General features: G+C 45.9%; 50 protein-coding genes, 1 tRNA gene and 1 other annotated feature (1 of these 52 cut by a window edge). Of the genes, 6 read left to right on the top strand and 45 right to left on the bottom strand.

Translation table 11 applies throughout. From position 1 onward, the window contains the following. Positions 1 to 313, top strand: a 313-nt coding sequence (locus IV71_RS00040) for a class I SAM-dependent methyltransferase (protein WP_156405634.1), incomplete at its 5' end; no start/stop codon positions are given. A gap of 127 nt (positions 314 to 440) precedes the next feature. On the opposite strand, the gene IV71_RS00045 is transcribed toward IV71_RS00040, so the two are convergent. From IV71_RS00045 to IV71_RS00070, 7 genes are all read right to left on the bottom strand, one after another. Further along, the gene (locus IV71_RS00045; protein WP_010692088.1) at positions 441 to 1,031 is read right to left on the bottom strand and encodes a hypothetical protein; all 591 of its coding nucleotides are present in this window, start codon (positions 1,029 to 1,031) and stop codon (positions 441 to 443) included. Between the two features lie 358 nt (positions 1,032 to 1,389). Then, positions 1,390 to 1,560 carry a hypothetical protein gene (locus IV71_RS07870; protein WP_010692087.1) on the bottom strand — a complete coding sequence of 57 codons (171 nt, stop codon included), beginning with the start codon at positions 1,558 to 1,560 and terminating at the stop codon, positions 1,390 to 1,392. 824 nt (positions 1,561 to 2,384) lie between these two features. Then, positions 2,385 to 2,741 carry a hypothetical protein gene (locus IV71_RS00050; RefSeq protein ID WP_010692086.1) on the bottom strand — a complete coding sequence of 119 codons (357 nt, stop codon included), beginning with the start codon at positions 2,739 to 2,741 and terminating at the stop codon, positions 2,385 to 2,387. Between the two features lie 488 nt (positions 2,742 to 3,229). Further along, positions 3,230 to 3,319: transfer RNA gene (locus IV71_RS00055), tRNA-Ser, on the bottom strand. Between the two features lie 59 nt (positions 3,320 to 3,378). Then, the gene (gene typA, locus IV71_RS00060; protein WP_010692085.1) at positions 3,379 to 5,220 is read right to left on the bottom strand and encodes a translational GTPase TypA; all 1,842 of its coding nucleotides are present in this window, start codon (positions 5,218 to 5,220) and stop codon (positions 3,379 to 3,381) included. A 54-nt stretch (positions 5,221 to 5,274) separates the two neighbouring features. Next, positions 5,275 to 6,072: an inositol monophosphatase family protein gene (locus IV71_RS00065; protein WP_010692084.1), complete on the bottom strand. Its 798-nt coding sequence runs from the start codon at positions 6,070 to 6,072 to the stop codon at positions 5,275 to 5,277. Continuing rightward, positions 6,065 to 6,340, bottom strand: a complete 276-nt coding sequence (locus IV71_RS00070) for a UPF0223 family protein (RefSeq protein WP_010692083.1) — start codon at positions 6,338 to 6,340, stop codon at positions 6,065 to 6,067. Before IV71_RS00070 ends, IV71_RS00065 begins: the two co-directional genes overlap by 8 nt. A gap of 157 nt (positions 6,341 to 6,497) precedes the next feature. On the opposite strand from IV71_RS00070, the gene def reads away from it, so the two are divergent. Continuing rightward, positions 6,498 to 7,073 carry a peptide deformylase gene (gene def / locus IV71_RS00075; RefSeq protein WP_010692082.1) on the top strand — a complete coding sequence of 192 codons (576 nt, stop codon included), beginning with the start codon at positions 6,498 to 6,500 and terminating at the stop codon, positions 7,071 to 7,073. Between the two features lie 108 nt (positions 7,074 to 7,181). Continuing rightward, positions 7,182 to 7,432 (top strand) — a binding site (T-box leader). Positions 7,433 to 7,566: 134 nt separating this feature from the next. Beyond that, positions 7,567 to 8,406, top strand: a complete 840-nt coding sequence (locus IV71_RS00080) for a MetQ/NlpA family ABC transporter substrate-binding protein (protein ID WP_010692081.1) — start codon at positions 7,567 to 7,569, stop codon at positions 8,404 to 8,406. Between the two features lie 73 nt (positions 8,407 to 8,479). Here the strand turns inward: IV71_RS00080 and IV71_RS00085 are convergent, their stop codons facing one another. From IV71_RS00085 to parE, 19 genes are all read right to left on the bottom strand, one after another. Continuing rightward, positions 8,480 to 9,388, bottom strand: coding sequence for a DnaJ C-terminal domain-containing protein (locus tag IV71_RS00085; RefSeq protein WP_010692080.1), 909 nt, complete (start codon positions 9,386 to 9,388; stop codon positions 8,480 to 8,482). Between the two features lie 87 nt (positions 9,389 to 9,475). Beyond that, positions 9,476 to 11,332, bottom strand: coding sequence for a molecular chaperone DnaK (gene dnaK / locus IV71_RS00090; RefSeq protein ID WP_010692079.1), 1,857 nt, complete (start codon positions 11,330 to 11,332; stop codon positions 9,476 to 9,478). Positions 11,333 to 11,430: 98 nt separating this feature from the next. Further along, positions 11,431 to 12,009: a nucleotide exchange factor GrpE gene (gene grpE / locus IV71_RS00095; RefSeq protein WP_010692078.1), complete on the bottom strand. Its 579-nt coding sequence runs from the start codon at positions 12,007 to 12,009 to the stop codon at positions 11,431 to 11,433. A 12-nt stretch (positions 12,010 to 12,021) separates the two neighbouring features. Further along, entirely contained in the window at positions 12,022 to 13,056 is a 1,035-nt protein-coding gene (gene hrcA, locus IV71_RS00100; RefSeq protein ID WP_010692076.1) for a heat-inducible transcriptional repressor HrcA, read from the bottom strand. 169 nt (positions 13,057 to 13,225) lie between these two features. Then, positions 13,226 to 14,176, bottom strand: a complete 951-nt coding sequence (ribF, locus tag IV71_RS00105) for a riboflavin biosynthesis protein RibF (RefSeq protein WP_010692075.1) — start codon at positions 14,174 to 14,176, stop codon at positions 13,226 to 13,228. Positions 14,177 to 14,198: 22 nt separating this feature from the next. Further along, the gene (gene truB, locus IV71_RS00110) at positions 14,199 to 15,113 is read right to left on the bottom strand and encodes a tRNA pseudouridine(55) synthase TruB (RefSeq protein ID WP_010692074.1); all 915 of its coding nucleotides are present in this window, start codon (positions 15,111 to 15,113) and stop codon (positions 14,199 to 14,201) included. A gap of 63 nt (positions 15,114 to 15,176) precedes the next feature. Then, positions 15,177 to 16,364: an aminotransferase class I/II-fold pyridoxal phosphate-dependent enzyme gene (locus IV71_RS00115; protein ID WP_010692073.1), complete on the bottom strand. Its 1,188-nt coding sequence runs from the start codon at positions 16,362 to 16,364 to the stop codon at positions 15,177 to 15,179. A 118-nt stretch (positions 16,365 to 16,482) separates the two neighbouring features. Then, entirely contained in the window at positions 16,483 to 17,655 is a 1,173-nt protein-coding gene (locus IV71_RS00120; protein WP_010692072.1) for an aminotransferase class I/II-fold pyridoxal phosphate-dependent enzyme, read from the bottom strand. Positions 17,656 to 17,826: 171 nt separating this feature from the next. Further along, positions 17,827 to 18,186 (bottom strand): 30S ribosome-binding factor RbfA, encoded by a 360-nt coding sequence (rbfA, locus tag IV71_RS00125; RefSeq protein ID WP_010692071.1) that lies wholly within the window; start codon positions 18,184 to 18,186, stop codon positions 17,827 to 17,829. A gap of 17 nt (positions 18,187 to 18,203) precedes the next feature. After that, on the bottom strand, positions 18,204 to 20,672 hold the full coding sequence (infB, locus tag IV71_RS00130) for a translation initiation factor IF-2 (protein ID WP_010692070.1): 2,469 nt from the start codon (positions 20,670 to 20,672) through the stop codon (positions 18,204 to 18,206). Continuing rightward, positions 20,672 to 20,989, bottom strand: a complete 318-nt coding sequence (locus IV71_RS00135; RefSeq protein ID WP_010692069.1) for a L7Ae/L30e/S12e/Gadd45 family ribosomal protein — start codon at positions 20,987 to 20,989, stop codon at positions 20,672 to 20,674. Before IV71_RS00135 ends, infB begins: the two co-directional genes overlap by 1 nt. Further along, positions 20,976 to 21,278, bottom strand: coding sequence for an RNase P modulator RnpM (rnpM, locus tag IV71_RS00140; RefSeq protein ID WP_010692068.1), 303 nt, complete (start codon positions 21,276 to 21,278; stop codon positions 20,976 to 20,978). Before rnpM ends, IV71_RS00135 begins: the two co-directional genes overlap by 14 nt. A gap of 16 nt (positions 21,279 to 21,294) precedes the next feature. Next, the gene (nusA, locus tag IV71_RS00145; RefSeq protein ID WP_010692067.1) at positions 21,295 to 22,467 is read right to left on the bottom strand and encodes a transcription termination factor NusA; all 1,173 of its coding nucleotides are present in this window, start codon (positions 22,465 to 22,467) and stop codon (positions 21,295 to 21,297) included. Between the two features lie 29 nt (positions 22,468 to 22,496). Continuing rightward, positions 22,497 to 22,967 carry a ribosome maturation factor RimP gene (locus tag IV71_RS00150; RefSeq protein ID WP_010692066.1) on the bottom strand — a complete coding sequence of 157 codons (471 nt, stop codon included), beginning with the start codon at positions 22,965 to 22,967 and terminating at the stop codon, positions 22,497 to 22,499. Between the two features lie 163 nt (positions 22,968 to 23,130). Next, entirely contained in the window at positions 23,131 to 23,400 is a 270-nt protein-coding gene (rpsN, locus tag IV71_RS00155; RefSeq protein WP_010692065.1) for a 30S ribosomal protein S14, read from the bottom strand. Then, positions 23,400 to 23,549: a 50S ribosomal protein L33 gene (gene rpmG, locus IV71_RS00160; protein WP_002815032.1), complete on the bottom strand. Its 150-nt coding sequence runs from the start codon at positions 23,547 to 23,549 to the stop codon at positions 23,400 to 23,402. The genes rpsN and rpmG overlap by 1 nt, the downstream gene beginning before the upstream one ends. 139 nt (positions 23,550 to 23,688) lie before the next feature. Continuing rightward, complete coding sequence (locus IV71_RS00165) at positions 23,689 to 24,594, bottom strand: manganese-dependent inorganic pyrophosphatase (protein WP_010692064.1); 906 nt, start codon at positions 24,592 to 24,594, stop codon at positions 23,689 to 23,691. Between the two features lie 72 nt (positions 24,595 to 24,666). Further along, a complete protein-coding gene (gene parC, locus IV71_RS00170) occupies positions 24,667 to 27,099 on the bottom strand; it encodes a DNA topoisomerase IV subunit A (RefSeq protein ID WP_010692063.1) in 2,433 nt (810 codons plus the stop codon). A gap of 34 nt (positions 27,100 to 27,133) precedes the next feature. Continuing rightward, complete coding sequence (gene parE / locus IV71_RS00175) at positions 27,134 to 29,317, bottom strand: DNA topoisomerase IV subunit B (RefSeq protein WP_081460900.1); 2,184 nt, start codon at positions 29,315 to 29,317, stop codon at positions 27,134 to 27,136. Between the two features lie 232 nt (positions 29,318 to 29,549). On the opposite strand from parE, the gene plsY reads away from it, so the two are divergent. Further along, a complete protein-coding gene (gene plsY, locus IV71_RS00180) occupies positions 29,550 to 30,158 on the top strand; it encodes a glycerol-3-phosphate 1-O-acyltransferase PlsY (RefSeq protein ID WP_010692060.1) in 609 nt (202 codons plus the stop codon). A gap of 48 nt (positions 30,159 to 30,206) precedes the next feature. Here the strand turns inward: plsY and IV71_RS00185 are convergent, their stop codons facing one another. Both IV71_RS00185 and IV71_RS00190 read right to left on the bottom strand, forming a co-directional pair. Further along, positions 30,207 to 30,782 carry a hypothetical protein gene (locus tag IV71_RS00185; protein ID WP_010692059.1) on the bottom strand — a complete coding sequence of 192 codons (576 nt, stop codon included), beginning with the start codon at positions 30,780 to 30,782 and terminating at the stop codon, positions 30,207 to 30,209. A 19-nt stretch (positions 30,783 to 30,801) separates the two neighbouring features. Next, a complete protein-coding gene (locus IV71_RS00190) occupies positions 30,802 to 33,039 on the bottom strand; it encodes a RelA/SpoT family protein (protein WP_010692056.1) in 2,238 nt (745 codons plus the stop codon). A gap of 265 nt (positions 33,040 to 33,304) precedes the next feature. Here IV71_RS00190 and IV71_RS00195 point away from each other — a divergent pair, with 265 nt between their 5' ends. Next, entirely contained in the window at positions 33,305 to 34,522 is a 1,218-nt protein-coding gene (locus tag IV71_RS00195) for an MFS transporter (protein WP_010692055.1), read from the top strand. A gap of 55 nt (positions 34,523 to 34,577) precedes the next feature. On the opposite strand, the gene glnA is transcribed toward IV71_RS00195, so the two are convergent. From glnA to glmS, 17 genes are all read right to left on the bottom strand, one after another. Continuing rightward, entirely contained in the window at positions 34,578 to 35,927 is a 1,350-nt protein-coding gene (gene glnA / locus IV71_RS00200) for a type I glutamate--ammonia ligase (RefSeq protein ID WP_010692054.1), read from the bottom strand. Positions 35,928 to 35,971: 44 nt separating this feature from the next. Then, a complete protein-coding gene (locus IV71_RS00205; RefSeq protein ID WP_010692053.1) occupies positions 35,972 to 36,313 on the bottom strand; it encodes a MerR family transcriptional regulator in 342 nt (113 codons plus the stop codon). 199 nt (positions 36,314 to 36,512) lie between these two features. Further along, positions 36,513 to 39,203 carry a DNA polymerase I gene (polA, locus tag IV71_RS00210; protein ID WP_010692052.1) on the bottom strand — a complete coding sequence of 897 codons (2,691 nt, stop codon included), beginning with the start codon at positions 39,201 to 39,203 and terminating at the stop codon, positions 36,513 to 36,515. Between the two features lie 76 nt (positions 39,204 to 39,279). After that, on the bottom strand, positions 39,280 to 40,005 hold the full coding sequence (locus IV71_RS00215; RefSeq protein ID WP_010692051.1) for a Bax inhibitor-1/YccA family protein: 726 nt from the start codon (positions 40,003 to 40,005) through the stop codon (positions 39,280 to 39,282). A 73-nt stretch (positions 40,006 to 40,078) separates the two neighbouring features. Beyond that, entirely contained in the window at positions 40,079 to 41,413 is a 1,335-nt protein-coding gene (gene murC / locus IV71_RS00220) for a UDP-N-acetylmuramate--L-alanine ligase (RefSeq protein ID WP_010692050.1), read from the bottom strand. An 11-nt stretch (positions 41,414 to 41,424) separates the two neighbouring features. Further along, positions 41,425 to 42,084: a YtpR family tRNA-binding protein gene (gene ytpR / locus IV71_RS00225; RefSeq protein WP_010692049.1), complete on the bottom strand. Its 660-nt coding sequence runs from the start codon at positions 42,082 to 42,084 to the stop codon at positions 41,425 to 41,427. 28 nt (positions 42,085 to 42,112) lie between these two features. Then, the gene (locus tag IV71_RS00230; protein ID WP_010692048.1) at positions 42,113 to 42,790 is read right to left on the bottom strand and encodes a 5'-methylthioadenosine/adenosylhomocysteine nucleosidase; all 678 of its coding nucleotides are present in this window, start codon (positions 42,788 to 42,790) and stop codon (positions 42,113 to 42,115) included. Between the two features lie 9 nt (positions 42,791 to 42,799). Further along, positions 42,800 to 43,099: a membrane protein gene (locus IV71_RS00235; RefSeq protein WP_010692047.1), complete on the bottom strand. Its 300-nt coding sequence runs from the start codon at positions 43,097 to 43,099 to the stop codon at positions 42,800 to 42,802. Then, on the bottom strand, positions 43,089 to 43,664 hold the full coding sequence (locus IV71_RS00240) for an NUDIX hydrolase (protein WP_010692046.1): 576 nt from the start codon (positions 43,662 to 43,664) through the stop codon (positions 43,089 to 43,091). Before IV71_RS00240 ends, IV71_RS00235 begins: the two co-directional genes overlap by 11 nt. 2 nt (positions 43,665 to 43,666) lie before the next feature. Next, positions 43,667 to 43,882 carry a cold-shock protein gene (locus IV71_RS00245; RefSeq protein ID WP_010692045.1) on the bottom strand — a complete coding sequence of 72 codons (216 nt, stop codon included), beginning with the start codon at positions 43,880 to 43,882 and terminating at the stop codon, positions 43,667 to 43,669. 107 nt (positions 43,883 to 43,989) lie between these two features. After that, positions 43,990 to 45,441, bottom strand: coding sequence for an NCS2 family permease (locus IV71_RS00250; protein WP_010692044.1), 1,452 nt, complete (start codon positions 45,439 to 45,441; stop codon positions 43,990 to 43,992). A gap of 106 nt (positions 45,442 to 45,547) precedes the next feature. Continuing rightward, on the bottom strand, positions 45,548 to 49,861 hold the full coding sequence (locus IV71_RS00255) for a PolC-type DNA polymerase III (protein WP_010692043.1): 4,314 nt from the start codon (positions 49,859 to 49,861) through the stop codon (positions 45,548 to 45,550). Between the two features lie 54 nt (positions 49,862 to 49,915). Beyond that, the gene (locus IV71_RS00260; protein WP_010692042.1) at positions 49,916 to 51,631 is read right to left on the bottom strand and encodes a proline--tRNA ligase; all 1,716 of its coding nucleotides are present in this window, start codon (positions 51,629 to 51,631) and stop codon (positions 49,916 to 49,918) included. A 53-nt stretch (positions 51,632 to 51,684) separates the two neighbouring features. Further along, positions 51,685 to 52,941, bottom strand: a complete 1,257-nt coding sequence (locus IV71_RS00265) for a M50 family metallopeptidase (RefSeq protein WP_010692041.1) — start codon at positions 52,939 to 52,941, stop codon at positions 51,685 to 51,687. Positions 52,942 to 52,977: 36 nt separating this feature from the next. Beyond that, positions 52,978 to 53,781, bottom strand: coding sequence for a phosphatidate cytidylyltransferase (locus IV71_RS00270; RefSeq protein WP_010692040.1), 804 nt, complete (start codon positions 53,779 to 53,781; stop codon positions 52,978 to 52,980). A gap of 22 nt (positions 53,782 to 53,803) precedes the next feature. Continuing rightward, positions 53,804 to 54,595, bottom strand: a complete 792-nt coding sequence (locus IV71_RS00275; protein ID WP_010692039.1) for an isoprenyl transferase — start codon at positions 54,593 to 54,595, stop codon at positions 53,804 to 53,806. Positions 54,596 to 54,730: 135 nt separating this feature from the next. After that, positions 54,731 to 56,539: a glutamine--fructose-6-phosphate transaminase (isomerizing) gene (glmS, locus tag IV71_RS00280; protein ID WP_010692038.1), complete on the bottom strand. Its 1,809-nt coding sequence runs from the start codon at positions 56,537 to 56,539 to the stop codon at positions 54,731 to 54,733. A 230-nt stretch (positions 56,540 to 56,769) separates the two neighbouring features. Here glmS and ade point away from each other — a divergent pair, with 230 nt between their 5' ends. Then, on the top strand, positions 56,770 to 57,671 hold the 5' portion of the coding sequence (gene ade, locus IV71_RS00285) for an adenine deaminase (RefSeq protein WP_010692037.1). It continues 757 nt past the right edge of the window; the window shows 902 of its 1,659 coding nt (coding positions 1-902); the start codon lies at positions 56,770 to 56,772; the stop codon falls past the right edge of the window.

The following is a 57,671-nucleotide window of genomic DNA, read 5'->3' on the forward strand; positions in this document are numbered from 1 at the left end:
CGTGAAAACGGCGAACATGATCAGCCTTCCTTTTGCAGATAAAAAGTATGACTATGTCGTATCAAGTTTAGCCTTCCACAATATAAAGCCGGCTTCCGCAAGAGTACATGCACTAGAAGAAGCTGTACGTGTTCTTACTGACAATGGTTCTCTAATCATTGTAGACACTGGCCATCACAAAAAAGAATACACAGACGCGCTCTCTAGCTTGGGGCTTGAAGTCATAGAAGCTAAAACATACGGTGTATCTGGATGGTGGACAGGTCCATGGATGCCCACCTATTCCATCATTGCAAAACGAGACCATTCATAAACTATGTAATTAGCCTACTCAGACAAGTAGGCTTTTTATTTTTGGGATGTACTCAATTACTACAAAATACTATAAACCACTGCCCTATTTTGGGGATGTGGTTTGTAACTTTTTAGGTGTGACCTTGTTAATCTTTTTCATACACCTTTTTACCATGTACTCTTATTGCTTCCGACCATTGCGCTTTAATGGCCTTGTCATGCGCTTCTCTTCTCTGCTGGTAGAGTTCGTATATATCAGCTAACTGCATACTTATACGGTCAATCTGCTCTAGCTTCCTAGCGTATGTAGCCCAGTGCATTCCCTTCGGCCGTTTTGGTGTAATGTACAGTCTATAAGCTAGATCACAGGCTAATAGATGGCCTAAGCCCACATAACTGTTATACAAACCTGAGTCTAGATTGTTAATAAGATTTAGCTGTTTATCGTGTAATGCCATGATTTTATCGAACATGTTGCGTCTGGCCTTGTTATCTTGAGCAACATAATACAACCCCGCACATACTCGGCATATCACTGCCCGCCTTACTTGATACAATGCGCCTTTTCGCTTCTCACAGTAAGGACAAACAAACCAATACCGTACACCGCCATAATTAGGTTTAGTTGTTGCTAAAGCTATCTTGTGACCTTGCCATTTAACAAGATGAGCACGGGGATGTTTGCTAAAGTCTAGTTCCTTGATATTTAGTTTTGGATAGCTTGTGACCTTTTGCATTGCAACCCTTAATTTATGTCTAAATCAATAAGCAAATTTTGCAACCTTGTTGCACACTTTTTAAAACTCTTTAGTCTACTATCGTTATTATATCAACCGTTATAAGCTTGCAACCCTGTAACTTTTAGGGTGCAACCTTTTGCAACGTTGCAACACTATTTAAGTGCGTTCTTGATCGTATAGGCATAGGTTTTAACAGGTTTTCATATTAGGTTTTGTTAGGTTCATCAGCACAAAAATAGCCCTACTCGTTTGAGTAAGGCTTTTCTTATTCATACACTTTAAACATGTCATCATAACTAATGGCTAGCGTATATGTCTTTTTAGAACATACTTTAAATCCTAATTGTTTCATTTTCTACCAATTCTTAAAGCGCTTTACACCCTCATCAGATTTAGCAAAGCTAGCCTTAATCTTAGCTACATTTTTTTCTTGTTCAACCTGTGTAGGGTGGAAGATCTTACGGTACTGTTCAGCTTGTGCCTTGTTATCTAAATCAAAAACAACATGCTTGTTATCAATAATCATAGCAACCCCCCTTATACGTTACTGTTGCCAGAAACAAAGTAAAGGTATAAAAAACATCGTTCCTACACCTATCTATAAATAAATAATACAAGGAAGTCATACAAAATGTAAAGCTATTTTTTAATCGTTTTGACGTCTCTTGACGGTCAGTGACGGTCAAATAAGCGTAAAAGATAAATTGGTATAGTCGCTATATAGTTAATCATTGCCCGCTATTCAAGGTGTAACCATCCCCGTTACATACTTGCTACTTTGTAACGTTGCCATTTTTGGCAATGCTTCCCCACTACTGGGGAACGGTCTAAGTTCAACTTAGGGCATCACGTTTCATTATTCCCCTATGTCGTCCTAGATTTAATCTAGGTCGTTGAGCTGTCAGCAATATGCAGACACCTTTAATCTTTTTGAGGATGTTTAGCGTTTCTGCCACTTCTGGCAAAAAGTAAAGGGGTTGTGTCTTGCCACCTCTTCCAATCTATGCAACGCCTGTTGTTTAACTGTTATCTGTACCGACTCTACCTCGGTTCAGGTTCGAACACTTTAGAAAAAATACAAGTGTAGTTGCAACTAATGTTGTCAAAGGGGTGTCTATTTTGGACACTCCTTTTTGTTTTCGCCACTTTTGGCAAAGGAGTCGGCAAATCACCGCCCCCCTATCTTGATTATTTAAGAGAGCATACACATATCGTCATCAAACAGACAGGCGCGGGTGTATGTTTTGTTTTTTATTATATCTACGCCCAATCATACTGCAGAAAATTAAAAAGCCTATACGGGCTTTATATGGCGTATTTATTTAAGTGATATAAATAAGGCTTGTGGATCTAATACTGCTTCATCATAATCAATTTACCGCCCTTGGCTCTTTCTGATAACTTGATCGACTTGGCCAACCTGTTCAGCTCGTTGTTGACCTCTTGTATCACGGCAGTAGGCGCTACTATGTTGTAATACTCGCCAAAAGGTTTACGGTACTTGTAGTGGTCGTGTTGCATTTGTACGATTTCAGACGGTAGGGTGGCCACATACGGGTCAAGCGTCCGATGTATTTCTTCCCAAAAGTTACAGTTTTCTTCTGCAAAACGATTATTAAAGCCTGCCCGTTTTAATTGTTCGATGTTCTCCAACGTCCAACCATTGCAACCTGTAAAGTATTCTCGGAGTATTTCCCTTTTGTTCATGTCATCCCCCACAAAGACTTTTAAGACAATTATACAGGACTTACCTGACGCACTGATTCGGTGCACCAGCGTGTTTGAAAACACGGAGGTCAATAGGTGTGTGGATGTAACCACACCGCAAATATAACGGGTGTACTTTTAAGTACGCCTGTTGTTTGTTGTCCACTACTGGACAATTGGGGGATGATTCATTTTCTGCCACAACTGGCAGACTTTCTTGATTGTCTTTGTTAGATCCTAAAGTACCAAATCAGTACCGCAGATAAAGGCGTCAACTCCAATTCAGCGTATTTGTACTAAAAATGTGTTATTTTGCAAAATAAAAGACGGCACAAAGGCCGTCCTTGATAGCATCCCCGCTATAAAAAAATGTGTTAAAAATGTGTTATTTTGCTTGCAATCTATAGCAATTCATAGCAACCCTAAAAAACAAAAAGAGGTCAAGACCAGGCTTTTTGAGCCCTCTTGACCTCTCTTGAAATGTCTCAAGGAGATAGCGGGATTTGAACCCGCACACCGCCATACGACGGCTCGACGGATTTCGAGTCCGCTGCAGTACCAGATTGTGCCATATCTCCATAAGTCCGCCCTAGAATTTTACCATAAGTAAAAGCGGGCAGACAAGGTTTAAATTTAATTACTTATTCTTGCGCTTAGCAGCCTTTTCACGCTCACCAGTGTTCAAGATAGCCTTACGGATACGAACGTTTTCTGGCGTTACTTCAACGTATTCATCGTCGTTCAAGAATTCCAGAGAAGCTTCCAAGTTCATTTCGCGTGGCGTCTTGATTGAAGCCGTTTGATCCTTGTTCGATGAACGAACGTTAGACTGTGGCTTCATCTTCGTAACGTTAACTGAGATATCGTTATCACGGGCGTTCATACCCACAACCATACCTTCATACACGTCAACACCAGCACCGACGAACATTTGACCACGGTCTTCCACACCCATGATGGCGTAGTTGGTAGTTTGTCCCTGGTTGATTGAAACCAAGGCACCGTTACGACGACCTGGCGCCCAGTTCTTAACCATTGGACGGTATTCTGCATAAGTGTGGTTGTAGATTCCATAACCGTGCGTTGCCGTCATGAATTCCGTTGAATAACCAATCAAACCACGTGATGGGGCCATATAAGTCAAACGAGTCTGGCCGTTCCCAACGGATTCCATGTTTTGCATTTCACCCTTACGTTGGTTCAAAGAGTCAATAACTGATGAAGCATATTCATCAGGTGTATCGATTTGAACGGATTCGTATGGTTCAGACTTCACACCATCGATGTCACGGAAGATAACCTGTGGACGTGAAGCTTGCAATTCGAAGCCTTCACGACGCATGTTTTCAATCAAGATTGACAAGTGCAATTCACCACGACCAGAAACAAGCCATGTTCCAGCAGTTGGCATGTCTTCAACACGCAATGACACATCCGTGTGCAATTCGCGGTGCAAACGATCTTCAATTTGACGAGCCGTCACGAACTTTCCTTCACGACCAGCAAAGGGGCTGTCGTTTTGACGGAAAGTCATTTGCAACGTTGGTTCATCAATACGAAGCAAAGGCAATGCTTCAGGATGAGCAGGATCAACAACCGTTTCACCAACGTTGATGTCTTCCATACCAGAAACGGCAATCAAGTCACCGGCCTTGGCTTCTTGGATGTCAACCTGGTCCAAACCAATGAAACCAGCCAACTTCGTAACACGGAAGTCCTGTGTCGTACCGTCCAACTTCATAACGGTCACGTTGTCACCAACTTTGATGGTTCCACGCTTAACACGTCCGATACCGATACGACCAACGAAGTCGTTGTAATCCAACATGGCCACTTGGAACTGCAAAGGTTCGTCTGAGTTGTCAACGGGAGCAGGAATCGTTTCGAAGACCGTATCAAAGATTGGCTTCATTGTGTGTTCTTGCGTGTCAACTTCTGGATCCAATGACGTTGTTCCGTTCATGGCAGAAGCAAAGATAACTGGGAAGTCCAAGTCATCTTCGTCAGCACCCAATTCGATGAACAAGTCCAACACTTCGTCCACAACTTCTGAAGGACGGGCACCAGGACGGTCCACCTTGTTCACGATAACGATTGGCGTCAAGTGTTGTTCGAAGGCCTTCTTCAAAACGAAACGAGTCTGTGGCATCGTTCCTTCAAAGGCGTCGACAACCAAGAGAACACCGTCAACCATTCCCATGATACGTTCAACTTCTCCACCAAAGTCGGCGTGACCTGGGGTGTCCAAAATGTTAATTTGCTTGTCGCCGACACGGACAGCCGTGTTCTTTGACAGGATCGTGATTCCACGTTCCTTTTCAATGTCGTTCGTGTCCATGGCACGGTCGCCCAAGGATGCTTCCTTACGGGCGTCCATAGTGTCGGACTGCTTCAACAATTCGTTCACCAACGTCGTCTTTCCGTGATCGACGTGGGCGATGATAGCGATGTTACGAATATCTTCGCGAAGTTTTGCCAATTTCTTGTGCTCCTTTTACTTAGCTACTCACAAGAAAGACTAGGAGGAAGTCCCCTAGTCTTTTGCCATCTTGCTGATTTCGCGATGAATCTCGTTTGTAGCGATTAATACTGAGTTTGATAATAGCATATTTGGAAGGCTTCCGTCAAGGTTTTTTACTTGATAACCCAACCCTTCTGCCAGTGCGCGACCCGCTGCTAAATCCCAGGGAGATAGTTTCGATAAATAAGCCTGCGCTGAACCAGTAAATAGTCTGGTAAAGGAAATGCCGGCGGAACCGATAACACGCACGGCACGAGCCTGTAAAGCCATTTCACCATAGGGCTTCTCCCCCACAACCAATCGCCTCCCTGAAACGATGACAACGGCATCCCTCAGTGATTGGTTTTTCACCACTGGCAGTTCCTGACTATCCATGTAGACACCCGTTTGCTTGCCCCCGTGAAAAAGTCGGCCAGCCGGGACATCACAAATCCACCCTAGAACCGGTTCCCCATCCTGATATAAAGCCATCATGATGGCGTAGTCACGGTCCTCCAAAACAAAGTTCAAAGTCCCGTCAATTGGATCGATGAACCAGACCTGCCCGGCCATCGTGGTTGCCCGTCGTTCACCAGCCTCTTCACAGACGAAGCGAGCCTCGGGATCCAGGCTTTGAACCTTCTCAATCAAAACTCGTTGATTGGCCCGGTCCAAGTCCGTCACTAGGTTTCTCCGGTCGCCATTTTTATACGAAACATCCGGTGCCTGTCTTTGCCGTTCTTCCTTCGTTTGCTGGGCCAAACGTTTCATCCAGGAAGACACCTGTTCATCCAATTTGATTAATTGGTTTTTATCACTTAACTTAATCACGGACAATCACCCGGCTATTGCCGTCTTTGGTTAGCTTCATTGTCTGATAAATGGAACGACCGGTCTGCTCTTCAAAATCACGGTCAAACTTCTTCTGTTCTGATTTGGAAGGAATCACTTCGCAAAACTGTCGGTGGTTTTCCAAGAGCAGGTTTCGATCACAGCCACCCTCATACACTTGTAAAACAGCATCAACTAGGTTCGAAACGGCAACCATGTCTTGGACATCCCAATTGCCGTCAATTGGTAACTGATAGTTATCTGCCATATTGGCCTCCCATTTACTCGACTTTTACCTCTTTAGTTTAACAAGGAACCCCCTTGATTGCTAGGAATTGAGCATTAAAAAGTCAAAGAGAAGACCATGCACAATCTCCTGATTTTTTGCTATACTGGAAAGTACGAAAAGAAAGGTGGCGATGCCCATGACGATCCGCTTTACAATGGAAAAAATTACAAAGGATGGCGATCCGGTCCTGCGGAAAACAGCCGAAAAAGTACCCTTCCCGCTTTCTGACGAACACCGTCAGTTGGCAAAGGACATGATGACCTACTTAGTTGTCTCACAAGACCCCGAAAAAAACGAACCCTATGGACTTCGTCCAGGTGTTGGCCTAGCTGCCAATCAAGTTGGTGAATCACTTCAAATGAGCGCAATTTTAATCCCTTCTGAGGATCCCGCCGAAGAAGACGATCAGCCCTACTTCAAGGGCGTTATCTTCAACCCCGTGATTATTTCAGAAACGGTTGGCCGGACTGCCCTTGAAACGGGTGAAGGATGCCTGTCAGTTGACCAAGACGTACCCGGCTTTGTTCCCCGTTCGAAGAAAATCAAGGTTCGCTACCAAGATGAAAATGGCGAAACAAAGGAAATTACCCTTCGCAATTACCCTGCGATTGTCTTCCAGCACGAAATTGATCACCTCCATGGCAAGTTATATTACGACCACATCGATAAGGCTGACCCATGGCATGTTGATGATGAAACAAAGTATGTTTAATAAAAAAGGACTCTTGCGAGTCCTTTTTTGATTAATTTATGACAAATATTAAAATAAAATGATAAAAACTATTGACAAAAAATGATTCACTAGGTATTGTTTTAGACATCAGATACGTTGATGAGATAAGTAATTTTCAGCGGCATGCATTAGAGAGCGGATATTTTGGTGAAAGTCCGACATGCTTAGAAGACGAAAATGGTCTCGGAGTTCAATAAGTTGGTGAGTTGTCCGCAATTAGCCAACTTCGGGTGCGCCCGTTACCGCGTTAGAGTATCTCTTTATTGACGTACTTGTTAAGTGTCTACCAGTGATGTTAGACAAAACCAGGGTGGTAACGCGATCCAATCGTCCCGTAGTCTTTTGACTACGGGACTTTTTTTATGCCGCAAAGGAGAAAACAAAATGAAAATACGGACAGCCCGTTCCGTTAAAGACCCGCCAAATTGGTTCACAACCAATTGAACGAATAATCATAAAATGGAGAGAAAACATGAAAAAATCACTTAAATGGGTCATCGCCCTCATCATTTTACTTGGCATTGGCTACTTCAGTTTTGGTCGTCACGAAGCTAGCGCTAAGGAAGAAACCCTAACCGTTGGAATTATGGCTGGCGACAAGCGAACGGATGAACAATGGAAAATCATTAAAGCCAATGCAAAGAAAGAAGGTTTGAATCTTAAAATCAAAACCTTCACCGACTACACGCAGCCTAACGCCGCATTGACCTCCGGAGACATCGACGTGAACGCCTTTCAGCACTACATTTTCTTAAACGACTGGAATAAGACACATAAGTCGGACATCGTCCCAGTTGGGGAAACCATCATCGTTGCCGGTCGTCTTTATTCTGACAAGCACAAGAAACTGAGTGAAATTCCAAATGGTGGCACTGTCGCCATTTCAAATTCAAAGATTACACAAGGACGAACACTGCTCCTTCTTCAAGCAGCCGGTCTGATTAAAATCGCTGACGGTGTGAAGGATCCGACTTTGAAAGATATTACCGACAACCCTAAGAACTTACAATTCAAAGAAGTTGGCACTGATCAACTCGTTCGGGTGCTACCTGAAGTTGACTTAGCCTCTGTTGACCCAAGCTTCATTGTTGGTTCTGGTCGATCCATCAAGTCTGCCATCTATGTTCGTCCAATCGATAAGAGCCAACATGATGGCATCAACATCATTGCCACGACGAAGGCTAAAAAGAACAGTCAGGCCATCAAAAAATTCGTCAAAGCCTACCAATCAAAGAACGTTGCCGACTATATCGACAATAAGAGTGGCACGGGCGAAATCGCCGTTTGGAAAGGAGCCCCAGAAGTCAAGTAATACAAGCAATCCAGCAGATCAAGTCTAAAAAGCAGGCCGAGTAAAACACTCGACCTGCTTTTATTCATAATGTTTACTTAAACATGCCCTTTTTCGCCGCTGACTTACCAGAAGCCTTGGCAAATTCTTCAAGGGCAATCTTTTGTCCCTTATTCAACTTCGTTGGCACAACAACGTTGATAATCACGAACTCACTTCCAAAGCCTGAGCCGTGGAGGCGCGGTGCTCCCTTACCGGCCAAACGGAAGCGGCGACCGTTTTGGGTACCAGCAGGCACCTTCAACTTCACATCACCGTGGACCGTCTTCACTGGAATCTCTGCACCCAGCGTGGCTGTCAAGAAGTCGATATCCTGTTGAACATAGATATCAGCCCCATCACGTTCGAAGCCTTCCTTTGAAGCGCCAACTGTGAAGACCACGAAGAGGTCCCCATGAGGGCCACCGTTTACACCGGCTTCACCCTGACCTGCTAAGCGCATCTGCTGGCCGGTTTCAACTCCGGCCGGCACCTTAACCTTAACTTCGTGTTGCTTAGCATCCCCTTGGGATTGCGTGTACTTCACGTGCTTTTCGGTACCAAAAATAGCCTCTTCAAAAGTCAAGTGCATCCGGTACTGCAAGTCACGGCCCTTGCGCGGCGCGTTTGGATCCTGCTGGAAACCACCGCCGAACATTTGCGAGAAAATATCACCCAAGTCGGAGAAGTCACCGCCGAAACCACCTTGTGCGCCACCGAAGCCGCCAAAGCCACCTTGCCCGTTAGCACCAGCTGAACCAAATTGATCATATTGCTGACGCTTTTGTGGGTCACCTAAGGTTTCCCAAGCCTCTTGAACTTCCTTATACTTATCCTCAGCCCCAGGCTCATGGTTCAAATCGGGGTGGTACTTCTTGGACAATTTCCGGTAAGCCTTTTTGATTTCGTCTTGGCTGGCGTCCTTTGAAACGCCGAGTCGATCATAAAATTCCGTATTATTCACAAGCAGCTCCTTTATTTCTTAGTATGTACAACAGGCTAGGTTCCCCTAGCCTGTTTTTGTATTGAAAAGCTGGACTAAAAAGTCGAATTACTTCTTGTCGTCATCGTTGACTTCTTCGAAGTCACCGTCAACCGTGTTGTCATCCTTTGCTTGTCCTTGACCAGCTTCTTGGCCAGCAGCACCACCTTGTGCTTGTTGTGCCTGTTGGTAAAGCTTTGCAGCCAATTCTTGTGCAACCTTTGACAAGGCATCAGACTTGTCCTTCAAATCTGTTAAGTCGGCGTTTTCGTCCTTGGCATCTTCTTTGGCCTTCTTCAAGGCTTCCAAAGCCTCCTTTGTTGGCTTTGTGTCTTCTTCAGACAACTTGTCGCCAACTTCTTCCAAAGTCTTTTCCGTCTGGAAAATCAATTGATCCGCGTTGTTGCGCGTTTCGACAGCTTCCTTCTTCTTGTTGTCGGCTTCTTCGTTTGCCTTGGCGTCGTTCATCATCTTTTCGATTTCTTCGTCAGACAAACCACCGGCAGCTTGGATGGTGATTTTTTGTTCCTTCTGAGTACCAAGGTCCTTAGCAGAAACGTTGACGATACCGTTACGGTCAATATCGAAGGTCACTTCGATCTGAGGAACACCACGTGGGGCTGCAGGAATGTCAGCCAACTGGAAGCGTCCCAAGGTCTTGTTGTCGGCAGCCATTGAACGCTCACCTTGCAAGACGTGGATATCAACTGCTGGTTGATTATCAGCGGCCGTTGAGAAGACCTGTGACTTTGACGTAGGGATCGTCGTGTTACGGTCGATCAACTTCGTGAAGACACCACCCATCGTTTCGATACCAAGTGACAATGGCGTAACATCCAAGAGGACAACGTCTTTAACGTCACCAGTAATCACACCACCTTGAACAGCGGCACCAAGGGCAACGGCTTCATCAGGGTTGATTGAGTGGTTAGGTTCCTTACCGGTCAACTTCTTAACTGATTCTTGAACAGCTGGGATACGAGTTGAACCACCGTTCAAGATAACTTCATCGATGTCATTAAATGACAAGCCAGCATCCTTCAAGGCGTTCAAGACAGGTTGTTCCGCCTTCTTAACCAAGTCAGCCGTCAATTCGTTGAACTTTGCACGAGTCAAAGACGTTTGCAAGTGCAAAGGTCCTTGATCACCAGAAGCGATAAATGGCAAGTCAATTTGTGCTTCCGTTGCAGAAGACAAGGTCTTCTTAGCAGCTTCGGCAGCATCCTTCAAACGTTGCAAGGCCAACTTATCTTGCTTTAAATCAATGCCGTTTTCCTTCTTAAATTCGTCAGCCAAGTAGTCGATAATCTTTTCATCAAAGTTATCACCACCAAGGTGCGTGTCACCGTTCGTTGACAAAACTTCGAAGACCCCGTCACCCAATTCGAGGACAGAAACATCAAAGGTTCCACCACCCAAATCGTAAACAAGAATCTTTTCATCCTTGTCCAACTTGTCCAAACCATAAGCCAAAGCAGCGGCCGTTGGCTCGTTGATGATACGTTCTACCTTCAATCCGGCAATCTTACCAGCATCCTTGGTTGCTTGACGCTGGGCATCGTTAAAGTAAGCAGGTACCGTGATAACGGCCTGATTGACTTTTTCACCTAAGTAATCTTCGGCATAGCCCTTGATGTATTGCAAAATCATGGCTGAGATTTCTTGTGGCGTGTATTCCTTGTCGCCAACCTTAACTTTGTAACCAGCCTCACCCATGTGTGACTTGATTGATGAAATCGTGTCCGGGTTCGTGATGGCCTGACGCTTGGCCACGTCACCAACTTGGGTTTCCCCGTTCTTAAATGAGACAACAGAAGGTGTTGTCCGACCACCATCAGGGTTGGTGATAATCTTTGGCTTACCACCTTCCAAAACAGCAACAGCAGAGTTCGTCGTTCCTAAATCAATTCCAATAATCTTTGACATGTATCGATACTCCTTTGATTTTTAATCAACATTTTTAGCTTTTTTCGGTGTGGTGCGTCAAACGCTGAGTCACCATGTTTTCAATTATGTAAGTTCACTTACTGAGCAACCGCTACCATGGCCGGACGAATCACCCGATCATGAAGCATGTAGCCCTTTTGCAGAACAGAAGCAACCTGGTCGGCCTTCAACTCACCTTCCGCGGGCACCGTTTGAACACCCTGCATCGTCTGTGGGTCAAAGTCGTCGCCAACCTGGCCAACTTCAACAATCCCGTTTTCAGTTAGGGCCGCCTTCAAAGTCTTCAGGGTAATTTGAACACCCTTGTGGACCTGGGCGACTTTTTCGTCGTCGCCTGCATCAACAGCCAAGGCACGCTCTAAGTTATCAACGACCGGTAAAATGGCAGTTGCCAATTTCTGGCCATCGTACTTGCGAACGTTGGCCATCTCACGGGCGTTACGCGTCTGAATGTTTTGAATCTCAGCTTGCGCACGAAGTAAGGCATCGTCTTTGTCAGCCAACTGCTTCTTTAACTCGTCAAGCGGATTCGTTTCATCTTCCTGCTTTGAGTCATCTTGAACCTTTTCTGGATTTTCACCAGCGAAATCCTGAGCCTTTTCCTCTTCAAGGATTTCTTGTTCATCGATTTGCTGTTCTTGATCTTTCTTGGCCACAAGAGCCTCCTTTTATGCTTCGTATTCAATTAGCTTTGAGTCGAGTGCTTGAGCAAATGCCAGGAGCAACTTTGATAGTTGTGCATAAGGCATTCGCATCGGACCAACCAAGGCAATCACACCACTGTTATCCTGACCCACGGTAAAGGCCGTCGCCAACATGGCAAAGTCATTTAAGACGGGCGTGTGTAACTCATCACCCAAGCGAATGTTGACACGACCACTCTCAGCCTTGGCTAAGTGCCGAACCGCATCTGGGGAATCAAAGAGCTCCAAGATTTTACGAGCAGCTTTGACATCAAGATACGCGTCGTCAGCCACTTCCAGTAGGTTAAAGCGACCACCAAGGTGAACCGTTTCTTCCACCGAGCGGGCTAAGACGTCCCCAAACAACTGAAGGAAAGCCGCCGGACTCTCAATGTTTCGCGAGAGCAAAACCGGCAACTGCTCCGAAGTCATTAGGGAAAGAACTTCGTGAACCGGTCGGCCCACCATCGAAGCATTGATGTAAGCCACCATGCTCGACAGCGATTCAAGCGGCAATTCCTTCGGCAATCGGAAAGTCTGTGAAGTGACCTTGCCATCCGATGTAGCAAGCACGGCAATCACTTGCCGGTTCTCCATCGGAATGAGCTGAAAGGAAGAAATCTTCAGATTAATTGGCTTAGGCTTTAACACCAAAGCCGTTAACCCTGTTTCTTTCGCCAAGAGCTTGGCCGTTTGGTCCAGGAGCTCGTCTAATTCATGGAAGTTTCCTCGAATTTGCCGAGCCACCGACTGAATCTCTTCACTTGAAACGGTATCGCTACCCATTAGATGATCTAAGTAATAACGATAACCCTCCAACGAAGGAATTCGACCAGCAGAAGTATGTAACTTCTTAATCAAATCAGCCGACTCAAGACTAGACATCTCATTTCGAATCGTCGCAGGCGATACATCTAAATCTAATTCGTCGTGCAACGTCTTCGAACCGACAGCATGGGCGGTTTGCGTGTACTGGTAAATGATTGCAGCGAGTATCCGCTGTTGCCTTTCAGTTAACACCCAATCACCGCCTTTCTTCAATTAGCACTCGATTACCTCAACTGCTAATTCTTATTATACAGATGATTTTCAAGAATGCAACCCCTTTTAGCACTCTTTTTATCTGACTGCTAATTGTAATTATATGTGAGTGTTAAAAATAATACCTAAAAAAAGACCAGTCCTCAGACTAGTCTTTTTCAAAATAATTTCTGGTATCTTGTCGATCTCGTTCCAGTTGCTCAATCAGTGCTTCGGCCGACTCAAAAGCCACTTCCCCACGCAGCCGTTGCAACCACTTCACACGGACCGGCTCCCCGTAGACGGCTTGGTCAAAGTCCAGTAAGTTAATTTCAACAGTTACCGGTCGGTCCTTACCAAAAGTCACGTTACGGCCAATCGACGCCATTCCCATCACCTGTTGGCCTAAGATTGTCACAGAAACAACATAAACACCGATGGCCGGCAGAGACTCTTGCTCCGGTGTCCAAATGTTAATGGTGGGAAAGCCTAACGTCCGCCCTCTCGCATCGCCATGAACCACTACGCCCGACGTTTCGTGATGACGGCCAAGACTTGCCTTAACAAAGTCCAGGTCCCCATCGGCCAAGGCAGCCCGAATGTCACGCGAAGCGATTTTATGATTCTGACCAGCTAAAGCCGTCTTTGCGACTGTCACCACGTCAAATCGATTCCTAGCGTAGTTTGATAGGTGCGCCATGTCCGCCTGCTTATCACGAGCACCATACAGGTGGTCATAACCAGCTACCACCACTCTTGGTGAAAGTGGCATGAGCACTTCGTCTACAAAGCTTTGCGGTTCCAACTCTGACAACATTGAAGTCAGGTTCAGGCAATAAACACGTGCCACACCTAATTTTGAAAGTAGCGCTACCTTTTCATCTAGTGGTGTTAAATCGTGCCAAGGTAGCGGAAGCTTTTGAAAGACAAGACCGGGATAAGGAGTATACGTCAGCACGGCCAGCGGTAGGCCAAGCCGGTCAGCTTCTTCCTTTGCTCTTTTAATCACTGCCTGATGGCCCAAATGCACACCATCAAAGTAGCCCATCACAAGCACTTGGGGCTCGGTGACTTTCAAATTGTTATCCAATGGATAGTGAAGCTTCGTTAACTCTGTCATGTTTTTGATTATACACGTTTTCTTATAGGAAATAATAGCGGGAACGCCAAAGTGCTTCCTCATCGGAATAGGCATACACTGCCACTAACTTTCCTTGGTAATGTAACTGATAATACCCATCCTGATTTTTAGGCCAGCTACTAATCTTGCGACCATTCTTTGCCCAGGTAAACTCTTCGTCCGTTAGTTCCCGTCGTTCATAGGGTAAAACGTCAGCAATTGGCTTTAACTTTTTCTCAATTCCGCTTTCATCAAGTGTCATTAATTCAGCTAAGTCCGTTGCTTCATCAATTGAAAAGCCGGATCCTGACTGTCGGGTTAAAGAAGTCATCGTTGCCGGTAAACCAAGCTTCTGCCCCAAATCATAAGCAAGCGTTCGAATATACGTGCCCTTCGAAACCGTTGCTTCAAAGTCGATGGCTTGATAGGGCTGATTAGCCACCCATCTTAAAGACGAAGTCGGCTTAAAATGATAAATGGTGGCCGCTCGCTCAGGAAGTTCCACCGTTTCACCGGCTCGAGCATATTCGTACAGGCGCTTTCCTTTCACCTTAACGGCCGAATAAATCGGTGGAATTTGAATGATATCACCTTCTAGACTCTGAAAAGCCGCTGCTAATTTTTCTCCATCGATGGCTTCTGTCAGCGGCTCTTTTGCAACAACGGCTCCATCCGCATCCTGACTTTCGGTGGCAAAGCCAAAGGTGACGGTCCCGGTATAGGTTTTCGGCCGACTTTGCAAAAGATCAATGAGCTTTGTGGCCTTCCCTAAAGCCACAACCAAAACGCCGTCAACATTCGGATCTAACGTACCGGCATGGCCGATTTTCCGCTGCCCGGAAATTCGTCGTAATCGAGCCACGACACCGAAGGAAGTCATGTTCTTTGGTTTGTTTACCACTAATAAGCCGTTTAAATTACTCGTTTGCTTGGTCATGTCCTTCGCCTTTCAATCAACCAAAAAAGCCGGTCATTCATCGTGAAATCGTCGGCTTTTATTTTACCGGTTTGCCCGGCGCTTTTCAATGTATGCTTGAATGCGTTTCAGTCCTTCCTTCAACTGGTCGGTGTCGCCAGCATAGGATAGCCGCAGGTAGTTCTTTGCTCCATCAAACTGGGAGAAGGCTTCGCCAGGGATTACCCCGACTTTGCCATCCTTTGCTAACTTTTCAGCGAAAGTCCAACCATCTTCTTCGATGTCTGCTGGTAACTTCGCAAAGATATAGAAAGCCCCATCGGGCGACAAGACATCAAAGCCCAAATGACGCAACACTTGGACCGCCATGTCACGGCGCTTTTGATAAGTATCAATCATTGGCTTCAGCGCTTCTTTAGGCATTTGTAAAGCAGCCAACGCACCATCATAAACAAAGGTTGGAATGGCATAAACCAAGGTTGCATGAACCTTTTGAATTTGAGCGGCAACGTCTTCCGGTGCCAAGACGAAACCAACTCGATAGCCAGTCATCGCATGGGACTTTGACAGACCGTTCACCACGATGGCCCGTTCGGGTAAAAATTCACCAATGGACACGTGGTTTTGACCATAGGTCAATTCGGAGTAAATTTCGTCTGAAATTACCCAAATACCAGCTTTTTCAAATGCTTGGGCCAAAGCCTCCAGTTCTTTTCTCGTATAAGTTACACCCGTTGGGTTACTTGGATAGTTGAACAAAACGGCCTTCACAGGTACTGTTGCATTTTTAATGGACGTCGCCACCAATTCAGGAGTCAGCTTAAAGCCAGTCTTTGACGTATCGACTGAAATGGCCTTGCCGCCCGCCATGGCAATCGAAGAAAAGTAAGAACCGAAGGCTGGATCCGGAATCAAAATTCCATCACCGGTTGACAGGAGGGCTTTGAAAATCGCAAAGATGCCCTCGGTGACACCTGATGTCACAATCACCTGATTAATGGAAGCATAATCAAGGTTGTAGCGGTCCTTCATATAATCCAAAACCGCTTGGCGCAACGCGGGGGTTCCTTGTGAATCGCCGTAATGTGAATGGTTATCTTCAATTCCCTTAATCGTTGCCTGTTTAACCGCCTCCGGCGTGTCAAAGCCTGGTTCCCCAAAGGTTAAATAAACTAAATCATCAATGCCCTGAATACTTGCTTGGAAGCCCAGGAGCTTATCAGCAGGAATTTCGGTTACTTCAGGATTTAAAGCTGGAATCTCACTTGACATAAACGGCCTTCTTTCGTTTAACTAACAACATTTTAGTTATATTTTAACGCAGTCAGACTAAAAACAAAAGATGATTATGAAAGAAAAATGAGTAAAGATACCCATCTTTACTCATTTTTTAATCTTTTTGCTTGGATAAATATTTTTTCAACCGTGCTAAACCAGCTTTTAGTGTTGCCATATCAGCAGCATAGGACAACCGAACGTAGCGCTTCGCCTCGTCAAAGAGGGAAAAAGCCGTTCCAGGAATAATTGCAACGCCGCCGTTCTTTGCTAAATCCAAAGCAAAGTCCTGGGCGTCCAAGTTGACTTTATCCGGCAATTTCGCATAAAGGTAGAACGCTCCCCTTGGAGAAACCACTTCAAAGCCCAATTCTTCCAGTTCCTTTTTTGCAAAGTCACGGCGTTCTCGATAACCATCAATCATATAGGCCAGTTCGTCTCTGTCCATTTTAAAAGCGGCTACCGCTCCATCTTGTACAAAAGTCGGCAGGGAAAAAACCGACGAACCATGAACCTTCTGGATTTCTTCAATGAGCGCTAAGGGACCAGCAATCAACCCAAGCCGGTAGCCCGTCATGGCATGGGACTTGGATAAGCCATTCACAACAATCGACCGCTCAGGCAGTAACTTTCCCATTGATTGATGGTGCCCTTCATAGGTTAGCTCTGCATAGATTTCATCCGAAATCACCCACAAATCGTGCCGTTCAAAACAGTCAGCCAACGCCTGTAGTTCCGCTAATGAATAGCTCACACCAGTTGGATTGTTTGGATAGTTGAACAAGATGGCACGAACCGGAACGGTCGCACTCGCAATCACTTCATCGACTAAGGCAGGTGTCAATTTAAAGTCGGCCTTTGCCGTGTTGATTGGCAGAGCGACACCCCCCGCCAAAGACAGCGCGGCAAAATATGAACCATAAGCCGGATCCGGTATCAACAAGCCATCTCCAGCTGTGAGCAGCGTCTTAAAAATCGCCTGAATGCCTTCCGTAACCCCAGCCGTCATAATTAAATTGTCGATGCTTGGATAGTTTAGTTGGTAGCGGTCCTTCAAATAAGCCAGGGCTGCCTGACGTAATGCCAGTTCGCCCTGTGAGTTGCCATAGTGGGAGCGATCATCATCAATAGCCTTCTTTGTCGCCTCCTTAACCGCTTTCGGACTAGCAAAGCCTGGTTCACCAAAAGTTAAATAAACTAAATCAGAGTAGTTGCTCAGTGACTTTTGAAAAGTCAAAATGCGATCTGGTTCAAGTTCGGTAACAAGGGGGTTTAATGGCTGGGTCATGGACTCTATCCTTTCGAGAACAAATTGTGGAAATCGTTATGTTTAGTCTACACTTTCGACTTTACCATTTAAAGGTGAAAAAGATGAAAGTATGGACTTTTTAAGTGAAAAATATTCATGTTGAAACCAAAAGAAAAGAGCAACACTCTTTGTGTTGCTCTTTTCAGCTAATTATTTTCCCTCTTTACGGTGCAAATCCCGAATCAAGGATTCGATATGATCACCATATTGAATCGAATTATCCAAAATAAAGTGGATTTCTGGAATTTTATAAACCGTCAAACGTGAACCGAGTTCACGCCGAATCAGTCCAGAAGCCGCTTCCAAGCCGGCCTGAGCCTTCTTACGATCAGAAGCCAAATCCGAAAGAATGGAATAGTAGATGTTAGCGATCTGCAAGTCACCGGAAACATCAACGGAAGTCACCGTGACGTCTTGAACCCGTGGATCGTTGACCCGCTTCAAAAGCAAATCAGACACATCTTTTTGAATTTCCTGGGCCAAACGCCCAGCGCGTTGTGCATTTGCCATCGCTACCTCCTGAAAAATTACTTAGGCTTAACTTCTTCCATGACGTAGGCTTCGACCTCATCGCCAGGCTTAATGTCGTTAAACTTGTTAACTGTAAATCCAAAGTCGTAACCGAACTTGACTTCGTTGACAGCATCCTTACCGCGTTGCAAGGATGCCAATTCACCATCGTAGATCACTGTACCATCACGAACGATGCGGACCTTTGAGTCCTTGGTAATCTTACCTTCTTCAACCGTGGCACCGGCAATCGTTCCAACCTTAGAGAACTTAAAGAGCTCCTTAACAACGATTTGTCCGATAATCTTTTCTTCGTAGACAGGTTCAAGTTGACCCTTCATGGCTGCCGTCACGTCATCAATGGCGTCATAGATAACGGAGTAGAAGCGCATGTCGATGTGGTCAGCCGAGGCCTGGTTCTTTGCAAACGGCGTTGGGCGAACGTTGAATCCGATGATCAAGGCTCCAGAAGCTTCCGCAAGGGAAACGTCGGATTCGTTAATGGCACCAACGGCGGCGTGGACAACGTCCACACGAACACCGTCGACTTCAATCTTCTTCAATGAACCAACCAAGGCTTCAACAGAACCCTGAACGTCGGCCTTCACAACAACTGGCACCGTCTTCATGGCCTTTTCAGCCATTGTGTTAAAGAGCGTATCCAAAGTAACAACAGATGATGAATTGCGAACTTCTTCACGAGCACGCTTTTCACGTTCTTCACCAGCGGCACGGGCGGACTTTTCGTCAGCCATCACCACGAAACGGTCACCAGCAGCTGGCACTGCGTTCAAACCAGTGATTTGAACAGGTGTTGCTGGCTTGGCTTCATCCAAGTCCTGACCATTTTCATTTTGCATCGTACGAATACGACCATAAGTGTTTCCAACAACCACGGGGTCCCCAACATGAAGCGTTCCCTGTTGAACCAAGACCGTTGAAACTGGTCCACGACCCTTATCCAAACGAGCTTCAATAACGGAACCACGGGCTGGCACTGTTGGGTCAGCCTTCAATTCCAAAACATCAGCTTCAAGCAAAATCATTTCAAGCAATTGGTCAACGTTTTGTCCGAACTTAGCCGAAATCTTAACGAAGATGGTTGAACCACCATATTCTTCAGGTACCAAGTCGTAAGCCATCAATTGGTTCATGACTTGGTCAGGGTTTGCCCCTTCCTTATCAATCTTATTCACGGCTACAATAACTGGCGTTCCAGCAGCTTTGGCGTGGTTGATCGCTTCAATCGTCTGTGGTTGAACACCATCATCGGCGGCAACAACCAGAACCGTAATGTCGGTAACGTTGGCACCACGGGCACGCATTTCAGTAAAGGCCGCGTGACCAGGGGTATCCAAGAAGGTAATCAAACGACCATCCAAGCGAGCTTGATAAGCCCCGATGTGCTGTGTGATTCCACCAGCTTCACCTTCCGTAACGTTCGTCTTACGCAAGTAATCCAACAAAGTCGTCTTACCATGGTCAACGTGTCCCATGATGGTCACAACTGGTGCACGTGGCTCCAAGTTCTCTTCATTGACTTTTTCATCGTCGAAGAAGCGGTCGATGTCAGCCAAGTCTTCTTCTTCCTTCTGCTTAGCTTCGATACCGTAGTCAGCCGCCAAAATTTCGATGGTATCTTCGTCCAACGATTGGTTTTGGTTCGTAACGATTCCAAGCAAGAAAAGCTTCTTGATAATTTCAGCCGTGTCACGGTGCAAGAGTTTTGAAAGGTCCTGCACGTTCATGCCAACCTTGTATTCCAGTACTTCTGGCAATGGCTGTTCCTTACGAACCGTTGGTGCCTTCTTTGGCGCTTGCTTTGCCGCAATACGACGAGCTTTCTTTGAACCGTGTGGCTTGTCATTACGGCGTGGCGTTTGCTGACCAGTCCCGTTTGTGTTTCGCTTACGCGTGTTGTTACGGGCGGAATTGTTTCCAGAAGCCAGTGAACCACCGAAACGACCAGCACCATTACCAGCCGCAGGTTTAGCGGTCGTACTTGCTGCAGGCTTGGCTGCCGGTTTAGCCGCTGCCTTCTTTGCGACCTTTTGTTCGGCCTTCTTTTGTGCTTCCACCTTGGCACGCTTGTTTTCAGCAACGTACTCCTTCAAAGAATCATCCTTCTTTGCGGAGTAATTAATCTGGCCTTCACGTGGCTTTGTTGACCATGATTTCTTTTCACGAATCATTGGACGACCCGTGCTGTTGTTGGAACGGTTATTTGGACGGCGTGAGCCGCCACCTTGTCCAGGACGTCCGTTATTATTAGCACCCTGTTGACGGTTTTGTCCGTTGTGACCATTATGTTCAGTTCGTGGCCCATTTGACTTTGGACGTGGACGCGCTGGTGATGCTGGCTTTGCCGCACCATCTGATAACTTGGCCGCATGGCGTCGTTGCGATGCTGGCAATTCCTTTCGTTCAGGTACTGCCATCTTGCGGGTTTTGCGGTTTGAACCGGAGAATTTCTTTTCTTCTGCCATTAATTCCGCTCCTTTTCTTCAAGTAGTTGATTGATTTTTTTAGCAAAGCCAGCGTCTGAAACAGCCAGAACCGATCGGTTCAACCCGATTGCTTGACTAATTTCATCTCTCGTTAAGGTGTCAATATATTGGGCACCGTAATACTGACTTTTGTCTGAAAATTTTTTATGCTGACTAGTGCCACCATCTTTTGGAAAGAAGACAACTTTTGCCGTCTGATTCTGGATGGCTTTTAGCGTTGGGCCAGACCCTAACACGAGCTTATTGGCTCGTCGTGCCAAACCCAGGAGTTGACTCAATTCTTTAGTCGGCATCATTTTCAAACAGCTCTTTTCGTGCTTGTTGGTGATCGACGTAGGCGTACAGTTCCTCGTAAAAGGCTGGATCAATCGCTTGTGAAAATGCCTTTTCGAAAACCTTTTGTTGCTGGGCCTTCTTAGCAATTTCACGGTCTAAAGCGATATAAGCCCCACGGCCGTTTTTCTTTCCCGTTGGGTCAAGGGAGACCTCCCCCTCCTTATTTCGGACAACCCGAACGAGTTCTTTCTTTGGCACCATCTCACCAGAAACGATGTCCTTTCGCATTGGAATTTTCCGTGTCTTCATGAGGCACCTCCAAAAATTAAATTTCAGGGTTTTCGCTATCGTCGACCATGGCATCAACACTGTCATCTAAGTTTGTGTCTTCCGCATCGTTTGCTGCGTCATCAAACGCATCGTCCGAAGCTTCATCCATCGAAACGGCAAGATCAGCCGCTTCCGATTCAGGCTTGATGTCAATCTTAACACCGGTTAAACGAGCAGCCAAACGGGCATTTTGCCCCTTCTTACCGATTGCCAATGACAACTGGTCGTCAGGTACAATCACCGTCACAGCTTGATCATTTTCAGGGTCGAAAATAACATCCGTCACTTCGGCCGGGTTTAAGGCATTGGCAATGTATTGCGCTTCGTCTTCCACCCATTCCACGATATCCATATGCTCACCACCAAGTTCCGTTACCACGGCTTGGACACGGGCACCACGCTGTCCAACAAGGGCCCCAACGGGATCCAAGTCGGCATCGTGCGTGTAGACGGCAATCTTTGAACGGTCACCCGCTTCACGAGCAACGGAAACGATCTCCACCGTTCCATCGTACACTTCTGGTACTTCCTGCTCGAAAAGTCGCTTAACCAAGCCAGGTGCTGTCCGTGACACGAAGATTTGCGGTCCCTTCAGTGAATCATCGACCTTTGAAACTAAGACCTTGATACGGTCGCGCATCCGGTAGTGCTCCGTTGGCATCTGGTCACCAGGAGTCATAACGGCTTCTTGCTTACCAGGCAACATGACGTACAAGAAACGGCTATCCTGACGTTCAACTTCTCCGGTAATGATTTCGCCTTCGTAGTCCTTGTAACGGTTATAAACAGCCTGACGAGTCGCCTCACGCATCTTCTGCACGATAACCTGCTTAGCAGCTTGTGCGGCCATTCGACCAAAGTCTTTAGGCGTTACATCAAAACGAATTTCATCACCGGGTTCGTAGGCCTTATTGATTGCCTGAGCATCCGTCAACGAAATTTCAGTATCCGGATCCAAGAGGTCGTCGTCAAGCACAACGGTTTTCACCTGCTTAATGGTCATCTTGCCCTTCTTATCGTCGAAAGTCGCTTCAACGTTTTGGTTGGCGTTGTACTGCTTCTTGTAGGCAGCCTTTAAGGCGTTTTCCAAAGCCTCAACCACAACTTCGCGATCAATCCCTCGTTCTTGTTCTAAGGCATCTAGGGCCTGTACTAGTTCTTTACTCATGTACTCACTCCACTGTTAATTAAACAAAATTAAATTGAAACGACTGCCTTGGCAATCTCATCCCAGGAAAATGACTTGTCTTCACCGTCGACGGTCAGAACTAACTGTTTCTCATCGACTGCTTTAATCAGACCGGTCCACTTCTTCTGCCCGTCTTTAGCGGCAAAAAGCGCAATGGTAATTGGATCGCCGGCTTCTTTAGCCCAGGCAAAGTGCCAGGGTTCGTTTAACGCCCGATCCATTCCAGGTGAGGCGATGTCTAACATGTACTCACCCGGTACAGGGTCAACAGCTGCTCCGTCAAGTGCTTCGTTGACTGCCTGTGTAAAAGTCGTGATTTGTGCCATTGAAATGTTTTCATGCGCTGGCAAATCCACAAGCAGCTCAACGGTTTTTTGTCCAGCAACCTTCTTAATGGACAAATCCCATAATAGTAGCCCTTGTTCATCAATAATTGGTTGAACAAGGTCAATAAGGGCTTGGTTCTTTGCTTGTACCATTTGATCTCCCTTTCGATTTCTTGCCATAAAAAATGAGCCGGTCAATCTGCTCGACCCGCTCATTTACGACTGTAAATTAACTTACCCTTATAATAGTTGATTTACGACCGAAAAGCAAGGAAGTAAAGAAAAAACCACAGCAAGGCTGTGGTTAACATTCAAATTACCAAGAAGCCTTACGAACACCAGGAATTTGACCCTTGTGTGCTAATTGGCGGAAGTTCAAACGTGACAAACCAAATTCACGCATGTAACCGTGTGGACGGCCATCAATGCGGTCACGGTTGTGAACACGAACAGGTGATGAATCCTTTGGCAACTTAGCCAAACCAATATAGTCACCGGCAGCCTTCAAAGCAGCACGCTTGTCAGCGTACTTGGCAACCATTGCTTCACGTTGCTTTGCCTTTGCAATCTTTGATTTCTTAGCCATTACTTGATCTCCTTAAACGTTACAACTTTACGAAGTTTTGGTGAGTACTTCTTTAACTCCAAACGGTCAGGCGTGTTACGACGGTTCTTTGACGTCAAGTAAATACGCTCCCCAGTTTCGTCATTGCCTAATACGACATGAATACGCATAGTCCAGCTCCTCAGATTTTAGAATTTTGATAAAAAATTTATTTGCTTGTCAATACAAAATAGTATTATACATGCTTGTTTACACACTGTAAAGGGGTCTTTTTAACTTTTTCTTAAAAAGTTACCCACAAATAACAACTTAGAATTGCTTTTGCAATGGTGGCACCACTTGCTTTTTACGTGAAACAACACCTGGCAAGTCAATCACGTTGTCATCAAGCTTTTTACCGAATGCCTTTTCGATGGCAGCGGCCGTATCACCAAGGTAAAGCGCCTTAGAATTTGAATTCAAGATGTCAGTAATGACCAACAAGAAGTTTTCATAACCAGAAGCTTTCATTGCTTTTTCAAGGTCAGCTTGTCGCTTCAACACTTCGTCAATGTCAACCGTGTTGACTTGACCAATTCGGAAGTCATGGTCGCCCATCGTAAAGGATTTGGCATCCCCTTCCAACAAGTCTTCATCGGACTTCGAAGACAAGTCAGTTCCTGCCTTCAACATGGCTAATCCGTAGGCATCAACATCATCAATGCCCGCCATCTTAGCCAGTTCAGGCAAGGCGGCACGGTCGACATCCGTTGTGGTTGGGCTCTTCAACAAGAGGGTGTCCGAAATCAAACCAGAAACCAACATACCGGCAATTTTTGCTGGAATGGTCAGTCCAGCTTTGAGGTATTCATAGTACAAAATGGTTGATACAGATCCCCATGGCTTTGCTGTAATGTACAAAGGCGTGGCGTTCTGAAAATTAAACTTGTGATGATCATAAATGCCATAAACCGTCACATCAGCCAAGTTATCCACTGACTGTGCTGCTTCGTTATGGTCAACCAAGACAACTTCTTCCGTCGTCGCCTTGTCAATAATTGGCAAGGCTTGCAAGCCAAAGTGGTCTAACGCATACTGCGTTTCTTGGTTGGGCTTACCTTGTGCAACGGCTTCGGTATCGAGACCTTGTTGTGCCAATAAATCAGCGGCTGCCATTGCTGATGCAATGGTATCCGTATCCGGACTCTTGTGTCCAAAAACTTGAATCTTTGCCATGAAAAATTTTCTCCTCATTGCGGTTACCCGCATCATTACATCCCTATTGTATCAAGAAAAGCGACCGAATTTCTAGCCCTCTTCTTGTAAATCTAAGGGTTCAATTGACAGTGCCTGGCCATCCGACGATGGTTTCAACAAAGCCGAACCGTTCGCCGTTCGGTTGGATAGACCGTGGTCTTGCAATTGGATGTCAAAAGTCTTTAGGCGGTCTGTTGTAATTCTTAGAACAGACTGGTCAGAAGGAATAACCGTCGCAGCAGCAATGGCATAGTGAACCGTCTTACGTGGCGATAATACCTGCACTCCCTTGTTTGCTCGATGGGACAGTGTAATTTCGTCCAATCGTGAGTACTTGAAGGTTCCTTGGTTGGTTACCAAAGCCAAGTAAGATGACTGACTAGTGAGTACTAAGGCGGCGACTACCTGGTCGTCAGCGACTAACTTCATCGCCTTTACACCAGCGGTACGGGCCCCAACAACAGGCACTTCCGAAACTGCAAAGCGCAGGGCTAAGCCATTGGTGGATAACGTCATGACTTCTTGCTTATCATTGACAACTTGTACCTGAATCAAGCGAGAAGCAGCCGTTTTCAGCTTCATGACCACGGCGGACTTTTTCTTATAGGCCTTTGGAATTAAATCCTTCAGAACTGATTGCTTGATGTAGCCGTCGTTTGATGCCATCAGCAACTGCTGATCAGTTTCAGGATTATCGACAACCAACGCGGACAAAATGAGTTCATCAGAATCCCAATTTGACAAAGTCTGTGAGAAGTGTTCCCCCGGTTCCTTCCATTTGAAATCGGCAATTTCATAAACGGGACGATAAATCAGGTTCCCCATGTTGGTAAAGGCCAACAAGTGTTGGGTGGTGTTGACCGTTTCATTTAAGATAACCGGATCATCATCAGCTAATCCGTTTTCAGCAGCAGACGCCTTAAAGGATCGTAATGATGAACGCTTCACATACCCGTTTTGCGAAAGCAACAAACGTACGTTTTCATCTGGAACTGTCACGGCAGTATCAATGACTAACGACTCGATTTCGTCCTCAATGACCGTTTGTCGCTCCGTGGCATATTCCTTCGATACCGCCCGCAATTCTTTCCGAATCACGTTATGCAAAGCAGCTGTTTCATTCAAAATCTTTTGCAAGTCTGCAATCTTCTTTGCTAGTTCATCGTGCTCATCTTGTAGTTGTGTCACGTCAGTATTCGTCAAACGATATAGCTGTAGCGTCACGATGGCTTCGGCTTGAGCCTTCGTAAAGTCATACTGGTCAATCAAATTTTGCGTCGCATCCTTACGGTTCTTTGACGAGCGAATGGTTTGCACCACTTCATCTAGAATCGACAGCATTCGGATTAACCCTTCAACAATGTGTTGACGAGCCTGTGCTTTCTTCAAATCGTAGGCCGAACGCTTTAAAACAACGTCCTTTCGGAAATCCAAAAAGGCCGTCAAGCCATTTTGCAAGGTAACCAAAACCGGTCGTTGATCGTGAATCGCCACCATGTTGAAGTTGTATGAGATCTGTAGATCCGTCTTTTTAAAGAGGTAGGTCAAAATACCATCAGCCGAGGCATCCTTTGCCAATTCAATGACAATAGACATTCCTTCTCGGTCCGATTCATCCCGAACTTCGGAAATACCAGCCACTTCTTTATTTAAACGAATGCCGTCAATCTTGGCGACCAAGTTCGATTTCACCACTTCGTACGGAATCTCAGTGATTTCAATCTTTTGCTTACCACCCTTTAGCGGGGTGACTTCGGTCTTAGCACGGACAACCACACGCCCACGCCCAGTTTGATAAGCTTGCTTAATGCCGTCAACACCCTGAATAATGCCACCAGTTGGAAAGTCAGGACCCTTTACAAATTCCATTAACTTATCCAAAGGAGCACCAGGATGATCCAACAGGTAAATCAACGCATCGTTAATTTCCTTTAAATTGTGTGGTGGAATATCCGTCGCATAACCAGCAGAAATTCCCGTTGCGCCGTTCACAAAAAGATTAGGAACACGAGATGGGAGGACGGTTGGCTCATAGGTCGTATCATCGAAATTCAGAACCATTTCGACGGTATCTTGAGCCAAATCCTTTAGAATTTCGCCAGAAATCTTGGCCAAACGAGACTCGGTGTATCGCATGGCTGCGGCCGGATCATTATCAACCGATCCGTTGTTCCCATTCATGTCAATCAGTGGTTCGCGAACCTTCCAGTCTTGCGAAAGTCGAACCATGGCTTCGTAAATTGACGAATCACCGTGCGGGTGAAAATTACCCATGATGTTTCCAACGGCCTTAGCAGACTTTCGGTATGGATGATCATAAGTATTTGAATCCTGATCCATTGCGTAGAGAATACGACGTTGAACTGGTTTCAATCCATCACGAATGTCGGGCAGGGCTCGTTCCTGAATAATGTATTTCGAATAGCGACCGAAGCGTTCGCCCATGACGGCTTCTAATGAAAGCTCAGTAATGCGGTCTGCCATATGGAGATTTCCCTATCCTTTCGTTTTTTAGTAATTAAAACAGGTCAAGGTTCTCGAAATTTTCGGGATCCTTCTTGTTTTGGGGATGACGATCATCCTTTTTATCAGTTGACTTATTTGAAGATGACTGCTTTGAAAGACTTTCTTCTTCGGCCCTTTCAGCTTGTGCTGCTGGACTATTTTCAGCAATCTGTTCGACTTCCGCAGCTTCGCTCTCGACGTGCGGATTCTTACCAGCCATCACTTGGTCGAAGACCTGACTTGAATCAGAGTCCCCTGCCACGTTGTCCAAAATGGATCCCTCTTCTTCAAGGGTAAACTGGACGTTTTTTTCAATCCACTGACGACGTGGGTCGACTTTATCACCCATTAGAGTTGTCACTCGCTTTTCGGCTAACATGGCGTCATCAATCTTCACGCGAATCAAGGTCCGGGACTCGGGATCCATGGTTGTTTCCCAAAGCAGGGTCGCGTTCATTTCACCAAGACCCTTGAAACGGGTCAGCTCGTACTTCACCTTGGCTTCGGAGGTAATCTTAGCCAATTCATCGTTAGTCCAGGCAAAGGAATCGGCTTTCTTTCCCCGGTACTTCACACGGTAAAGCGGTGGCAAAGCGATATAGACCTTACCGGCTTCAATCAAAGGTCGCATATACTTATAGAAGAAAGTGAGCAGGAGCGTCTGGATGTGTGCTCCGTCGTCATCGGCATCGGTCATGATGATGACCTTATCAAAAGCAGCGTTCTTAATGTTAAAGTCAGGCCCAACACCCGCACCAATGGCGTATATCAAAGTCGAGATTTCCTCGTTCTTCAAAATATCAGCCAACTTGGCCTTCTGGGTGTTCAAGACTTTCCCACGCAGCGGCAAGATGGCCTGGAACTTACGGTCACGACCTTGCTTAGCCGAACCACCGGCCGAATCCCCCTCGACCAAGAAGAGTTCGTTCTTGTCGGCGTTTTTCGATTGGGCAGGCGCCAGCTTACCGGACAAAAGACGTTCCTTCTTGCCCTTAGATTTACCAGTTCGAGACTCTTCACGGGCCTTACGAGCGGCTTCACGAGCTTCACGAGCACGGAGCGCCTTGCGAACAATCTTCTGTCCGAAGTCCCCGTTTTCAAGTAGGAAGCGGGCTAACGTGTCATTCACAACAGAATCAACGGCACCACGAGCTTCCGTTGTCCCCAACTTATCCTTGGTCTGTCCTTCGAACTGCAGAATTTCTTCTGGGACACGGAGGGAGATTACCGCTGACAACCCTTCACGAACGTCGGAGCCCTCCAGGTTCTTATCCTTCTCCTTCAACAAGTTTACGCGGCGAGCGTATTCGTTAAAGGCCTTCGTCCAAGCGGCCCGGAACCCAGCTTCGTGAGTACCACCGTCTTGCGTGCGAACGTTGTTAACAAAGGATAAGAGGGTTTCAGAATAGCCATCGTTATACTGAGCAGCCACGTCAACGACGATGCCGTCGCTTTCCCCTTCAAAAGTCATGACCGGTCCAAGGCCTTCCTTTTCTTCGTTCAAAAAATCAACGAAGGATTGAAGCCCATGTTCATAATGGTAGACTTCCTGGCGAACGGGATCGACACGCTTATCCGTCAAAGTAAAACGCACCCCTGACATCAAAAAAGCAGCTTCGCGAAGGCGTTCGGCCAACGTGTCAAACTTAAAGACCGTTGTGGAAAAGATGGAAGCATCCGGCTTAAAAGTCACTGTTGTTCCCGTGTGATCTTTTGTTGCACCCAAGTCAATTAGTGTGCCAACCGGCTTGCCACCCTTTTCAAAGGTTTCTTCAAAGCGGTGACCATCACGAACGATTGTCACCTTTAAAGATTCTGACAGGGCATTAACAACGGAAGAGCCAACACCGTGTAGCCCACCAGAGGTTGCATACCCCCCCTGGCCAAACTTTCCACCAGCGTGGAGAACGGTCAAAATAACTTCAGGAGTCGGCTTTCCAGAAGCATGCATGCCAACCGGCATCCCTCTTCCTTGATCAGACACCGTAATCGCGTTATTTTCTTCAATCGTGACATCAATTTCGTTTCCGTAGCCCCCCAATGCTTCGTCAACAGCGTTATCGACGATTTCATATACGAGGTGGTGCAACCCACGGCCGTCAGTTGACCCGATGTACATACCTGGCCGTTTCCGAACGGCTTCCAGTCCTTCTAGGATTTTAATTGAATCAGAATCGTAATGTCTTTGCTCTGTCACAGTAATCATCCTTTATCTTCGTTTTCAAAAGGCCAGCCCAGCTAGCACTTTTGGCAATCTACTTAATAATAGATTAAAAATTAAAAACTGACAACAAGAAAATTTTATCAGTTTTTTCAATGTCCTTTATTTCATAACTAGGCTAATTCCCGCCACCTCCCCTTCCATTCCGCAAATACTACGTTTTTTATGGTAAAATATTAGCTGCTGTTTCAAAAAGGAGTTTTTTAAAATGGAAAAAACAATCATGGTTTTTATCCTTGCCTACCTCATCGGTTCACTAGTTCCTGGCTATTGGATTGGCAAGCTTTTCTTCCATAAAGATATTCGTACAGAAGGATCTGGTAACATCGGAACGACGAACGCCTTCCGAATTCTTGGTCCAGTAGCTGGCACTGTGGTACTTGCTGCAGACATCCTTAAGGGTGCGTTAGCCGCCATGCTACCTAGCTTTTTCGGACTGAACATCAACGTTATGCTCGTTGGTCTTTTTGCCATTCTAGGTCACACCTTTTCTTTTTGGATTGGCTTTAAGGGTGGAAAGGCCGTCGCTACCTCCGCCGGTGTGCTTTCCGTATACAACGGGCCGCTCTTCTGGATGGTTTGTGCCGTCTTTGTTTCCTGTCTGTTGCTCTTCTCCATGGTATCCGTTGCTTCCATGGTTGGTTTCACCTTTGCCACGATCATGTCCGTTTTCTATTACCATGATCTAATTCTTTCCATTATTGCCATCGTTTTGACCATTTTTGTCTTCTACCGACATCGTCAAAACATCGGCCGTATCCTTTCTGGAAAGGAATCCACCATTCCATTTGGCTTAGTTTACTGGCTGAAAAAATAATGAATATTCAAAAAGGCCCACCGGAAAATATTTCCGGTGGGCCTTTTATTACATCAAATAGTGACTACCTAATTTCAACCGTTTCCACATCCCTGGCTGCAAACGTCTAAGAAAAAGCGTCCCGTGCAGCGTCAGTAGGACCGCGTCAATCAAATTCATTTTAACTAGGTAAAGAACGAAGAAGAGTAAAGTGGTTGGTGGTAACAGAAGCAAAACGAAAAGGATCCATGCTCGTTCGAACGACCATTTGTTCTTTAAATAACGTTTTTGCTGATCATTTGGTTGAAAAGGCTGTAAATTAAGATGATTATCAACCCGTTTCTTCGCCGTTCGATAGGCCATCCACCAGAAAAAGGCAGGTAAAATGGTCGTCACAACGAATGCAAACCACCAAAGAATTGGATTACTCACCGTGATTTTGGGAATCGGAAAGAAAAACTTGCCTAACCAGAGCACCGTGCCAATAATTGCTGAAGTCAGAAAAGAAATGAATAACGCGAGATCATAGCCAGTTTTCGGTGTAATCTCCCCTTGATAATATTGTTTATCATCACTGGCATAATAAATCATTTTTCGTGACTTTCCCACCTTCATAGGAATCAAGCGAATCGGTTGGGTCAACAAGGGCCTTCTCCTTTAATCGTTAGTGAATGGTTCGTTTAACATCATAAACAGAGTGCGTTGCACTAAGAGAATCAATGATGCCATTTAGCTGTGCCAAGTTTGAAACCCCGAGTGAAGCCTGTACTTGGACCATGCCACCGCGCGTCACGTGCCCGTTAATCTCTTTGATGAAACGGGTCTTGGCATTTAAGGATTTCAAAATCGTATTTAAGATACCAGGTTCGTTTTCAGCATGAATCGTTAAATCAGCGGTGTAGTCAGGCCTTTGTCCATTGGGGTCTGCCCATACAACGTCAACCAGTCGTTCGCCCGCCTTTTGCGCAGCATGAATGTTTGGACAGTCAAAGCGATGAACTGCCACACCACGCCCCTGCGTAATGTAACCCGTGACCGAATCCCCTGGGACCGGCGTACAACACTTAGCCAAGTGAACGAGTAGGCTATCAATACCGGCAATCACCACATCTGATTCAGCTTCTCGTTGCTTTCCTTTGGAGGGCTGGTTCTCTTTTTTAATGGCGCCACCCTCTTCGAGCAAACGCTTCTCAAGATCCGCGGCTTCCTTCGCCTCTAAGGCCTCACGATGTGATTTAGTCAGCTCACGAACAACCGCCAAGCGTGTCAAATCTCCGTAACCAACGGCTGCTAGCAAATCATCCTTTGTCCCGGATTGGAAAGTATCCGCAACAGCCTGCAACTTTTCATCACTAATAAAGTCGTTGGCTTCATAGCCCTGGTCAAAGAGCTCTTTGGTAACAGCATCCAAACCAGATTGGATGTTATCAGCACGATCCCTTTTCTTCAAAGAGGACTTAATCTTATGGCGAGCTTTTCTTGTTTTAACCAAGTCAAGCCAGTCCCGCGACGGTTGTGCGTTCGGACTGGTCAGGATTTCCATGATATCACCGTTTTGGATTTGGTAATCCAAGGGAACGATGCGACCGTTTGCCTTCGCGCCAGTCGTGTGAGCGCCAACGTTTGTGTGAATGGCAAAGGCCATGTCCAAAGGACCTGCTCCCTGCGCAAGTTCATAAACATCCCCAGCCGGTGAAAAGGCATAGACGCGATCAACAAAAAGGTCGGTCTGCACAGAATCCATGAAGTCCTGGGCATCTTCTGCTGATTCCTGGAACTCCAAGATTCCCTGAATCATGTTTAAGACCTGCTCGGATTGGTCAGTCACGTTGGCCTGTTGATCAGAACCTTTATTTTTCTTATAGGCCCAATGAGCAGCCACACCAAATTCAGCGACTTGGTGCATCTTGTACGTCCGAATCTGTACTTCTAAGGGGCGACCAGAAGGTCCGATAACCGTTGTATGTAATGATTGGTAGCCGTTTGGCTTTGGTAAGGCGATGTAGTCCTTAAACCTGCCTGGCAAGGGTTTCCAATGTGCGTGGATGGCCCCCAAAACGGCGTAAGTATCCGTTAAGTTTTCCGTTAACACCCGAATCGCTGACAAATCATAGATTTCATCAAAGGACTTGTGCTTATCGACAAGCTTACGATAAATGGAGTAAATGTGCTTTGGACGTCCATATACCGAAACATCCTCGATGTGCAATTCGTCAATGCTTTCTTCAATTTGACCGATGGCTTCCTGGATAACTGCCATTCGCTCATCGCGCTTCATGGACATCATACTGGCAATCTTATGGTAAGCATCCGGCTCCAAGTATGACAAGGAGAGATCCTCTAGTTCCCACTTAATGGCGGAAATACCCAAACGGTCAGCCAATGGTGCGTAAATCGAAAGCGTTTCTTGTGAAATTCGCCGTTGCTTGTCAGGACGAAGGGCATCCAGCGTGCGCATATTATGCAGACGATCCGCTAACTTAACGATAATCACGCGGATGTCTTTTGCCATCGCTAAAAGAAGCTTGCGGTGGTTTTCGGCCAACTGTACCTTGGAGTCTTGGTACTTAATTTTGGAAATCTTGGTGACCCCATCAACAATTCGACCCACCACTGGACCAAATTTATCAACGACATCTTCCAAAGTCACAGGTGTATCTTCCACAATGTCGTGTAAGAAGCCAGCCACAATGGTAGGACCATCCATCTTTAATTCAGCAAGAATGCCTGCCACTTGAATAGGGTGTGCGATGTAGGGGATGCCCGATTGTCGCTTTTGTTCCTTATGTAGCTCGCTGGCCCAATCATAAGCTTCGGTAACTGCTTTTACTTGGTCCTCTGGCAGGTAATCGGCGACCATGGTCAAGACATCTTTCGCTTGGTAATCCTTATGCTTTGTCATGGAACCCCCTTTCAAACGGCTTTTGCCATTAACTTTTAGATAATCTTCATTATAAGCGAATAAAAGAAGAGACACAAGCAAGGAATTGTCCCGTTTGACACCTTGTCGATGCGTCGCCCTTGAAACGACTTTTTTATAAAAAGGGAGCAACAACTGCTGTATAAAAGAACGTCATTTCACTTCGTTTTCAACCATCGTTCTCCCTGAAAAATCACAGTAAAAAGAGTAAGATAGTGGAATAGTGAATTCATTTTTTGGAGGCATCATGACAAATACAAGCAAAACGATTGATTGGAAACGCAACATGTGGATTATTTGGTTGGCCGTCATGATGACTGGTGCTGCCTTTTCCGAAATCATTCCTTTTCTTTCCCTCTACATCGAAAGCATGGGTTCCTTTACAAAAGATCAGTTAAACTTTTATTCGGGAGCGGCCTTCGCCGTGACTTTCTTAGTATCGGCAATTGTTTCACCCCTCTGGGGGAAGCTAGCTGATAAAAGTGGTCGAAAACTCATGATGATGCGAGCAGCGTTAGGACTGGGTTTGGTGATGGCGTTGACCGGTCTTTGTCAAAACGTCTGGCAACTGATTCTCCTACGAGGTTTGCAGGGCGCCTTAGGTGGCTTTGTGTCAAATTCCAACGCCCTCATCGCAACGCAAACACCAAAAGATCAGGTGGGACGTGCGCTTGGCATTGTCGTGACTGGTTTCACCGGTGGTACTCTAATTGGCCCATTGATTGGTGGTTCACTCGCAACCTTCCTATCCTACCGACAGATTTTCTTTATTACTGCCACCATCTTTGTCATTGTCTTTTTCTTCATCTGGCTACTTGTTCAAGAAGAACGTCCAGACCAGTTAAGTGATGATGAAAAAGCGAAGAAACCAACCGTTCGTTTTCGTGACTTACCAAACCGGAGGATTCTCCTGGCGCTCTTCGTCACCACGATGTTAGTTCAAATCGTTAACATGGCCATCAACCCGATTGTTGCGCTCTTCGTCCGTGAAGTGCTTGCTGGTCACGGTAACGTCACCTTTATTACGGGCGTCGTCGCGGCTATGCCAGGTTGTGCCACCTTTATCTTCGCCTCTTGGTTTGGTCGTCTTGGCGATCGAATTGGTACCAAATTCATGCTTCAGATGGGGTTTGTCCTTGCTGTGATTGCTTTCGTACCGACAGCCTTCGTCACGACCGTTTTCTGGCTACTCTTCTTCCGCTTTTCAATTGGAATTGCCGATGCCACCCTTCTACCGGCTATCCAGACATTGATTTCACGTAATAGCCCGGATGACATGGTTTCCCGTGTCTTTTCCTACAACCAATCCTTCCAGTCAATTGGATCCGTTCTTGGCCCAATGTGTGGAACCCTGATTGCTTCTGCCTTTGATTATCGAGCAATTTTCCTCTTTACTGCCGCCGTTATGGCCATTAACGGTACACTCTTCTACTTCAATATTTACCGTAACGAGAAGATTCATTAGTAGCTAACTTAAAAAGTCGTCTGGACACTTATCCAGACGACTTTTTTAATGGTTATTAGTAATTCATAAAGTAGTTATCTAGTTCCCACTTTGACACGTACTGACGGTAAGACGTGTACTCAATGCGCTTTGCTTCAGTAAACTTATCGATGATATGAGTACCAATTGCATCAATAATCACGTTATCTTCTTCCAACTCTTCCAAAGCATCGAGCAGAGTGTCCGGAAGATTCTTAATACCCGCTTTCTTCCGTTCATTTTCATCCATCAAGTAGATGTTTTTATCAACAGAAGCCGTTGGCTCCAAGTGTTGTTCAATTCCATCCAAGCCGGCTGAAAGGATGGCCGCCAAACAAGTATAGGGGTTCGTTGTTGGATCAACTGTTCGAAGTTCCAAACGGGTAGCCAATCCACGCGAAGCCGGTACACGAACCATTGGTGAACGGTTCGAAGCGGACCAAGCGATATAAACGGGCGCTTCAAATCCAGGTGTCAAACGCTTATAGGAGTTAACCGTTGGGTTGGCGATGGCCGTCAAAGCCGGCGCGTGCTTCAAAACACCACCTAAGAAGTTCAAGGCCGTGTCTGATAGACCAAGGTAGTCGTCGTCTTGACCTGCAAAGGCATTCCCGTTTTCATTGAACAATGACATGTTGATGTGCATACCCGAACCGTTAATACCAGAAATTGGCTTTGGCATGAAGGTTGCATAGTAACCATTTTCGCGGGCAATGGTCTTCACAACAAGCTTAAAAGTCTGAATCTTGTCAGCGGCATCCAAAACATCATCGTAACGGAAATCCACTTCGTGCTGTCCTGCAGCCACTTCGTGGTGGGCTGCTTCCACTTCAAAGCCCATCTTTTCCAAAGCCAACACAATTTCACGACGGACATCTTCACCACGGTCCAGGGGTGCCAAATCGAAGTAGGAACCATGATCGTTTAATTCCATCGTTGGCTTACCCTCTTCGTCCAACTTAAAGAGGAAGAATTCGGGTTCAGGTCCAATGTTGAATTCCGTGAAACCTTGTTTCTGCGCGTGTTTTACCGCTTCCTTCAAGGCAATTCTGGGATCCCCGGCAAACGGCGTTCGATCCTTGTTGTATACATCGGCAATTAAACGAGCGACTTTACCGCCGTGACCGTCAGTTGCCCATGGGAAGATTAAAAAAGTCGAGAGATCGGGATAAAGGTACATATCCGATTCATTGATTCGAACGAATCCTTCGATGGAGGAACCATCAAACATTAGGTCATTATTGAGCACTTTGTCCAATTGTGACGTTGGCACTTCCACGTTTTTAATGGTTCCTAACACGTCAGTAAAAGTCACACGGATAAACTCCACGTTTTCTTCTGCAACACGCGCCTTAATTTCTTCTTTTGTCATGAACTTCTGTGTCATCATATCCCCCATGTCGTGTTTTTCGTCTGATTTGGTCAATCAACTCAAGGTTGATTAAAGCGGGCAATTTGGGCAAATTCATCTTGCAAAGAGCGACGAAGTGATGAATTGACATCCTCTTCGCGGGCCTTCTGCAGGCGCTCTGCCTTATCAAAGAGCTCCTTAATATCCTTGGTTGAATCACCAGCATCTAAGTGGTCTTTAATTCGCAAGAGTTGGTCAATGTCGTTTAAAGAGAAGCGTCGCTGGCCACCCTTCCCCCGTTCTGGCTTCACTAACCCGTGTTCTTCGTAATAACGAATTTGACGATCGGATAGCAAAGTCAGTTCGCGGACAACCGACATCGGCAAGACAGCTTTATTTCGTTGTAATTCAGAACTTTTCACGATTCACCATCCCCCTTGCTAATGATAATAGCTGAAAGAATAAAAACTGTCTAAAAATTGGTTAGGTTTCTTGACTTAACTAGCAAAATTGGTACTAGAATTGGTCTAGTTAACAAAGGAAACGACTCGAATTAATCAAAAGGTTACCGATGCCTTTTTTCTTAGTAAAAAGGAGTCGTTACCGACTCCTTCACTCCTCTTACTTTGCTTCGTACCAAGTTGGTCCTGAATGTGATTCCACCTTCAGCGGGATAGCCAACTTAACGGCTGAATCCATGACTTTTGTCACGGTATCACGTAGCTCGTCTAGTTCGCTTTCAGGGCATTCGAAGACGAGTTCATCATGCACCTGAACGAGCATATTAGCCGCCATTCCCTTCGCCTCAATGGCCTGGCTAACTTTAATCATCGCAATTTTGATAATATCAGCAGCCGACCCCTGGATGGGCGAATTCATGGCTGTTCGTTCAGCAAAAGAGCGGGTATTGAAATTCTTAGCATTGATGTCTGGCAGATAGCGACGACGGTGCTCAATCGTTTCAACAAAACCGTCCTTGTGAGCTCTTTCCTTGATTTGTCCCATCCATTGATGAATACGCGGAAACTCCCTGAAGTAAGTTTCAATGAAAGACTTGGCCTCCTTACGGGGAATGTTCAAATTCTTGGAAAGACCATAATCCGAAATTCCATAGACAATTCCAAAGTTGACCGCCTTAGCTGTCCGTCGCTGATCTGGATCAATTGGCGCATCCTCTGGTAGCCCAAAGACTTTACGTGCCGTTTCGGCGTGAATGTCTTCATCTTCAACGAAGGCGTGTTCCATGGCCGGATCACCGGTAATGGAAGCCAGTACACGGAGCTCAATTTGGGAATAGTCAGCCCCAAAAATTTGCCAGCCATCGTGTGATGGAACAAAGGCGTGACGAATCTTTCGACCAGCCTCTGTTCGCATGGGGATGTTTTGGAGGTTTGGATCCACGGAAGAAAGTCGGCCAGTCTGCGTCAATGTCTGCAAGAAACGCGTGTGGACTTTTTGATCTGCTGGATTAACAACGGACAACAAGCCATCGACATAGGTGGACTTTAACTTAGCCAATTGACGATAAGCCAAAATATGTTCAACAATTGGTGCTTCTGGGGCCAACTTCTCAAGAACTTCAACCGCAGTCGAATAACCGGTCTTGGTTTTCTTAATAACCGGCAAACCCATTTTTTCAAAAAGTAACGTACCAAGTTGTTTCGTTGAATTAATGTTGAACTCTTCACCAGCCATTTGGTAAATTTCTTGCTTTAGAGAAGCAATCTGCTCGTCCATTTCCTGGCCCATCTTCTCTAAACGGGCTTCGTTCACCTTAAATCCTTGAGCTTCCATCTTTGCTAAAACAAAGGAAAGAGGTAATTCAATGTCGCGATATAGATGACTCTGCTCGTGCTCATCCAAGTCTGAAAAGGCTTGGTCACGCAAACCAAAAATTGTTTCGGCTTTGTGCCCAACGTGGTCAATCAAGACTTTTTCTTCTTCGGGAACGGTAAATTTAGCTCCCTTACCATAAACTTCCTCATCAGAAGCCAAGTAACGTCCAAAACGTCCGGCCAAAGTTGACAAAACATTATCATTACCAACCGTGTCTAACAAATAGGCTACCAACAAGAAATCAAAATCAACAGCCCCTAACGTCAGTCCTAATCGATGCAAAAGTACCCAGTGTTCCTTCGCATTAAAGACCCGTAACTTTGTTTGACTCCCTTCAACAATTTGCCGTAACAAATCATTATCAAAGAAGGTAAAGTCGCGGGAACCATAGTAGCCAACTTCGTCATTCCCAATAGAAAAAGCGAGCATATCAGCTTGATGATAATTTTCGCCAGACGTTTCAATGTGAAAGGCTAGGTAATCTTCCTTAACTAACCGTTCCAGCGCGGCTTTTGACAAAGGATGGACTGTTTGAAAGTCGCCTTGTTTTTTTTCGGATTCTTCGGCAATTTGACCAACATCGTCAAAAAGTGTGTGGGCGCGTAACTTATTTAGTGCCTGCTTAAAGTGCAACTTTTCAAAAAGGTTAACCAATCCCTTTTCCTCAGGACCATTGTAAGTAATGTCTTTTAATCCAATGGACAACTTAGCATCCGTAATGATGGTCGCCAACTTCTGTGCCCGATAGGCCTGTTCCTTATCGTTAATTAGGTTTTCCTTCATTTTGGAAGGTTTCATCTCATCAACATGGGCATAGAGATTATCCAAATCGTGGTACTGTTTCAATAACTTCAGCGCAGTTTTTTCACCGACCTTGGTTACCCCCGGGTAGTTATCCGATGTATCCCCAGTTAATGCTTTTTTATCAATGATTTGTTCGGGTGTAATTCCAAACTCGTTCATAATAAAATCAGGCGTGTAAACCTCGACTTGGCTAACCCCTTTCTTGGTTAGCTTAACCGTCACATCATCCGTCACTAACTGAGTCAAATCCTGATCACCAGTAATGATAATGACTTGATCCCCGGCTGCCTGCCCAATCCGCGAAAGCGTTCCAATGATGTCATCAGCCTCTAGACCAACTTGTTCATAGTTGTGGAGACCGTGGACCTCCACCATCTCACGGAGGTACGGAAACTGTTCCTTAAACTCGGCCGGAGCCTTATCGCGACCGGCTTTGTAATCAGCATACAAGTCCCCACGAAAAGTCTCTCGACCTGATCGAGCATCCCAAGCCACTAACCCCATATCGGGTTGCATGGGCAAAACAATCGACTCCAAGAAGTTATTGAAGGCAACGAGGGCGTTTGTATGCAGGCCCTCCGGTGTTACCATTCGGTCGAGCTGCTGGTACATCGCATAAAAGGCACGAAAAGCCAACGAATTACCGTCAATTAGTAGAATTTTTTTACTCATTTTGCTCCCCTTGTTTCATCTTCTTGTAGTTTAGCATAAAAAAAGCTCGCCGAAGCGAGCGTCTTTTGTATTCAACTTAATCTCTTTGGTTGCCAAAAAGCTGCAGCAATGAATAGAAGATGTTAATGAAGTCCAGATAGAGCATCAAGGCACCAATAACAGCCATTCCAGTCAATTGAGCATCACCTGCTCCCTGTCCAGCCATTTGTTCGTAATTCTGACGCAACATGTTGTTATCGTATGCCGTGTACAAGGCAAAGATAATCACAGAAGCAAACGACACCAGCATCTGGAAACCGGTTGAACCCATAAAGATGTTGATGATGGATGCAACAACCAATCCAATCAACAATCCAAACAAGATGGGACCCATGCCAGCTAAGGACTTCTTAGTAAAGAAACCGTAGGCTGCCATTCCGGCAAACAGAGCGGCCGTCGAACCAAAGGCTGCTAAAACAGATGCCTGCGTATAGTAGGCCAGCAAAATGCCAAGTGTCAATCCCTGCGCAACCGCAAAGGCCATTAACAAACCAAAGGCTTTTGAAGGATTATTTCGCAACGAAGCCCCACGAATCATCGCAACCAAAACCAATTCAACGGCTACAACGGCGATAGTCCCAATCCATGAACCAGCAAAAAGCGACACAACCTGTGGCAAGAAGAAGTTCTGAACCACAAAGCCAGAAACGGCGGTAACCGCTAATGCAATTGCCATAAAGCCGTATACTCGTTGAAAGAAAAGCTTCATCCCATTATCAGCACCCGTCACATCGCGACGTGTGTTGAAATCAAAGTTATTCATTTCATACCTCCTATAAATACTTAAAATCAATTTTAAATATTATAACCTAGACACGTTAATTTAACATTAAAAATTATGAACGGTCCGGTTGAATCTGCCCGAGTAGTTTTTCAAAAGCAAATTCATACTTTTCGATATCCCCTGCCCCCATAAAGACAAAGACGGCGTCATCATGTGCCAACAGTGGTGATAAGTTATCTTCTGAGATAATCGTTGCCCCACCTGGAATTTCCTTCGCAATATCTTCAGCTGAAACGGTCCCACTGGCTTCACGGGCGGAGCCAAAAATTGGGGTTAGATAAACCGTATCAGCCTTTGAAAGAGCCTTAGCGAACTCATCCTTATAGGCAATCACTCGGGTAAAGGTATGTGGCTGGAAAACCGCCACGATTTCTTTATCGGGATGTTCCTGTCGGGCAGCGTCAAGTGTTGCCTTAATCTCAGTTGGATGATGGGCATAGTCATCAATGATAGTGGCCGCCCCGACTTTTCTTTCTGAGAACCGACGCTTCACTCCTGGGTACGTCTTCAAATGTTCACGAACACCATCCAAATCGAGTCCTTCTAAGTAAGCAACCGCAATAACAGCCGTCGCGTTAAAGATATTGTGTTGTCCAAAGATGGGAATAAAGAAACGTCCCAAATCCTGACCACGGAAGGAAACGGAAAAAGTGGAGCCGTTCGTCTCCTTATCAACGTCTTGGATTAAGAAGTCATCACGACCTGAAACATCACCGTAGTAATAGAGTGGCACGTCCACTGAAAGTTTCTGCAATGATGGGTCGTCACCCCAGGCAACAATCCCCTTCTTAACGCCCTTCGCAAAGTCTTCAAATGCAGAAAAGACATCCTCTAAATTCTTGTAGTAATCAGGATGATCGAAATCGATGTTCGTCAAAATTGCATAGTCAGGGTGGTATGGCTTGAAGTGACGACGATACTCATCGGCTTCCAGAACAAAGAATTCGGAGTTTTCAACACCGTGTCCCGTACCATCCCCAATTAGATATGAAGTCCGTGCCACATTCTTCATAACGTGGGCCAGCATACCTGTTGTCGATGTTTTTCCGTGTGCACCGGCAACCGCAATTGTCGTTGCCTGCGCAATTTGTTCCGCCACGGCCTCAGGGAAGGTTATCATTTTGACACCAGCATCAAGTGCCGCTTTCACTTCAACCTGATCATCTTCGAAAGCGTTGCCTCGAACGAAAGTGTAGTCCCGATACTTCTCAATGTTTTTTGCATCAAAAGGTAAAATCGTGATTCCGGCCTTTTCAAGGGGGGCCTGCGTATAAGTGAACTGACTAATATCAGAACCCACAACCTCATTTCCTTGGTCGTGTAAAATCTGAGCCAATGGCCCCATACCCGTGCCTTTAATTCCGATGAAATAATATTTCTTTGACATAGTCTCTCTTTTTAATAATTCGTATCAATCCGACCGTCTTTATAGAGGTCTTTCGCCTGATCAAAGTCGAATACCTCGCCAATTGAACCAAAATCATCCGGTAGGACCAAAGCACCTGGTTTATCAGGAGCCCCTGCCAACTGTAGTTCACGACCGGAAACAATCATACCGGCAGATGGAACACCGCGCAACGCACCAGGCCAGATAATTTCACCGGAAGGCATCATTGCTCCTGGTTGAGCAACCACCACCTTAATGCCGGTTGCCATGTTTGGTGAACCGGAAACAATCTGTAAGCGATCATTTTCCCCAACATCCACTTTGGTAACATGTAAATGGTCGGAATCAGGATGTTCTGTCATCTCTTCAACAACGCCAATCACCAACTTTGAAGGATCAGTGTTAATTTTGAAATCGATGCCAACCTTTGCCAATTCTTGATTGATTAAGTCAACCTGTTTTTCCGTCAAAAATACTTGACCGGCCTTATTGGTCGACAAGCCCAATTCCTGAGCTAAATTAGCGAGATTAATGGCAACGACATCCCCGTTTTCAGGGTTTTTTACCACCGTTACGTTTCCCTTTGTGTCCACTTCTTGATGTCCAGTTGATGGTGCAAAAGTCAACATCAACACATCACCCGTCGCGGCGGGATTAAAGACTGCAATCATGAATCAATTCCCTTTCCAATAAGTATACTTATTCATTTATTGTATCAAGATAAGCTAATAAGAGTTCAGCTGACTTTTGGCCGGCCTGCACAACGTACTCATCGAAGTCGATGTTCGATTCACCGTCTGCCTGATCCGACACCCCACGTAAGACAATAAATGGCTTTTTAAAGCGTGTTGCCACTTGGGCAACCGCCGCTCCTTCCATTTCAGCTAATTGAGCGTCCGTAAAGTTTTGTAAAATCTTTTCCTTCATCGACTGTTGAACAAACGTGTCCCCAGTAACAATCAGTCCTTTTTTGACATCAGTTAATTTTTCGAATGCCGAAACGAGGGAAGAATCAGCTTGAAAACGAGCAGGTTGAGCTGGGAGTTGACCATAATCATAGCCAAAAGCCGTCACATCGGCATCAAAATAAGCCAACTCACTACCAATCACCAAATCACCAATCGAAAGTCCCTCTTGGAGAGCACCAGCTGATCCAGTATTAATCACGAGGTCGACATCGAAAACCTGAGTCAGAATGGTTGTCGCAGTGGCTGCGGCCACTTTACCGATACCTGATTCAGCCAAAAAAACATCCTGGCCATTGTATTGGCCAATTAAAACTTCCAAATCAGAAAAGGCAACGGTTTCCGCATCCTTTAAGGCCGCAGTCAGGGCCTTCTTTTCTTCGGCCATCGGCGTAATAATTCCAATTTTCATAACAGCCTCCTATGGCAAAACAAAGAAAAGAACGTACATCAAAACGGTTACAACCCCAACAAAAATCATGCCGCGGTTATATCGCCACGAAAGTCGGTCCATCTTTCCTTTTTGGGTGAGCTGACCGTCTGAGCCAAGTTCAAACTTGCCCTTGTGCGTCAATCGCATTTCTGCTCGATTTGCTGGCTCAACAACGGTAATTTCATCCTCATGTGCCTTGGCATATTCACGTTCAACTTGTCGACGTTGACGTGCTCGATTTTTTTGTTCACGACTCTCTTTACTACGAGAGAAAAAACTATTGACCATTCTTTAATCTCCGAATTGTCCAATGGAAATAGGCAGTGATTGTCTTCAAATCATTTAGTTGACCAGCTTCATATAAAGACGTCATTTCATCATAAGAAATGGTCACAACATCTAAATATTCTCCTTCATCACGTGGAAGCTGATTGGCGCCATCGAGGTGCGTCAATTCCGTTGCCACATAGAGGGCAATCTTCGAATCGGTGAAGCCAACCGCCTCAAACCCATCGGCAAACGCTTCCAATTTTCCAGGATGAATGCGAATCTCTTCGTTTAATTCGCGAATGGCAGCTTCCCGGCAAGCGGTTTTAATGTCACCATGATCACGCGCATCAACTTTGCCAGCTGGGATTTCTAAAACAAAGTCCTGAACCGGTTCACGCCACTGCTTTACAAACACCGCGTGGTCCTCGTCAATGAGAGGGAGAATACCAACAGCCGGACCACGTGTAACCACGTCACGCTGGGCCAAACTACCATCAAACAACTTAACCCAGCGGGAATCAATCTTAAAGATTGGCCCCTCGTATTTGATGTCGTTTGAAACGCAAGTTTCTTTCTCCACCATGCTTACGCCTCCTCTTGAATTGGCGAAACTTGAGCAGCTTGAAAGCTATCCTTTCCCTGCACGAGCACGTACTGCACCCGTTCACCAGGATGTAAGGACTTAAAGCCTTCTCCTGCAATTCCGTTGAAATGAACGTAAACGTCATCGCCTTTTTCATCCGGAGTGATATAACCGTAACCACGGTCTTTTTGCCAAATTTTTACTGTACCTTTTTTCATACCTCTATTATAGCAAAAATTGGACTAGACTAGGTGAATTTGCTTGGAACCTTTTGACAAAAAAGAGTGTCATCAAACGATGACACTCCTCTTAAGGAAATACTGAGTTAAATAAAGGCCAACAATACAAAGTTTGCCAAGAAGAACCCTGTGATAATCAACAGAATGGGTGACAGTTCCTTCCACTTACCTTGGGCAACTTTCACAAGAATGTAGAAAATGAAACCAGCAGCGATTCCATAGGAAATGGAGAAGGAGAAGCCCATGAAAATTGAAGTGAAGAAGGCCGGAATGGCAACCGCCAAATCAGACCAATCAATTTTCTTGAATTCACCCATCATCATGATTCCGACCATAATCAAGATTGGCGCCGTCGCAGCCGTCGGCACGATGGAGACCAATGGTGACAAAACAAGCATGGCCAAGAACCCAATTGACGTCACAACGTTGGTCAAGCCAGTTCGTCCACCTGAGGCAACACCGGTTGCGGACTCAATCAAGGTTGTCGTGTTTGACGTTCCAACAGCCCCTGCCAAAGTCGTCGTAAAGGTATCAACAACCAAGGCCTTGTCCATCTTTGAGTTGAAGGAATTATCGGCAACGAAGGCTTCTTGGTCCTTCTTTGAGAAGATGCCCGTTTGGTTCCCGATTCCAATCAAAGTCCCGATGGCATCAAACAAACCAGTCAAGCCCATGGCAAAGACCGTCACGATGGCAAGCGAAGCCTTTGACCAAGATGACCAGAGAGAACCCATCCCGTTTGAACCAAAGGCGGCCCCAAAGGCATTCGTAAAGTCAGCAAAGGCGTTTGGTAATGACGTTGCGGCTGACAAGTGGGTACTCGTCACCCCCATTGGGATTCCAATCAAAGTCGTTAAAATCAGAGTAATCAAGAATGAAGCCGGCACCTTTTTAATCACCAAGAAGGTCAAAATTAAGAGGCCAATCAAGGCCAACAAGGCAGATGCCTGTGTAAAGCGGGTTAATTCAGGGGTAACGGAACCGGAAGCCAGAATCGAATCGAGAGCGCCTTTGACAGCACCACCAGAATAAGGCTTATCATTGACCGTCATGATTGACGATCCAGAAACGACGAAATTAATAAAACCGGCGTTCTTCAGACCAATATAGGTCACAAAAACACCCAAACCACCACCAATGGCGGCCTTCAATTCTTCCGGAATGGCTTTCACGATAGCCTGACGACCATGGGTCAAAGTAATCACGATGTCTAAGAGGCCGACCATGAAAACGATGGCCAGGGCTTGCTGCCACTTAAAGCCAAAGCCAAAGACGATGGTGTAAGTGAAATAGGCCTGCATTCCGATACCGGGTGCTAAAGCAAAGGGTACGTTGGCATAAAGTCCCATCAGAAGCGTCCCAAAGACAGCCACAATAATGGCGGCAATGAAAACGGCTAACTGAGACATTCCTGCCTGAGATAAAATCTGCGGGTTTAAAAAGAAAATGTAAGCCATTGAAACAAAAGTCGTTAGGCCGGCAATCACTTCCTTTTTAACCGTCGTTTGATTCTCTTTTAATTTGAAAAAATTTTCCATTTTACGAGGGCTTTCGCCCACTCCTTTTTAGTTTTTAGTTTGGCTTGCTGGTCGACAATCGCTCCAATGAAGCGGTCACGCTAAAACAGCAAGTTTCTTTAACCGTTTAAAAGTCAAAGAGTGACAATTGGTTTTCATCTGGCAAATCTGAAATGACCGAGTGCAGCGTCAAGAAATCAATGATGGTTTGCGAGACTTTTCCCCGTTTCTTCAAATCTTCCTTTGAAATAAATGGCTTTTCAGCACGCGAGGCAACAATTTGGTTCGCCACGTTATCCCCCAAGCCCGGAATAACGGAAAACGGTGGAATGAGTTCATTGCCGTCAATCACCCATTCGGTTGCTTCTGAACGATTGAGGTCAACCATCTTAAAGGAAATACCACGTTCAAGTGCCTCATTCGCCATTTCGAGCACGGTCTGTAGGTCCTGGTCGCCCTTCGTTGCTTCGTTGCCCAGGTCTTTGATTTTGGCAATCGCTGCCTTAACCGCTTCCTTTCCACGGGCCATGGCAACCACATCAAAGGCGTTTGCACGAACCGTGAAGTAGGTTGCGTAGTAAATGGCTGGGAAGTAGACCTTAAAGTAGGCAATTCGCAAAGCCATTAAGACGTAGGCCGCCGCGTGGGCACGGGGGAACATGTATTTGATTTTGAGACAGGACTCAATATACCATTCTGGCACTTGATGATCACGCATTAACTTCTGGTATTCATCCGTAATGCCCTTTCCCTTACGAACCTTTTCCATGATGTTAAAGGCAGCATCGGCAGGCAAGCCCCAGTTAATCAAATCCGTCATGATTTTATCACGGGTTCCAATCACCGTGGCAATCGTCGCCGTACCGTTTTCAACCAAGTCATGGGCGTTGCCCAGCCACACGTCCGTACCGTGGGAAAGACCAGAAATCTGTAGCAGCTCCGAATAAGTATGGGGCTGCGTATCTTCCAACATGTTTCGGACAAAGCCGGTTCCAAACTCTGGCAGACCGAGCGTTCCGGTGTTGGAATATATTTGATCCGGTGTAACCCCTAGTGGTTCGGTTGATGTGAAAAGCGCCAGAACACCGGGATCATTTGCCGGGATTGTCGTTGGATCAATACCAGATAAATCCTTTAACGTACGAACCATCGTTGGATCATCATGACCCAGAATATCCATTTTCAAGAGGTTATCGTGAATCGAATGGTAATCCATGTGGGTCGTTTGCCAAAGTGCGTTCTGGTCATCAGCTGGGTACTGAACTGGCGTAAAGTCATAAATATCGTAATCGGCAGGAACAATCAGAATTCCCCCAGGGTGCTGTCCCGTTGTTCGCTTAACGCCAGTCACACCTTGTGCTAAGCGCTCTTCCTCCGCATTACGGTACTGTTTTTCATGATCACGCTCATAGGCCTTGACGTAACCAAAAGCGGTTTTTTCGGCAACCGTAGCAATGGTTCCAGCACGAAAGACTTTTTTAACCCCGAACATGACTTTCATGTAATCGTGAGCAATCGGTTGGTAATCACCCGAGAAATTCAAATCGATATCGGGCACCTTGTTTCCCGTGAAGCCCATGAAGGTTTCAAAGGGAATGTTGTGACCGTCTCCGATTAGTAGCTCACCTGGATGGTTCGGATCCTCTTTATCTGGCAAATCATAGCCGGATCCATACTTCTTAGGATCTGCCAATTCAAAATAGTCACCGTGCGCAGAGCGGTAGTGCGGTGGCAATGGATTAACCTCGGTAATCCCAGACATCGTGGCCACGAAGGAAGAACCAACCGATCCACGGGAACCAACCAAGTAGCCGTCCTTATTGGACTTCGCCACCAATCGTTGCGAAATCATGTAGTGTGGCGCAAATCCGTGTCCAATAATGGCCTTCAGCTCTTTGTCAATTCGTTCCTGAATGGGCTCTGGTATCGGATTACCATACATTTCCTTGGCCGCCGCCAACGTCTTTTCACGTAGCTCATCCCCGGCTTCTGGAATCTGTGGCGGATAGGAACCTTCTTTCAGAGGTTGAATGTCATCCAACTCATCAGCCACTACATGGGTATTGTCAATGACAACGGCTTTTGCTTTTTCCTCGCCCAAAAAGTCAAATTCCTCTAACAAGTCAGCGGTCGTTCGGAAGTGAACCTCTGGCAGCTTTTGTCGGTTCAGTGGATTACCTGGTTGAGAACCAATCAAAATATCACGGTAAATATGATCTTCTGGATTCGTGTACTTCACATCCCCAGTTACTACCACGGGTTTCCCTAATTCGTCACCAATTTTAACCATGTCGGCCAAAATCTTCTTCAGCTTATTCGGTCCTGCAATCAATCCACTATCCAGCATAGGCTGATAATTTGGCAAGGGCTGAATCTCAAGGTAGTCATAGAAAGCCGCCTTCTTTTTAGCAGGTTCATAACCCTTTTCAATCAATGTCACGATTAGGTCACCTGCGGTGTCTCCTGAACCAACGATGAGCCCTTCTCGAAACTTTTCCAAAACGGAGCGAGGAATTCTTGGGACTTTATTAAAGTAAGAGACGTTTGATTCCGAAACCAAACGATAAAGATTCTTCAGCCCAACTTGGTTCTGTACCAACAACGAGGCGTGGAATGGACGGCCATGCCGCCAAGCGCCACCATCCAGCATGTGGTCATTCAACTCATTCAAGTTCGTTACGTCGTGAGTCTTTTTAGCCTCTTTAATCAGCTTCCAACCTAAATGACCAGTTGTTTCGGCATCATAGATGGCTCGGTGAGCCTGTTCCAACTCAATTCCAAACTTCTTGGCTAAAGTCCCCAAACGGTAGGATTTATAATCGGGATATAACCAACGAGTGAAGGGCAAGGTATCAATAACTGGTTCTTTGATTGGCCCCTCTTGATACCTGGCATAGGTAGCGTTCATAAAATCGACATCAAAAGTCACATTGTGCCCAATCAATACCGATCCCTGAATCCACTCCCGGAAACGATCAATGACTGTTTGCTCTGGCTTGGCATTGGCCACCATCGCATCAGTAATTGAAGTCAGATTGGTCGTAAATTCAGATAATGGGAACCCAGGATTAATATACTCTGAAAACTTATCAATCACGTTACCCATTTGCATTTTCACGGCCGAAAGTTCGATAATTCGATCGGAAACAGCCGAAAGTCCCGTTGTTTCCAAATCGAAAGCCACGTAGGTCAATGACGAATCTTCTAAGACCTGATCGTTTGTGTTGTACGCAATGGGATCCCCATCTTCAACAACATTCGCTTCCATCCCATAAATGATCTTCAAATCATTTTTCTTACCAGCTGCAATCGCCTGTGGATAACCTTGGACGTTCCCGTTGTCCATCACTGCCAAGGATTCCTGTCCCCAGGACCTCGCCAACTTGGCCACTTGACCAAAGTCAGTCACTGCATCCATTCCCGTCATGTTGGTATGGGTGTGGAGTTCGATCCGTTTTTCGTCACCCTGATAACTATCCTGACGGTCCTGATGGTCAACGACTTGTAAGTCATAAATATTCAATACAAGCTCACGTGCATAAGTATCTTCTTGGACTTTCCCACGAACCTTAACCCAGCAACCAGCTTTAATTTGTTCAAAAACTGCTTCATCCTGTTCATTGTTTGAGAACTTTTTGGCCGAAATTGAAGAGGAATAATCGGTAATCTTCAAATTTAACAATTGCCGTTTTGAACGGAGCACCCGAACTTCATCAGCAAACACATAGCCCTCAATGAGCACATTTGCTTCTTCCCCGTCAATTTCAGCCAGGCGAGTAACTTCGGCATCAGGGTTGATTGCTCTTCCCAAACGAAGTGGAACCCCGTCAGCCGTTTTTTTAGGCGTCGCCTTTTCAGCCCGTTCGATGGCTTGGTTAATATTTTGGCGAACCTGTTGTTGGTGTGAATCAAAATGTTCCTGGAGCTTTTGTTGTTGATCTTCATCAACAACGACCGAAAACTGCAACCCAGACATGCCAAAATCAGCATAACTCTTCGATAAATCAGCCAGTGTTTGCTCTGTTAACGCTCCTGCCAAAGTCGGTGCGGCCGTTGCAATGACGACGTGCTGCTGATCTTTTAATTCAATTCGCGAAGCTGAGGCTAACTGCTGAACCAACGCGTATGACAGGCTCCCCTGTGTTAAGGCAAAGTGGAAGTAGGCCTGCACTTCTTCCTCAGTAGAGCCAGCTTCCCTTGGCTCGACGTTTAAGTAGACCGCCTTAACCTGTTTGAAGTTAGCGGCCAATCCCTGATAAAAAGCCAGATAAGCCGCAAAAGTCAGTACACGGTCCGTTTCTAGGATAAAGCGCCATGTCTTGGCTACCGGATCAACCACCACTGATGACAAGGAAGCATCGTTTAAAACCGCCTTCAGGTTATCAGGTAATTGAGCCTGTTCCATCAATTTTTCTAATTGTTCTCTTTGACTAAGCGCCATGATACCTTCCTCGATTAAAAGTCAAAAAGCCGACGAAGCGCCGACTTTTAAAGATTACTTTTGTAGCCATTCACCAAGGCGTTCAACCACGTCTGCCGCTGGCATTTCAAAGCTTTCGCCACTTTCACGGAGATTAACTTCGACGATTCCTTCGCTGGCTTTTTTACCAACCGTAATGCGAACTGGCAAACCAATCAAGTCAGCATCCGCAAACTTGACACCCGCGCGCTCCTTACGGTCATCAATCAAATCATCGTATCCAGCTGCTTGGACCTGCTTGTCCAAATCAGCAGCCAACGCCGCCTGGTCATCATCCTTCAAGTTAATTGGCACGATGTGAACATCATATGGTGCAATTGATGCTGGCCAGACCAAGCCCTTATCGTCGGCCTTCTGTTCCGAAACAGCAGCCAAAAGACGAGAAATCCCAATGCCGTAACTTCCCATGATAATATCAACGGAGCGACCGTTCTGATCAAGGACTTTGGCACCCAATGATTCTGAATACTTGGTTCCTAGCTTAAAGATATGACCAATCTCAATTCCCTTTGTAAAGGCTAATTTACCCTTTCCATCAACAGCCAGTTCACCTTCTTTAGCCGTGCGGAAATCGCCCACTTGTTCAGGCGTAAGTGCGACATCACGATCCCAGTTAATGTTGATGTAGTGTTTGCCGTCTTCATTAGCCCCCGCTGCGAAGTTAACCAAATCGGCCGCTCGTTCATCAACCAAAAGTCGAACATCATCTGGCAGGCCGATTGGTCCAAGTGAGCCGAAAGAGGCTCCGAGCTTTTCTTTTACCATTGCTTCGTCAGCCAGTTCAACTTCAGGCAAGCCCAAGAAGTTTTGCACCTTGACCAAGTTCACTTCGAAATCACCGGTCGTCACAACGGCCGCTAACTCACCTTCCGGTCCCTGAATGATAATGGTCTTGACCAGTTCGTCGGCAGGTTGGTTAAGCAATTGCGACAGTTCGTCAATTGTCTTCGCGTTTGGTGTATCAATCTTTTTCAGTTCTTGCTTTGGTTCAGCAGAACGGTCCACTCGTTCATAAAAGTCTTGTGCCATCTCCAAGTTAGCCGCATAATCCGAACCCTCTGAATAGACGATGGTATCCTCACCAGCTGCTGCCGGAGCAGAAAACTCCTTCGAGTCGGAACCACCCATGGCACCTGCATCCCCAACAATCACACGGTAGTCCAAGCCGACGCGATCAAAAATCCGACGGTAAGCGGCTTCCATTTGGTTAAAGATGCGATCAAGGCCTTCGTAGTCACTTGTAAAGGAATACGCATCCTTCATAATAAATTCACGTGTTCGCAACAAACCAAAACGTGGTCGTCCTTCGTCACGGAACTTCGATTGAATTTGGTAAACCAATAATGGCAATTTCTTATAGGATTTGATGTCGTTCCCAATCAATTCCGTAAACGTTTCTTCGTGCGTTGGTCCCAGGATAAAGTCGCGATCCTGACGATTCTTAAACTTGTACAAATCTTGGCCATATGTCGCATAACGACCTGAACGCTGCCAGAGTTCAGCAGGTAAAATTTCGGGAACCAGCATTTCATTGGCGTTCACGGCAGCCATTTCTTCTCGAACAATGCTTTCGACTTTGTTCAAGACACGCTTAGCCAATGGTAAGTAGGCAAAAGCCCCAGCAGATACGGGACGGATGTACCCTGCTTTTAGTAATAACTGATGCGACTTGACCTCGGCATCCGCTGGCACTTCTCGCAGAGTTGGCATAAAGAGCTGTGTTTGTTTCATAATTTCCTTCTTTCCTATGACTTAGTTATGTACGGGGAAGCCTCCCCTTCTAGTTAAAATTGCAGCAAATCCTTAGCAGTGACCAAAACCATTAAAATGAGTAAGGCGACTGTCCCAACCATCATGATCCCATTGGCAAGTGCTTTAGGGAACGGATGACGGAAAATCGTTTCATATAAGTCTAAGAAGACTTTACCGCCATCCAATGGTGGAATCGGTAGCAGGTTAATCAGACCGAGGTTTACTGACAAGAAACCGAGTAAGGCCAGTACAGTCAAGAATCCTTGATTGCTAGCCGTTGACGTTGCTTTGGCTAACATGACTGGACCGCCTAATTTATTGAGTGAGAAAGTGGATGTGAATAAATCAAGAATGCCACAACCTACTTGGGTAAACCAGGAGCCAGTCATGGTCAACCCATACTGAAGACGGTTAGTAAAACCAGTTTCTCCCTTCGCCACAACCCCAATTCGATAGGTCTTTTGACCAGAAACAGCAACTGCTTCTGGGGTTACCTTTACCGACTTGGTGACGCCGGATCGCTGGTAAGAAATGAACAGCGCACTTTGACCAGCTTTGTTTACTCGACTGGCAAAGTCGGTAAAGGTCTTTACCGAATGGCCATCAACCGAAAGGATTCGATCGTTTGCTTTTAAACCAGCTTCAGCCGCCGGTTGGTGAGCCACTACTTGGCCCAACACCGGCGTATTTGTTGAAACCTGACCTAGGGAAAAGGCCAAAACCATGGCGGCCAGCAAAGCAAGCACAAAATTCATCACTGGCCCAGCAAGGTTAATGGCCAGGCGTTTCAAGGCTGATGCCGACTCAATCCAACTTGCCCGTGGCGCAATCCGTGTTTCTTGACCGGAGTCATCAATTATTAGCGCGGTTGGGGCAACAAACAACGTTTCCATCACATTGCTGCCATTCCGGTAGCCGGTCAACACCAAACCATCAACCAAGTCTGCTTGATCGATTTGAAACAGAAAACCCGCTTCCTCCCGGTCAGCCTGACAATCGATGTTTACCACTAGACCATCAGGATCCTGTTCGAGGTAAACCTGTTGACCGGCCACTAATTTGGCGTGGTCTTCTTCCGAAGCCATTCGAACATAACCACCCACCGGTAGTAACCGAATGGTATAAGACGTGCTGTTTCGATACCAAGAGAATAGCTTGGGTCCCATTCCAATGGCAAATTCTCGAACGAGCACGCCCGTTTTCTTGGCCACAATAAAATGACCAAATTCGTGAAAGGAAACAAGCAAAGCAAAAACGACAATAAAAGCTAGTATGGCAGTCAACGACATGGTGCTTTCCCCTCCTTTACAAAAACTGGCGATGGCTTAATGAAGAAAGCCAAGAATTGACAGTAACGGCATCACAACCAACATCGAATCGAATCGATCAAGAATACCACCGTGTCCGGGTAAAATTTTGCCCGAATCCTTCACGCCAAAGTGCCGTTTGAAGGAAGACTCGATCAAATCCCCTAACTGACCCCCTAGTGATAGAAGAGCAACAGCCAAAATAATTTCAAGAATTGGTCGGTGCAACCAACCAGTCAAACCATAAATCGTTGACATCACAACAATCGCAATGAGCGATCCACCAACAGAACCTTCCCAAGTCTTATTAGGTGAGATGTTGGGGGCTAACTTGTGCTTTCCAAATGCTTTTCCACAGAAATAGGCAAAGGAATCCGTTATCCATACCGTTAACATTCCGAAGAAAAGCACGGCAAGCCCACGCTGATCCGCGAGGTAAAAGTAATGGAAACCAGTTCCAATATAGACCATCGAAAGGAAAAGCACGCCAGCATCGTTAATGTTAAAGGACTTTTTGGAAAGAACTGTCCGTAACAAAAACAAAAAGGCAATGGCGTAAACGACGGTATCCGAAGCAACCGTCATTGGCCAGTTATCCGAAACCCACAACCAAAAATGCTGTGGCAAAATCAACGCAACGACCCCGGTCAACGAAAGAATTGCCTCAAAAGATACCAAAAGTGTCTTTGTCATTCGGAGCATTTCCCCCATTGCGACCCAACCCAGCGCAATGGTGAGCAGTAGCAAGGGAATGTGTCCGATAATTACCAAGGGAACAAAAACCAAGAGGGCCACAATGGCCGTAATAATGCGCGTTTGCATTGCAAATTCTCACTTTCAAAATTTAAGCTTTTACTTTACCAAAACGACGATCACGCTTCGTATACGCTGCCAGTGCGGCTTTGAAATCACCTTCAGCAAAATCAGGCCACAAAACATCGGTAAAATAGAACTCTGAATAGGCCGCCTGGAAAGGCAAGAAGTTCGAAAGACGTTCTTCACCAGACGTGCGGATGATTAAGTCGGGATTGGCTAAGTCGCCAAGAAAGGCCGTTGTTAATTCAGAAGCCAGGGTATCCGCATCAATTTGTTCGATGGCTAGCTCGCCATCAAGCATCCGCTGACCAAGTTTCTTCGCTGCGTCAACGATTTCTTGTTGACCACCATAGTTCAAGGCAAAGTTCAAAATCAGGCCATCGTTTTTCGCGGTATCCGCCTTTGCATCGAGCACGGCCTGCCTTGTAGCAGCAGGCAAATGGTCAATATCCCCGATTGTCTCCACCCGAACATTTTGTTCAAGCAATTCAGGCACAAAGGTATCGAAAAAAGTCACTGGTAACTTCATTAAAAACTTCACTTCGTCTTCTGGACGAGACCAGTTCTCTGTCGAAAAGGCATAAACGGTTAACACTTTCACGCCGGCTTGATTGGCCAATTTTGTGACTCGTTTAACCGTTTCCATCCCTTCCTTGTGTCCAGCAACACGAGGCAGATGGCGTTTCTTCGCCCAGCGGCCGTTTCCGTCCATAATGATGGCCAGGTGCTTTGGGACTTTATATTCACTAGCATCCAAGTAAGATGGCTGGCCATTTTGTTCGGATTTTTTTGGTGTAAAAAGTCCAGAAAAGATCGACATAAAAGTCACTCCTATACATGAAAAAATACTCTTCATTAGTTTACCAGAATTAAAGAAGACAAACAAAAAAACCGGTGAATTTTCACCGGCTTTTATGCTGAACCTATTAAGAATAAAAAGTCCTCTACAACAAGCTTATTGCACCGTCACAGACTTTGCTAGGTTACGAGGACGATCAACGTCCGAACCACGGTCCAACGTAGCATAGTATGCAACTAGTTGGGCTGGAATAACGGCCAGAATAGGCATCAAAAGTTCGTTTACTTCTGGCAAAACAAAGGCATCCCCATCCTGTGCCAAGCTCTCGGATGCAAAGACAACGGTGTTGGCACCACGTGCAGCAACCTGTGCAACTTCACCACGAAGCAAACCAGCCGTCTTCTTTTGCGTCAGCAAAGCAAAGACTGGCGTTCCCTCTTCAATCAAAGAAATGGTTCCGTGCTTCAACTCCCCAGCGGCAAACCCTTCCGTTTGAACATAGGAAATTTCCTTCAACTTCAAAGCGGCTTCTAGCGCAACAGCGGCGTCCAAGCCACGACCGATGTAGAAGGCCGATTGCTGATCCTTCAATGCGCTTTCAGCAATCTTTTTGAAGCTTTCCTTTTCATCCGTAATCGCTTGGATTTCAACGGCAACTTTAGCAAGTTCGGCCTTCAGATCAAAGCCGGGATTACCAAGTGCTGCCGCCAAAATGGCTTGAACTAACACTTGAGCCGTATAAGCCTTCGTTGAAGCCACGGCGATTTCAGGGCCAGCTAAGACTGGCAGCGCAAAGTCAGCTTCGCGGGTCAAAGTAGAATTCATCACGTTGGCCAAAGTCAAGGCTGGATACCCTTGCTTCTTAACGTTATCCAATACCTCACGTGAGTCGGCCGTTTCGCCAGACTGCGATAGGAAGATGAAAAATGGCTTTTCAGACAACATTGGTTGGTCGTAAGCAAATTCAGAGGCAATGTGCACTTCCGTTGGAATTTTCGCCCACTGTTCGAAATAGCGCTTACCAATCAAACCGGCATGGTAAGAAGTTCCAGCTGCCACAATATAAAGACGGTCAGCCTCTTGAATCGTGTCCGTCACGGCGCAAGGAATCCCCTGTAAATTGCCGTCTTCATCAAAGTAGTGACCAGCAATCTTACGAGCAACCACAGCTTGTTCGTCGATTTCCTTCAGCATGTAGTAAGGATAAGCACCCTTGTCAGTATCTTCAGGATCAATCTCTAGGATAAATGGCTTTCGCTCAACTTGCTTGCCAGAGACATCATAAATTGTCACTGAATCGGGACGAACAAGGGCCATGTCTCCATCCCGCAACTCAATAAATTCCTTCGTCAAATCAACCATTGCAGCCGCATCCGACGTCACGGCGTTCCCGTGATCCGAAATACCAACCAGCAATGGTGACTTCTTTTTAGCCACGTATAAAGTCTCAGGATCTTGTTGATCCACAAGAAGAAAGCCGTAAGCGGAATTACCATCTAGCAATGAAATCATCTTCCGGAAAGCTTCAGCCGTGGTCAATCCGTCCTTTGAAAACTTATCTACTAATTGAACAGCCACTTCGGTATCCGTTTCGGATACCAAGTGAACACCCTGCAAATAAGTTTCCGTCAATTCTTTATAGTTTTCAATGACACCGTTGTGAACCAAGAAGAAACGGTTATCCTCAGATTTTTGAGGGTGCGCATTTTCAACCGTCACGTTACCGTGCGTGGCCCAACGAGTATGCGCAATTCCCGCCGTTGCCTGAAAGCCTTTGGTTTCAGCAATGGCTTTTTCAGCTAGCTTGGACACCCGGCCCTTTTCTTTGATCAAGGCATCCTGCCCAGAAGGATTAGCCAAGTAGACGCCGGCTGAATCATAGCCACGGTACTCTAACTTCTGTAATCCTTGCAAGAGGTAAGGTAGTGCATCCCCGACCCCAGTAACACCAACAATTCCACACATGGTTTGAATCTCACTTTCATATCAATTGGTTTAATTAATTTAAATTTATTACAGCCCTTATTCTATCAAGGTCACACGGGAAGTAAAAGGAAAATTTGCTGATTGGTATAGACATCAACACCCCATGGTAGCCAAAACAGCCAAAAGGCATAAAAATGAAATAAAAACCGAATAATGAAGGCAAAATATGCTAAAATAAATAAAATTTACCGATTAAAAAGGAGCATTTCATGTCAATCCCTGTCGATTATTGTCTACATTCCGGATACGTTTTAAACGTTTTTACTCAGGAGTTCGAAGAGAAGACCATTTGGATTAAAGAGGACCGCGTGGTTTTCGTCGGTCCCTCAGAACAATACGTTGCAAAAGATAAGATTGACTGTTCAGGACGCTACCTAGTACCGGGTCTCATCGATGCCCATCTCCATATTGAATCATCACTATTAACACCATCCGAATTTGGTCGACTTTCATTAAAGCAAGGCGTCACGCGCATTTTCGCCGATCCCCATGAAATTGCTTCCGTTGCTGGTGTTTCAGGCATCCAATACATGCTCGATTCAGCAAAGAAAACCCCGTTGCATATTCACTATATGCTACCGTCATCAGTACCTGCTACAAACTTCGAACACGCCGGTGCGACTTTGGATGCCGAAGCATTAAAACCCTTCTACCAACACCAGGAAGTGGCTGGTTTGGCTGAGGTGATGGATTATCCTGCGGTTGCAAATCATGACGAAGACATGCTCCAAAAAATCAGTGATGCGCAAAAGGCTGGGAAACACGTCGACGGTCACGGGGCTGGTCTTGGTCCTGCTGAATTAGCCGTTTACCGCGCCTATGGCATTGATACCGATCACGAAGCAACCTCGGTTGAAGAAGCGCTAGACCGTATTTCTGCTGGAATGAACATCTTCATTCGAGAAGGTACCGTGGAACGGGATGAAAGCGCACTCTTACCCGCCGTCAATGCAGCCAACCAAAACCACTTCTCCTTCGCAACAGATGACAAGTCCGCAAAAGACATTCAAGAGGAAGGGTCCATTAACTTTAACGTTGCCTTAGCCATCCAAGAAGGCTTGCAGCCAGAGTTAGCCTATACAATGGCTTCGTTGAATGCAGCCAAGGCACA

It is taken from the genome of Fructobacillus fructosus KCTC 3544 (genome assembly GCF_001438695.1).
Lineage (GTDB): Bacteria > Bacillota > Bacilli > Lactobacillales > Lactobacillaceae > Fructobacillus > Fructobacillus fructosus.

What these genes read in the sequence shown, in the direction of transcription:
- IV71_RS00135 (WP_010692069.1), bottom strand. Translation starts at nt 20,989, where the DNA reads ATGATGCCGACTAAAGAATTGAGTCAACTCCTGGGTTTGGCACGACGA.
- IV71_RS00275 (WP_010692039.1), bottom strand. Translation starts at nt 54,595, where the DNA reads ATGTCGATCTTTTCTGGACTTTTTACACCAAAAAAATCCGAACAAAAT.
- nusA (WP_010692067.1), bottom strand. Translation starts at nt 22,467, where the DNA reads ATGAGTAAAGAACTAGTACAGGCCCTAGATGCCTTAGAACAAGAACGA.
- IV71_RS00245 (WP_010692045.1), bottom strand. Translation starts at nt 43,882, where the DNA reads ATGAAAAAAGGTACAGTAAAAATTTGGCAAAAAGACCGTGGTTACGGT.
- IV71_RS00260 (WP_010692042.1), bottom strand. Translation starts at nt 51,631, where the DNA reads ATGAAACAAACACAGCTCTTTATGCCAACTCTGCGAGAAGTGCCAGCG.
- ribF (WP_010692075.1), bottom strand. Translation starts at nt 14,176, where the DNA reads ATGACAGAGTTAACGAAGCTTCACTATCCATTGGATAACAATTTGAAA.
- glnA (WP_010692054.1), bottom strand. Translation starts at nt 35,927, where the DNA reads ATGACACAGAAGTTCATGACAAAAGAAGAAATTAAGGCGCGTGTTGCA.
- IV71_RS00070 (WP_010692083.1), bottom strand. Translation starts at nt 6,340, where the DNA reads ATGGCAGATAACTATCAGTTACCAATTGACGGCAATTGGGATGTCCAA.
- IV71_RS00255 (WP_010692043.1), bottom strand. Translation starts at nt 49,861, where the DNA reads ATGGCGCTTAGTCAAAGAGAACAATTAGAAAAATTGATGGAACAGGCT.
- def (WP_010692082.1), top strand. Translation starts at nt 6,498, where the DNA reads ATGACGATCCGCTTTACAATGGAAAAAATTACAAAGGATGGCGATCCG.
- rnpM (WP_010692068.1), bottom strand. Translation starts at nt 21,278, where the DNA reads ATGAAGACACGGAAAATTCCAATGCGAAAGGACATCGTTTCTGGTGAG.
- IV71_RS00190 (WP_010692056.1), bottom strand. Translation starts at nt 33,039, where the DNA reads ATGACAAAGCATAAGGATTACCAAGCGAAAGATGTCTTGACCATGGTC.
- IV71_RS00240 (WP_010692046.1), bottom strand. Translation starts at nt 43,664, where the DNA reads ATGGTGGAGAAAGAAACTTGCGTTTCAAACGACATCAAATACGAGGGG.
- IV71_RS00215 (WP_010692051.1), bottom strand. Translation starts at nt 40,005, where the DNA reads ATGAATAACTTTGATTTCAACACACGTCGCGATGTGACGGGTGCTGAT.
- rpsN (WP_010692065.1), bottom strand. Translation starts at nt 23,400, where the DNA reads ATGGCTAAGAAATCAAAGATTGCAAAGGCAAAGCAACGTGAAGCAATG.
- IV71_RS00165 (WP_010692064.1), bottom strand. Translation starts at nt 24,594, where the DNA reads ATGGCAAAGATTCAAGTTTTTGGACACAAGAGTCCGGATACGGATACC.
- infB (WP_010692070.1), bottom strand. Translation starts at nt 20,672, where the DNA reads ATGGCAGAAGAAAAGAAATTCTCCGGTTCAAACCGCAAAACCCGCAAG.
- plsY (WP_010692060.1), top strand. Translation starts at nt 29,550, where the DNA reads ATGGAAAAAACAATCATGGTTTTTATCCTTGCCTACCTCATCGGTTCA.
- polA (WP_010692052.1), bottom strand. Translation starts at nt 39,203, where the DNA reads ATGAGTAAAAAAATTCTACTAATTGACGGTAATTCGTTGGCTTTTCGT.
- IV71_RS00150 (WP_010692066.1), bottom strand. Translation starts at nt 22,967, where the DNA reads ATGGTACAAGCAAAGAACCAAGCCCTTATTGACCTTGTTCAACCAATT.
- murC (WP_010692050.1), bottom strand. Translation starts at nt 41,413, where the DNA reads ATGTCAAAGAAATATTATTTCATCGGAATTAAAGGCACGGGTATGGGG.
- parC (WP_010692063.1), bottom strand. Translation starts at nt 27,099, where the DNA reads ATGGCAGACCGCATTACTGAGCTTTCATTAGAAGCCGTCATGGGCGAA.
- IV71_RS00235 (WP_010692047.1), bottom strand. Translation starts at nt 43,099, where the DNA reads ATGGTCAATAGTTTTTTCTCTCGTAGTAAAGAGAGTCGTGAACAAAAA.
- IV71_RS00050 (WP_010692086.1), bottom strand. Translation starts at nt 2,741, where the DNA reads ATGAACAAAAGGGAAATACTCCGAGAATACTTTACAGGTTGCAATGGT.
- rbfA (WP_010692071.1), bottom strand. Translation starts at nt 18,186, where the DNA reads ATGGCAAATGCACAACGCGCTGGGCGTTTGGCCCAGGAAATTCAAAAA.
- IV71_RS00265 (WP_010692041.1), bottom strand. Translation starts at nt 52,941, where the DNA reads ATGTCGTTGACTGCCATACTAGCTTTTATTGTCGTTTTTGCTTTGCTT.
- IV71_RS00270 (WP_010692040.1), bottom strand. Translation starts at nt 53,781, where the DNA reads ATGCAAACGCGCATTATTACGGCCATTGTGGCCCTCTTGGTTTTTGTT.
- IV71_RS00230 (WP_010692048.1), bottom strand. Translation starts at nt 42,790, where the DNA reads ATGAAAATTGGAATTATTACGCCGATGGCCGAAGAAAAGAAGGCCCTG.
- IV71_RS00080 (WP_010692081.1), top strand. Translation starts at nt 7,567, where the DNA reads ATGAAAAAATCACTTAAATGGGTCATCGCCCTCATCATTTTACTTGGC.
- IV71_RS00250 (WP_010692044.1), bottom strand. Translation starts at nt 45,441, where the DNA reads ATGGAAAATTTTTTCAAATTAAAAGAGAATCAAACGACGGTTAAAAAG.
- IV71_RS07870 (WP_010692087.1), bottom strand. Translation starts at nt 1,560, where the DNA reads ATGATTATTGATAACAAGCATGTTGTTTTTGATTTAGATAACAAGGCA.
- ytpR (WP_010692049.1), bottom strand. Translation starts at nt 42,084, where the DNA reads ATGATTGCAGTCTTTAATCCCGCCGCGACGGGTGATGTGTTGATGTTG.
- IV71_RS00120 (WP_010692072.1), bottom strand. Translation starts at nt 17,655, where the DNA reads ATGACCCAGCCATTAAACCCCCTTGTTACCGAACTTGAACCAGATCGC.
- rpmG (WP_002815032.1), bottom strand. Translation starts at nt 23,549, where the DNA reads ATGCGTATTCATGTCGTATTAGGCAATGACGAAACTGGGGAGCGTATT.
- IV71_RS00115 (WP_010692073.1), bottom strand. Translation starts at nt 16,364, where the DNA reads ATGTCAAGTGAGATTCCAGCTTTAAATCCTGAAGTAACCGAAATTCCT.
- IV71_RS00045 (WP_010692088.1), bottom strand. Translation starts at nt 1,031, where the DNA reads ATGCAAAAGGTCACAAGCTATCCAAAACTAAATATCAAGGAACTAGAC.
- dnaK (WP_010692079.1), bottom strand. Translation starts at nt 11,332, where the DNA reads ATGTCAAAGATTATTGGAATTGATTTAGGAACGACGAACTCTGCTGTT.
- IV71_RS00195 (WP_010692055.1), top strand. Translation starts at nt 33,305, where the DNA reads ATGACAAATACAAGCAAAACGATTGATTGGAAACGCAACATGTGGATT.
- glmS (WP_010692038.1), bottom strand. Translation starts at nt 56,539, where the DNA reads ATGTGTGGAATTGTTGGTGTTACTGGGGTCGGGGATGCACTACCTTAC.
- truB (WP_010692074.1), bottom strand. Translation starts at nt 15,113, where the DNA reads ATGACCAAGCAAACGAGTAATTTAAACGGCTTATTAGTGGTAAACAAA.